We start from the raw sequence: 45,660 nt of genomic DNA, 5'->3' as shown, positions 1-45,660 counted from the left end.
GACTCCTTCCCGGACGCCGGGGGCTGATGGAAGGAATCAAGACTATCTCTATCTCACAACACGCATTTACCCAAGAAATACGGGCTATTGTTCAATTACAAGACATAGTCAGGAAGGGCACATAGTGACGTCAATGTCGTTAGAGACATTGGCGACATTCAACGGCGACCCACCTGCTTCGATCCGGCGTCGATATCAACACCGTACGGGCGTGGCTTGGTCATGTCTCCATCGATACGACCAACGTTTACGCCGAAATCGATCTGGAGACGAAGGCCAACGCCCTGGCGCGGCTTACTATCCCCAGCGATCAAAAGGCGAACAGGCGGTGGGCCAAAGATCCCACGCTGATGGCGTTTCTCCGATCCTTGTAGGAGGCTTTTTATGTGGCGTTCAGCCGGCCGGATCCTGTGAGGATCCCGGCTCGGGCGCCACAAGACCACATTTGAGCGAGCACCACATATGGCAGAGGATTTTTTGTTTAGCGGTCGCGGCCTCCGACGCAGGAATCAAACTGGCGAGATCGATCCGCGAGCGGTAAATAAAAAATCGTTTGTGCTAAACCGCTCCACGGGCGGTGGAGTCTATGGGCATTGAATCGTCGCGCTGGGGATTGCATGACCGGTCGCGCGTCTGTGGGCCGCCGGAACCTTGTGTTCTAGCAAGGCGTGCGGCGTAAAGGGGAGTATGAATGCGGGCGTGGCGAGGGAACTCAGCCAGCGTTTCGGGGTTTTGCGTGTAGCAGTAGATCGATGGCGCGAGTTAGGCCGCGCTGGCCAGAGAGGGGAATGCCAACGTGATCGCAATAGTTGACAGCGCAGATCAGAGAACATGGCTCATGTCGGGTGGAGCGCGCGGCAGGATGCCAGCGACACCGCCTTCGATGCGGACCATGTGGCCCTTGCCGCACACGGGGCAATCGCGCAGTGACCTGCCGGTGAGCCGCTGGTAACGGTCACGGTAGTCTTCCCCGATGGCAGGTGACGCTGCGGCGGGCGGCTCGACGCCGAGCAGGCGCCGGCAGGTCGCGAGGCGTGCTGCCCGATGGCGGTTGGCGAGCCACCCGTAGCTGCGGATGCGCTTGAAGCCGGAGGGCAGCACGTGCAGCAGGAAGCGGCGGATGAACTCGTCGGCCGTCAGGGTCATGGTCCTGTGCCGGGCTTCATGCCGGTAGTCCTTCCAGCGGAACTGCACGGCGTGTCCGTCGAAGCTCAGCAGCCGGTTATTCGAGATGGCGACGCGATGCGTGTAGCGGCCCAGGTAGTCGAGCACCTGTGCGGCGCCACCAAACGGTGGCTTCGCGTAGACGACCCACTCCGCGTGAGCGGCGGGCGCAAGCCACGCTGCAAACGCTCGCGGATCGCGCAGCGGCTCGAGCTGGCCATGGAAGCGCAGCGCACAGGCGTCAAACGTGCGGCGCAGCTTGTCGAGAAAGAGCCGACGGAAGAGCCGCGAGAGGACCCGCACGGGCAGGAAGAAGCCAGGACGGCAGGCGATCCAGCGTTCGCCGTCCGGTGCAATGCCGCCGCCCGGTACTAGGCAATGCACGTGCGGATGGTGCAGCAGATTCTGCCCCCACGTGTGCAGGACCGTGATGAAGCCGATCTCAGCGCCCATGTGTTTCGGATCGGCGGCAATCGTACGCAGCGTCTGGGCGCTGGTTCGAAACAGCAGATCGTAGAGGATCTTCTTGTTCTGGTAAGCGAGCGCGGCGATGGGCTCGGGGAGCGTGAAGACGACGTGGAAGTACTCGACCGATGGAAGCAGTTCGGCCTGTCGGCGCTCAAGCCACTGCGCGCGGGCGAGCGACTGGCACTTGGGACAGCAGCGATGGCGACATGAGTCGTAGGCAATGCGCTGATGGCCACAGGCATCGCACTGTTCGACATGACCGCCGAGCGCGGCGGTACGGCACAGCTCGATGGCACTCATCGCGCGGCGCTGGGCACAACCGAGGGCGTCGGCATGGGACTGCCGGTAGTTGGGGCCGCAGCGGCGGAAGATGTCCGCCACCTCGAGCGCCGGTCGCATACGGCTTCAGAAGTACTCGGGCGCAGGCGGCTGGGCGGGCGTGGGTGCGGGATGCGGCAGGAGGTCGAAGGGACTTGGAGTCGCACACACGGTGCTGGTGGCCACTTTGAGGTAGCGAGCTGTGGTCGAAAGGGCACGATGCCCCATCAGCAGTTGGATTCGGCGCACGTCGGTGCCGGCTTCTAGCAGGTGCGTCGCGAAGGCGTGGCGCAACGAGTGCGGCGTGATGGGTTTCCGGATACCGCTGCGTTGGCGGGCGACGCGGCAGGCCAGTGCGACCGCTTCGCGGGTAATGGGCCGGCCCGGAATATCGCCGGGGAAGAGCCAGTCGCGAGGGTGAGCGTCGTGCCAGTATGTTCGGAGGATCTCGAGCAGCCGCGGCGACAGCATTACGTAGCGATCCTTACGGTTCTTCCCCTGGTTGACGCGGATGACCATGCGCTTACTGTCGATGTCCGTGACCTTGAGGTGGACAACCTCCGACACACGCAGGCCGGCTGCGTAGGCAACCATCAGGATGGTCCGCTGCCTGAGACTGACGATCGACTCGAAGAAGGTCGTGATCTCGTCCAGGCTGAGAATGACCGGTAGCCGGACCGGTTTCCTGGGCAACGGGAAATCCTCGTCGCTCCAGTCGCGTTTGAGCGTGACGCGATACAGGAAGCGCAGCGCGCCGATCGTCGGGCCGACGCTGCCGGGTGCGAGCTTGCGCTCCTCACGTAGATAGACGAGCCACGCCCGAATCTCCTCAGGGCCCAGCAGTTCGGGTGAGCGGCGGAAGTGCCGGGCGAAACTGGAAACCTGCAGCAGATAGGACCTCTGGGTATTCTCCGCAAGGTTTCTGATCTCCATGTCATGCATCATGCGTTGGCGCAGCGGCGTCATGGCGAGCCTCCTGGAAGCAGTGGGTGGAATGCCCAACCGGGCGCCCACATACTGCTCCTGGTGGCGCGCCGACCACCTCGCCGGGATCTGCCGCAGGAAACCGTACTCGTGAAACGTCAGCCACAGACCTGTACCCACCTCCCACTACCGCGTCAGCGGTTTAGTACTACGCATCAAATGTGATCGAACTCATTTGATGCGGGAAATCTGCATGTCCGGTTCGATGAGCGGGGTGTGAAAACGGAGCAACGGTGAGGTTATTCGGGCACCGCCAGACGAAAGAGGCGGCAACAGACAAACCCAGCCTAAAGCCACCGCGTCACATCTCGACTCTACCGGGAGTCGCCTCAGCCGGATCTTGAGGCGTGTGCCGCGCCTCACAGCGATCTAGCGCTTCTGTCTGAGCAAGTCAAATTGGCGCTGTTGTCTCAGCGAATTCAGTTCGCGCTGCTGCCTCAGCAAATCCAGGTCGCGCTGTTGTTTCAGTAATTGGAGTTGTTCGTTCTGGAGTTCGATCTGTTGCTTCTGCGCTTCCAATTGCGCTCTATAGGCCCCCATGCTTTGGTCAGCCAGCGCTCCCTGCGGGTAAGTCTGCGCGTAGGTGATGGAACAGCCAGCCGCCAATGTCGCAGCAACGATAAGTGCTTTCATGATGCCCCTCGCACGGATGCTCCTTTGAAATATCTTAGGCCAGAAAGGCCGGGCATCGGCGGGACCGACGTGGCTATCGGCGTCGTGCCTGGATCGGTGATTGCGTATGTTGAGCGAGCGGCGTGCTTTTCGCAGTGGCAACGAGAGGCCGGGATCGACCCTCATCAGGCCTTCGGGCTAGCGGAATCCAATATGGCCGCCTACGGACGCGGAGCCGACGCTCGAACGTCCGCACGAAGACGCGTATGAATGACGCTTGATGCGTGCTGCCCGATGCGCTTTTTGCCTCGCGACCACCCAAAGGGCCAAATGCTACGCCGACATACAGCTTTGATTTTGGGCGAGAATTGTATTGCCGTTTGAATTATAAGAAAGCGCGAGAGTCGCGTCATTTCCAGGTGCCAGCAGAGCCTAGCAAAGCCTCGCCCCGAGCCACTGGGCTGAGAAGACCCATCAAACTTTAAACTATTCAGCTTTTGTGTATCGGCGTTCTATGGCCGCACGGATCTTTCGCCGGCATTCCTGAATATCCGCTTCAGCCGCGTTTTCAATGCCCGCGATCTCACCTGCTAGTTCCGGGTCCTTTATGCAATCTCGCAACCAACGAGAATAGTCTCTCGCCCGAGCATGGTAGCGCCATGTCTCGTCATCAACGCCTTCGCCGATCTGACAGAACATTTCCAAATTTTGAGCCCGCAGATTAAGCGCGCCGTCCGGACCGCGAAAATAGAAGCTTGTATCCTCACCGAGCGTCCCCGTAGCATATTTCCGCACATGTCGACGATGCTCCGCGCTTGGCGGTATCACATGAACCTCTGCGGGTTGTTGCCCCTCACCAATCGGCCATACCAACGCGCAGCCGGCATCGAGAGCGGCAGGAAGACTTTCCGGAGCAGCCAAGCCAGTTGCTGCCGCAAATTTCGCCACAGTATCCCCGATGGCGATTCCGAGGGCGACCAACCAAGTCGTGCCGATAAGCGCGGACTTCGCCATATGGTCGGGATGAACTGTGATGAAGGCCACCCGATCGAAATCCGAGGGCAAGCTCTTGGCCATTGATTCGTTTTGTGAAGGCATCATATGATGCGCCTCGTCGATTACCAGCCAGTGCGGCCGACCGGTTCGCACGCGGAGGTCAATCAACTTTGGAATCAAAGATGACAAAAAATTCGGACGGTCGTCCAGTGGCAGTCCAAGAAGACTGATCGCGACGTTGCGATCCGGATACTCGAGAAGCTCGGTCACGTTTTGCAGAGATGGCGACCGCTCAGCGTCGCCGACGCAGGTAACGCCTACAAAGCCCTCGTAATCCCCCTCCGGATCGATGATGCAATACTGCATGCCGGCAACTGCGAGGCGCTCAAGAAAGCCCTGCGTAAATGTGGATTTTCCACTTCCAGAGGTGCCACAAATAAGCATTCGACCCGATCGGCCGACCTGCATCGAAACCGGTTCCAGTTTATCGGAGTGGGCGTCCGTCACTGTGCCGAGTGCCACAGTATGACGGTCGCTACAGGCAACCTCCGTCAAATCGTTGTTCAGGATGCCATCCACAACTTCGACGACACCCGCTCCGCGCGGACAGTCTGTTACCCAATCTGCGGCCGCCTTCAGCATTGGAACGGCGTTCGCGACGGCGACTGAGCAGCCGCAGGCGTTTAGCAAAGCATGATCGTTCTCGGCGTCGCCCACGCCCACGACATTGATCGAGGCTAAAGATAGATTGCGCAGCGCGGCCTTCAGCCCGGTGGCCTTGTTGATCCCCGGCGGCAACACCATTACCGCGCCCTTGTTGAAAATGATCTGCAATTCAAGCCCGAGATCCTTGACGGTTTCCAGCACGATGTCTTGGTTGGGCTCCCAAGTCGCGACGATCACATGACCGACGGACAGGGGCGTGACGCCACGGTCGCGAAGCTGGTTGACGAATGCAGCCGGCGGCGGCTCAGCCAACAGATCGACCACCTGGGTCGCGGGCCGATAGAGAACGCCGCCATTTTCGGCGACAACCTCCTCGAACATGTCCAGGCGCGGGCAAACCCGTTTTAAATCCTCAAGCTCTCTTCCGGTGGCCAGGATCAGGCGCCGTCCGGACTCGCGAAGGCGTGCCAGCGCCTCGAAGGTGGAATCCTTCACGACCCCATCTTCTGCGATCGTCCCGTCATAATCTGTTGCAAGCGCGTAGAAGAACATGGCCGCACACCGTCTTGGATTGAGAGTCGAATTCTGAGGCCCGCGTCGTGACAGAAAGGGAATGAGCAAGCGTCGACTGCTTCACGAAGGGTCTCCGATCAGTTCCCTTAACGCACCACTCCGCGCCTTGCGAATAAGATCGGCACTTGACCCACAACGCAGCCGACATTGACGACGCAGATAATGCGTACTTTGTCCAGACCATTATAGTATTTATCGCATGCGTCCTCTGCCGGACGCGGTCCGGCACCTAACTTCCGCAGGCGACCCTCAACGGCCGCTCAGGCTATCCTGCCGTCGATGGCTGCTTCAGGAGTCTTTCGGACGTTCAAACGTGCCCCTCAGTCTCCAGACACCACAGAATCCACGGGTTATGCGCGCGATTAGGCGTGGCTTATCACGGCCACTTGGATGTTAGTCTGGAGCCCATCAGCCGCCCCGTTCGTAGCAGGCTGGCGGTCGTGCCACGGTCCAAGCGACAACCTTTGAGGTTCGCCGATTTGCATTATGTGTTCAGCGGAAGTGAGGAAGCCGGTGAGCCACGTCGTCGGGCTGTACGGCGACACCAGCTGATAGTACGACGCGTACTGGCGGCCCGCCGTCAGCGAACCGTACGTCGGGTTCGTCACGCCGACGAACGCCTGGCGGCTGAACATCAGGTTAGTCGTCGACATCGAACCGTTCGCGCTGGTAAAGCCCTCTTCCAGCATGAAGATCGCCTTCGTGCCGCCGCCGAGATCTTCCGCGCCCTTCAGGCCGAAGCGGCTACCTGCCCACACGCCGGTGATCATCCTGAACGCCGAGTGGCCGCCCGAGGTCGAGCCGAGCGTCGTCGAGCTCGACTGATACCCGATACCCGTATCAACGATGCCATACAGCGTCACGCTGTTCCGGGCGAATGCTGGAATGCTGATGAACCCTGCGCAAATCAATACCGCCAGGTTGATTTTTTCCGGTGCTCCTAATGCGACTCCTCGTGGTTTTAGTCCATTAACACGGCCTCACGGCCTCTTCCGGAGATTTTTTTATCCTTCTTGCAGCGCCGATATTCAGCAGACGCTTTGCAGTCGATCGGCGCAACACTTCAGAACCTCGTCCGGTGGTGCTTTCCACCAGACGTCTTTGGAGAAGATCTCCACCTCGGTCATGCCGACGTATCCAGCTGTTTCAACCAGGCGTCGCGTCTCCTTCAGGTCAATCACCCCGTCCCCCATCATTCCGCGATCGAGGAGCATGTCCGTGGTCGGCGTCAGCCAGTCAGACACGTGATATGCAGCGATCCGCGCCTCTTTCCCGGCCGCAGAAACCGACTCTGCCAGTTGAGGGTCCCACCAGCAGTGGTAAACATCGACCGCAATGCCAATGGCGTCATTTTTCGGGTCGAGTTGCCGGCACAGGTCCAGGGCCTGTCCGACGGTGTTAATCACCGAACGCTCAGCCGCGTACATGGGATGAAGAGGTTCAACCGCGAGTCGTACACTGAGCTTCTTCGCTTCGACCATCAACGCGGCGATTCCATCGGAGACCATCTCACGGGCGGCCGCCAGGTCGCGACTTCCTACTGGCAGTCCTCCGACGACCATTACCAAGCACTCCGCACCCAGTTCGGCTGCGTCATTGACCGCTCGAATATTCGACTCGATGTTTGCCGCCCGCTGCTCTGCCGTCGGTGCGGGGAAGTAGGTCGAGCGGCAATAGCCCGTTACCTTGAGTTCAAGTGCGCGAATCTGCCGGGCGAACTGCGAGACATCCGCAGCCTCCACTTCGTGTCGCCACGGGGCGATTCCACCAAAACCCGCCCTTGCGATGCGATCGATCGTAACGTGCAACGGTTCGCGATGCCCCAGCGTTGCGGTGTTGATCGCGCAACGGTTCAGCTTTCCCTGCAAAGTGTCCATTTCTTTCTCAACCGGTTACTCACATACCGTAGCGCCGAAAGCGCGCTTTCGCTCTATGCAGCGCAGCCGAGCATAGCCATCAGCCCTTGCATACGGGTGACTGCCAGCTCAGGGTCGCGCAACAAATTGGCCTGATCAGCCAACCGGAAGACATCCGCCAGGTAGATGGGCGGTCGAGCGCCATGATGGCCACCCAGCATGAAAAAGTGAGACTGGAACCCGTTCAGATACGCGAGAAGCACGACGCCGGTTTTGTAGTACTGGGTGGGCGCCCGAAAAATGTGCCTGGACAACGGGACGGTCGGTGCGAGCAGTTGTTCGTAGCGCGCCATGTCCCCCGAGGCCAGCGCGCCAAGTGCCTGCGATGCTGCCGGCGCGATCGCATCGAAAATGCCGAGCAAAGCGTGTGAGTAACCGACCTCGTCGCCAGCGATGAGCTTGGGATAGTTGAAGTCGTCGCCGGTGTACATCTTCACGGATGCCGGAAGGCGACGGCGGAAATCAATCTCCTTTGTTTCGTCCAGCAGGGATATCTTGATTCCGTCCACCTTTGCCTCATTCGAGGCGATGACTTCGAGACATACCTTCGCCGCGTTTTCGAAGTCGGCGTGGCCCCAGTAGCCCGCCAGTTCCGGATCGAACGCTTCGCCGAGCCAGTGAAGGATGACGGGCTTGTCGCAAGCCGACAGCACTTCGCGATATACACGGATATAGTCGCTCGCGTCCTTCGCCACGCGCGCGAGAGCGCGGCTCGCCATCAATATGATTTGACCACCGGCGCGCTGGACGCTTTCGATCTGCGTCAGATAGGCCTTGATCACGTCGTCGCACGAACCCGCGTCGTTGACAGGCAGATGGTCCGTTCCGCAACCGGACGCGATCAGCGCCCCGGGAATGTCGCGCGTTTCATTCAGTGTACGGACGATCAGTTCTTTCGCCGAGTCCCAGGACAGACCCATGCCGCGTTGCGCCGTGTCCATCGCCTCTGCGATACCCAGTCCTTGCTCAAGAAGGTAGCGGCGATATTCGATGGTTCGCTCCCAGTCGATCGCGCATGGTTGGCCTAGTTCGCCGCTGCGAAGAGGGTCGGCAACCACGTGAGCCGCCGAGTAGGCGATGCGGTTGAACGGAGCTGCAGGCTTCACGACTTGCAGCGGGGTGCCGGTCAGACGGTAGCCAACAAGGGTGCCGTCCAGCGTGGGAAGTTTGATTTGCATGACTTGACTCTCGAAGTCAGTATTTAGAAACAAGGAGACCGCCATCGACGCGGACCGCCTGGCCAACGCTGTACGGCAGACCGCCCGTTGCAAGCGTGCGTACCGTCACGGCGACTTCTTTCGGCGTTCCCCATCGTTTGATGGCGGTCAGCCCGTTTTCCATGAGGGCGTCGTAGCGAGCTTTGGACGGGGCAGTCATTTCCGTTTCGATCAGACCCGGCTGCACTTCGAACACGCCGACGCCAAGTTCGGCGAGCCGCAAGGAGAACAGCGTGGTCGCCATCGAAAGGCCTGCCTTCGAAACGCAGTACTCGCTGCGTTGGGGCGACGCAGCGACGGCGTTGGAGGAAGTAATCGTGATCATCGAGCGATTGATGCTGCCCGGCTGCGCTTTCGCAGCACGTCGGCCGAATGCCTGCATCAGAAAGAACGTGCCACGGGTGTTGACGTTGAGGCACCGGTCGTAGCTCTCGGGCGTGACGTCGAGAAGGTCGCCGCGCGACATGACAGAAACACCCGCGTTATTGACCAGGCAGGTGACGCCGCCCAGCGAATCCTCGACCGCCTGAAGCAGCGCGTCGTGTTGCGTGATGTCCGCGAGGTTCGATGTCAGCGCCACGCATTTGACGCCAGCGCGCTCGATATCGGAGCGCGTGGCCTCCAGCTCGTCCGATGGCTCAACGTCGGTGATTACGACGTCGAACCCAGCATCTGCTAACTCGAGCGCAATTGCTCGACCGATTCCGCGACGGGCTCCCGTGACCAGCGCGACCTGGCGTTGCTCCATGTCTCATCTCCTGCATGGCATTTCATGACTGACGTCCTACAGATTTCTCGCCATGCGGCGCAAAATCATAAGTAACGATCCAGTTCGTTATTTAATACTCGACGCCGCGCGCTGTCAAAAAAGGGTTTTCCCTTACCGAAGCGGAAAACCCTGCGAGATTGAGGCTGAGCGGGAAAAAGAAGGAGGAGGATGTGGCCGCGGTTATCGCGGGCGCAGGAGGCTAAACACCGTATCGATGTTGAATTCGAGGCGTTTCTGAAGAGCCTCTTTGGAAACGAAGTCGAAGCCAAAGATGACTTCGCCGGTGAACCGATTTGTCAGATAGTAGTAGCCGATCGCAGCCAGGGTCAGATGCAGCTGGCTCGCGTCAATTCCTGGCCGGAAGTCGCCGGACGCCACTCCCCGGTCCAGAATCCGCTGGAGCATATCGATGAAGCCCCGGTGCATCTCGCTGAATCGCCTTGATTTCTTGATGTGCCGCGCCCGATGCAGGTTCTCGCTGTTGACCAGCGACATGAATTCCGGATTCTTCAGGTAATACTCCCACGTGAAGGTCATCAGGGTGCGGATAGCCTCGACGGGCGGCAGATGGTCAAGTGCGAGCTTCTTTTCCTCGGTCCGGATGTCCGTCCACATTTCTTCAAGGACGGTCTGAAATAGCTCTTCCTTCCCCTTGAAGTACTCGTAGATCATCCGCTTGTTCACGCTCGCCTTCTCGGCGATCGACTCGATGCGAGCGCCGCCAAGGCCGACCTTCGCGAACTCTGCTTTCGCTGCGGCGATGATCTTCGCCTGCGTCAGGATAGGGTCGCGCGTCCGCTTGGCGCGCTGCGGCAGCTTTGCGGCAACCGGTGCTTCGCTGAGTCCTTCGACTGTCGTCGTTGGCATCTTGCCTCTTCAAACTCAAAAAAATTAGACGGTAACTGCAAACCGCCTGCAACGGCATTGGCGGTTCCCCTGTCATGTCCCTTTCGGGGCAGCGTGCCCACTATCGTAAACCCGATTATCGCTGCCCGGGTCTTGAAGACCTCGAATCGCCGTGACATCATCCGACACAAGTAACGAACCGGTTCGGTTTAACATAACACACCGAACCGAGGTGTCAAGGATAAGGAGGCGATGTGAACAAGTGGATGAACGCAGAAGCTGTGGCAGCTTCGATTCCCGATGGCGCGACGATCGCAATTACCGGCTCGGGCGGTGGACTGCTTGAACCGGATGCGGTGCTGGCCGCGCTCGAAGCACGGTTTCTGCAGACGGGCCACCCCTGCAATCTCACGGTTGTTCATGCATTGGGTGTTGGCGACGGTCAGGGCAGCGGCCTTGGCCGATTTGCGCACGTGGGCATGGTCAAGCGTGTCATCGGTGGCCACTGGGTGTGGTCGTCCGCCATGCAGGCACTGGACGAATCGGGCCAGATCGAGGGATACAGCTTCCCAGGCGGAGTGATCGCCACGCTGTTTCGCGAAATCGGCGCGGGCCGCCCTGGCGTCATCACGCGCGTTGGACTCAGGACCTTCGTCGATCCCCGACTTGGCGGCGGCAAGCTCAATGCGGCCACCACAGAGGATCTCGTCGAATTGATCGAGATCGGCGGCGACGAGTACCTGCGCTTCAAGCCCGTCAAGATCGACTTCTCCATCGTCATGGCATCGTCCGCCGACGATCGTGGAAATCTGTCCACGCGCTGCGAACCTGCCGACCTCGACATCTACGCCGTTGCACTCGCAGCGCACAACAGTGGCGGCAAGGTTATTGCGCAGGTGAAGGGCAAGTCCGACGGTCACGTGCCGGCGCGCCTCGTCCGCGTGCCGGGTGTCATGGTGGATATCACTGTTGAGACCCCGGCCCAACGGCAGTGCGCGATCAGCGACTACGACGCCTCGCTCAGCGGCGAATCGCTTGGCGAGACAACCGACGCAGAAATGCCCGAAGGCATGCGCCTGATCGTTGCCGAGCGTGCAGCACAGGAACTCGGCACGAATCAGTCAGTGAATTTCGGATTCGGGTTCCCGGGGGCCATCCCTGCGGTCCTGGCGGCACAAGGCCGCGGTTCGGAATACTGGGGTTCGGTCGAACAGGGCATCCACCGTGGGTCCATGCTCGACGGCGCGATGTTTGGCACTGCGCGCAACGCAGATGCCATTGTGCCAAGCGTTGACCAGTTCGACTTCTACAGCGGCGGCGGTATCGATATCACGTTCCTCGGCATGGGCGAGTTCGATGAGCAAGGGAATGTGAACGTTTCGAAACTGGGAAGCACCGTGGTTGGCCCGGGTGGATTCATGGACATTGCCCAGGGCGCCAAAAAGATCGTTTTCTGCGGCGCTTTCGAAGCAAAAGGCCTTCGCGTTGAGAGAAAGAGCGACGACTCGCTTGAGATCGTCTCGCCCGGCTCGGTTCCCAAGGCGGTAACGAGCGTTCGCCACGTGACGTTCAGCGGCCCTCAGGCTCGCCTCGACGGCAAAGAGGTTTTCTATGTCACTGAGCGGGCCGTGTTCAAGCTCGACCCGCTTGGCGTTCGCCTGATCGAAGTAGCCAAAGGCATCGATCTGCAAAAGGACGTGCTGGCACGGATGGAGTTTGTTCCGTTGGTCGATGAGCACCTTCTTGAGGCTTCGGCCACCCACTGAACTTCGAACGGTACAAGCCATTACCTGAATCGAGAGGTATTTCTCATGCAGCAAGATTCCGACGTTATCTTCACCATCGAAGGCGCTGTTGCGACGATTACGCTCAATCGTAGGACCCGGCACAACGCGCTGACGACCAGCATGCTTGAAGACATTGAGCGGTCCGTCGCGAGCGTCGAGCGCAATGATGAAGTGCGCGTGCTGAAGTTCACTTCGAACGGCCAGCGCTTCTTCTGCAGCGGTGCCGACATCAACGAATGGGGCGACATCGACCCGCAAAGAATGGGCACGCGATTCATTCGGGACGGGAATCGCGTCTTCCGCAGAATCGCGGAGCTTGATAAGCCCACGATCGCCGTACTTTCCGGCAGTGCGATCGGTGGCGGATTCGAACTCGCATTGGCCTGCGATTTCCGCTATGCAAGCGTTGACGCGCGAATCGGGTTCCCGGAAGCGGCGGTCGGTGCGATTCCTGGCTGGATGGGCTGCGCCCGCCTCTCCGAACTTGTAGGGGCCACGCGCACCCGTGAACTGATTCTTTTGGGCGAGCTGGTCGGGGCAGTCACAGCAGCGCAGTGGGGCATCGTCAACGAAGCGCTTGCGGCCGACGAACTCGCGGCACGGGTAGACGCTGTCTGCGCCACGCTCCAGAAGCGGTCGAGGACGTCCCTGTCCGTTGGCAAGCGACTCATCCGGATGATGGAGTCGGGTGAACACGAATACGCGCACGAACTCGCAGCGTCAGTCTGCAAGGCGTCACCGGACGCCTCGGAAGGTGTAGCAGCATTCCGCGAGAAGCGCCATGCAAATTTCAGCTGATTGCGCTTCTTCCAGGCTCCCCACTTTGCCTGAATGGGTCGATGGGGATACCAGGATCGTTGTGATCGTCGCGGACCCTATCTCCCAGGTGAAGTCGCCCGAGTTCTTCAACTCTCATTTCGTGCAGATGGGCATCAATGCGATCCTGGTGCCAGCGCATGTGTCGCCCAACAGATTGCACGAGGCGATCTCCGGTTTTTCGGCTGTGCAGAACCTGGCAGGAGTGGTCATCACGGTGCCCCACAAGGTCGCCGCATGCGATGTACTTGGCGTCCGAACGACTGAGCGCGCAGCTGCAATTGGGGCGGTGAACTGCCTCAGAAAGCTGGAAGACGGCGGATGGCTTGGCGATAACTTTGATGGGGAAGGCTTTGTGATTGGCCTTGAACAGCAAGGTGTGTCTGTATCCGGGCGTCAGGCGCTTCTTGTCGGCGCGGCGGGTGGAGCGGGTCGTGCTGTCGCGAACGCGCTGTGCGCAACTGGCGTTGCCAGACTACGGCTCGCTGATGTTCGGCGCGACGCAGTCGAGATCCTCAGCACCGAGCTACGAAATAGATACCGGCATGTGCATGTCGAAATTTCGGATGCCATCGGTCGCCGCTCCGACGATCTGATAGTCAACGCCTCCCCGGTAGGCATGCGTCCATCGGATGCCATACCGATCGACATATCTGACCTCAACAAGGATGCCGTCGTGGCTGACCTGATCATGAAGCCGCAGAAAACCCTCCTCCTCAAGGAAGCTTCTGCGATGGGTTTGAAGACACAACCTGGGCGGCATCTTCTTCTCAGTTCCGTTGGGCAAATAGCGAAGTTTATGGGTGTAGTGGTTTAGGGCCGGTTGCTGCCGGCACAGGATGTTAGAGAACCGGTACAGCGGCTCGATGCATGCGCAATCAGGCGCGTTCGCAGATCAGGAGACAGGAGTAAAACATGGAAATTTCGAAATATCGTTGGCGCATCTGCGCTCTGCTATTTTTCGCAACGACGATTAACTACCTCGACCGTCAGGTTCTCGGGCTTTTGAAGCCCGCGCTTGCCGTGCAGTTCAACTGGACTGAAACGCAATACAGTTACATCGTCGTCGTGTTCACGGCCTGCTATGCGATCGGTATGCTGCTCTCCGGCAAGCTCGTCGACAAGGTTGGCGTGAAGATCGGATACGGCGTATGTGTCCTGCTGTGGAGCATCGCAGCTTGCGGCCATGCGCTCGTGCGTAGCACGCTTGGCTTCGGCGTCATGCGCGCACTTCTGGGCATTTCGGAATCGGGAAGCTTCCCGTGTGCCGTCAAGAGCGTCTCCGAATGGTTCCCCCGGAAGGAGCAGGCGCTGGCCGTGGGCATCCTGACGTCGGGGACCAGCATCGGCGCCGTTGCAGCGCCCGCGGTCGTCCCGTGGCTGGCCGCAACGTACGGATGGGAGGCAGCTTTCTTCGTCACGGGTCTTACGGGGTTCGTATGGCTCGGCTTCTGGTACATCCTGTATCAGGCCCCTCTGAAGCACAAGAAGGTCACGAAAGCGGAGCTGGAATACATCAGCGAGGACGCCGCTTCGGCTTCTGCTGCCTCACCGACGAAGGTACGTTGGGTTTCGCTGCTCAAGCTCCGTCCGACATGGGCCTTCTTTGCGGGCAAGCTGCTGACTGATCCGATCTGGTGGTTCATGCTGTTCTGGTTGCCGTCGTACTTCAATTCGCGCTTCCACCTCGACCTCAAAAATCTTGGCCTTCCGCTGGTCATCGTCTACATCGCCACGTCGATTGGCAGCGTCGGCGGTGGCTGGGTTTCGTCGTCGCTCATCCGTCGCGGCTGGTCGGTCGCCAAGGCACGGCAGACGACAATGCTCGCACTCGCGTTCCTCGTCACGCCGATTGCGTTGTCTCCGTGGATCAACCACATGTGGGCGATGGTTGCACTCCTGAGTCTCGCCGCGGCCGCGCACCAGGGATGGTCAGCCAACCTGTTCACGACGGCCTCTGACATGTTCCCCAAGGCAGCTGTCGGTTCGGTTGTGGGTATTGGTGGACTGGCGGGCGCGCTCGGCGCAACGCTCTTCCCGGTGGACTGGCGGGCGCGCTCGGCGCAACGCTCTTCCCGCTGCTGGTGGGAGTCGTGCTCGATCACTTCAAGGCGCTCGGACACATCAACGCGGGCTATAACATCCTCTTCGTGATCTGTGGTTCGGCTTACCTCGTCGCGTGGGTCGCCATGCGGGTGATCCGGTCGTCCAACCAGACGGTCGATATCGCGCAACTGTCGCCGAAAGCCAGCATGTAATCCGAACTGAGCGACGTGCGCAGGCATGGGGGAACGACTGGCAATACGTGGGTCGTTCCCCTACTCCTCGACATAGCGCCTTCCTCACGATGTCCCATCGTTCCAATTCCGTCGCCAGACTGTCGCGAGACGCTGGCGATTTTCTGTCGCTGCGCTCTCGCGCGGTGGCGTTAGCCGCACGATTGCGGTTCGGGGAGCCGCCGGTGGTGTGCGCAATGCAGTTGTCGGACTGCTTCCTGACGGAAGCGGTATCGTCGAAGTCGCGCAGATCGCGGGAATCACCGACCCCGTTGGCATGAGTGCACCTGTCGAAGCGCGCGACACTCGCGGCGTGGGAGAAGCGATTCGCGCTCTCATGGACCTTGGCATGCGCCGCATCTCCGTCGCGCTTGGGGGCAGCAGTACCAACGACGGGGGCGCAGGCCTCCTGGTCGGTCTCGGCATTAAGCTGCTCGATGCTCAGGGTGTCGAACTCGAACCGACGTCGGAGCAGTTGTCTTGAGAACGCGGCCGAACAACTGCCGAACAACTGGCCCGCCTCCGATATAGTGTGCGCTGAACCGCAGCGGCTCTTGATCTCTCGAATAGCTGCGTCAAGCCTGTATGCGTTGGAATGCGGCGGCTTTCGCAGTGAAAGCCGCCGTTGGAACGGCCATTCAATGCGACTTATGAACGGCGCCTTCTGGCCGACTGCCGCCCCTTGCGGCACCAAGACCCGTTCACATATCGGTATCGACGCGAGTGACGTGCGTTAGGCCGACCTGGTTGTTGGGCTCCTCGTCGGCGTCTACGTCGTTCGCGAAGCCTCTGAAATTTGGCGCGACGCTCGAAGCGAACCCCTGCAATCCAGCCGGACTGACTTCTTTAATGCAGTCTACGAAAAGCGTGTGCCGGTCCCACACCGCTCACCAGTTGCAACAGCTTGTTTTCGTGTATTCGTTAAAAAGCGGCAACCCCTTCGCCGTTTACCCGTTGCTGGCCTTCATTAGCAAATGTGCTGGCCGACCCGCGGAAAGGGTTCGCATTGCTCTGGACGCACGCCATGCGCCTCGCTGACGCGCGCCGGTTACGATCGGCCGCTCCGGCAGCGAAGAGAAGCGCTGAACCTGAACCGTTAATCGAAGCGAAACCCAACCGGCGGCCTGGCTGCCTCATGGAGGCCTCGATGTACTGCGATATTCAGGTCACAGTCGATAGCGATCCCCATAACGACCGAAGCGAATCCTGGCTGGCCGTGAACCCCCTCAACCCCTACAACATGGTGGGTTCCTCCAAGCGCTTCGTGAATCCCGCCACCTATGACTTCTCGCTGAGTGCCTACGCGACATTCGACGGCGGCTACACGTGGACCGAGGCACTGCCGCTCGGACTGCTGTCGGATCCTGATCCGAACAAGGTGTGGGCCGGTGTGTCCGATCCGGCCGTCGCGTGGGACAACTTGGGAAACTGCTATATCGTCGCGCTGCCGTTCCCCAGCCCGAGCAGTCCCTACGAGACGCTCGGCATTGCGGTCTACAGGTCGACTGACGGGGGGCGAACCTGGAGCGCGCCGAACTACATTCACCCCAACCCCGGCGACGACAAGCAGTCTGCCGCGGGCGACGGCACGCCGGGCAGCCCTCACTTTGGCAACGTCTATGCCGCCTGGGACAATGGCTCACGCCTCGCCTTCGCACGCACGACCGACCATGGGGCAACCTGGACCGGTGTCGGCGCCCATCCGGTTGGCGCGGGACTGGACACCGTCGTGACGGATTCCTTTTCGCCGGAAGTCACGGTGGCGCGCGACGGCACGGTGTATATCGTGTGGGTCGCCGGGGAAGAGTTCGGCAACACGATCAAATTCGTCATGTCCACCGACGGCGGCCAGAGCTTTTCCGCGCCGCAGGTTGTGGCGAGCGGTATTACCCAGCTCAAATCGCCGCCGTTGCCGGCTCCTGACGGCTTTCCGGAACTACCCGGCGGAACGTTTCGCGTGCTGACGATTGCGTCAGCGTGTTGCGGCGCGGGCAGCAATCTGGTCGTCGCGTGGGCCGATTATCGCGATGGTGTTTCGCGGGTCTACTATCGCAACTCGGGTGACGGCGGCGCCATCTGGCAGGGTCCGGCATCGGGTCAGCCGCTGCTGCCGGCATGGCTTGCCTCAGGAACCGACCAGCATGATTTTCACCCGCAACTCGCGAGCCGCCCCAACGGCGAGATCGCGTGCGCGTTCTATGAATTCGGTCCGAAAGGGGGCGCGCGGCTGATTGACGTGATCCTGGCGACGTCGACCGACAACGGCGCGTCGTTTACGAGTCGCGATACGGTCACGGACCGGCCGTGGGATCCAACTGTAGACGCGCCCCTGTCCCATGGAGCACCGGGCACGACGTTCATCGGCGATTACTTCGGCCTGGCGGGTAGCACCTTGGGTTTCTTCCCGTTCTGGACCGACACGCGCACCGGCATCCAGGAGATCTTCACCGCGAAGCCAATGCAGTTGGGCCCGTGGGTGGGCACACAGTTTACCGGCACGGTCGCTGCCGGTCAGACGCATCGCTGGTACACGTTCAACTGGCCTGCTTGCTGGCACGTGGTCTGGACCGTAGTGCCTACCACACCGCATCCCGGTGCGCCCCAGATCACGTGGCAGGTCCAGGTCGAGCGCGCCTCGGCCAACGAGATCACGTACTGGATCAGCATCACCAACCTCACTGCTGCGCCGGTGAACATCGAGGCACGCTATGTCGTGCTCGCGGCAGACTAAGGAGAGCACCATGATCGTCGGCACGCAATTTACCGGGACAGTGAATCCGAACACGACTCACCGCTGGTATACATTCAACTGGCCCGCCAGCTGGGACGTGGTGTGGACCGTGGTCTCGACATCGCCTCGTCCCGGCGCGCCGCAGGTAGACTGGGACGTCGCAGTCGAGCGGGCATCCGCCGCGGATATCACCTACTGGATCACGATCCGCAACGTCACGTCACAGCCCGTCAATATCGAAGCACGTTATGCGATCATGAACGCATAAAGATCCAACGAGGAGATGACCATGCGTATCACCATCGAAACGGACGAGCCGTCCCAGGGGCTAAAGACCTTCGACCTCTCTACACCGGCCCAGAGCGGCGGTGCCGCGCAGGCGAACTCGGCGCAGAACCGGGCAACGGCGCCCGATGAGCGGATGCATCTGAACGCGGGACGCGCGCCCACCTTCGCTTCACTGGCTCGCGTGGCCGGAGCGCCGCGCCTGGAAGCGGTTCAGTCACCCCATCGCGGCGCGGCAGTCACCGACGCCGGCCCTGCACCACAGGCAGTGCAGCGTGCGGCACGCGCTGCGGAAGAACCGCCTGCCGGCGGCGGAAAGGGCAAGGCCGGACCGAAGCGCAAATGAAAAGCCGGGCGCGGCCGCCGCGTGTCGCTTGCCGTCATCAACACCGTGCGGACGTGGTCGGCGAACCAGGCCATCAGTCCGACCGCCATCAGCGGGCCCAGAAAGGCCCCCACCGTATCCATCGTCTGGCGCAGCCCGACACGCGCCGCGAATCCTGGGAGGAGAGGGATCGGTGATCCGGGTTCGCGCACCGATGCGACAATGGCTGGCGTTTGGCGCTGGCAGCCCTGCGTTCGAGGCGCTCGCGGACCTCTTCGACGAAGCGGTGTCAATCGCGCAGCCGTCTGCCCCGAAGCGAGACACGGCGCGTCAACGCGCCCACAAAAGACCAATCCCACCGCTAGTTGTCGCGCACCGTCGATCCCAGCGATGAGGAAAAAGCAACACCCCGGAAAGCCATGAAAGTGCTCATTATTGAAGACGACGCAGCCATCGCGACCAACCTCTACGATTATCTGGAGAGCAACGCCTACCAGGTGGACATCGCATCCAATGGCGCGATGGGGCTGCATCTGGCCACGACCCAGCACTGGGATGCGATTCTGCTCGACCTGTCGCTGCCAGGCATGGACGGCCTGACGATCTGTCGCAAGCTGCGCGAAGAAGCGCATCGGGACACGCCGGTCCTGATGCTCACGGCAAAGGACACGCTCGAGGACAAGCTGCACGGGTTTCGGCAAGGCGCGGACGACTACCTCGTCAAGCCGTTTTCACTCAAGGAAGTGGGCGCGCGGCTCGCCGCGCTGATCAAGCGCTACAACGGCCAGGTGACGCAGGCCGAGCTACGGTGCGCGGATGTGCGTTTCGATCTGGCCACGCTCACCGTCGAACGGGCCGGGCGACCGGTCAAGCTCCCACCGAAGTGCCTGTATCTGCTGCGCATCCTGATGCAGTCCCCCAACCGCGTATTCGGTCGCGCCGAACTTGAAACGCAAATCTGGGGCGAGCAGTTGCCCGACAGCGATACGTTGCGCGCGCATGTCTATACGCTGCGGCGCGCGCTCACCGCGCACGGCGAAAACGATCTGATCGATACGGTCCACGGTCTGGGCTACCGTCTCGCGGTGAGCGATGCAAACACGCCGTAGCCTGCGCTTCAAGGTCGCGCTGGTTTTTTCAGCCCTGACGATCCTGTTGCTGGTCGCACAGGCACTCGGCGTGAAGGCACTCGCCGAGGCGCAGGAAGAGCGGCTCATCGGCGCGCTGATCGAAGACGACACAGCAAGCGCGCTGCAGAGCTACCGGACTGACCCGGGCCTCGTGCCGCCGTTCGATCCGCGACTTGGCGGCCACGTTGCGTCGGCCGGCACTGCACGCGTTACGCTCCCCGCTTCGGTCAAGGCTCTACGCAACGGCACGCACGAAATCATCGTGGACGGCCGGGAGATCCACGTCGCGATCGTACCGTTCGGCGATGCGAGGATATACCGGGTCTACGACTTCAGTGCGTACGAGCAGCGTTTCAGGGAGGTCATCAATGCGCTGATGGTCGGCACGGGCATATTCGCGTTGCTTGCGTTCTGGCTTGCATTCGGCCTGTCGGGCCTGCTGGTGCGGCAGGTGGCCGGTTTCGCCCGCGAGGTCAAGGCGTTGAGGCACGGTGGCGCCACGGCCGTGAATCCCGCCCGGTACGACGAAGCAGAGGTGATTGAACTGGCCGAAGTATTCAACGATTACCACCGGCGTATGGCGGAGATGATCGAGCGGGAAAAGGAGTTCACCGGCAATGTCAGCCACGAACTGCGCACGCCGCTCACGGCGATCAAGACCAGCTGCGAGCTCCTCGATCAGGACACGGCCATCAGCGCGAAGTCCAGGACGCGGCTGCAACAGATCGATCGCGCGGCCGACAATATGGTCGAACTGGTCAACGCCTTGCTGCTGCTCGCGCGGGAAGCGTCGCCAGCGGATGTTGGCCCGGTACGCCTCGTCAGCGCCGTAGAGGACGCGCTGGACCCATTTGCCGAGGTTCTGGTTGCCAAAGGTATCGACTCGGTTATTGACGTCGGCAACGGCTTCATCGTCGAGGTCAACCGCTCGGCGCTTGCGATCGTTCTGTCCAATCTGATCGACAACGCTGTCCGGTATACCGACCGCGGTAGCGTCCGTTTCAGCTATATGGACGGCTGGCTGCAGATCGAAGATACGGGTCGCGGCATATCCGGGGAATCCTTGCCCCATGTGTTTGAGCGGCTCTATCAGGCGAGACCTGCACGGGTAGCGAGTCGCGGCTTCGGCATCGGTCTGTCGATCGTGAAGAAGATCTGTGATCGCTATCAATGGTCGATCAAGCTCGACAGTGAGCCCGGCAAAGGCACCCGCGTGTCGCTGCACTTGCCACTGCTCGACTGAAATTTCCCCGACTTCACAAGAACTTGACGTCTTCTTGACGAAAACTTCACACCCCGGCGAGTAGCATCCGCGTCTGTTGTTGCATCGACCCGATGCGACGTCCGCCAGCGCGCCCGAATCTGGCGCGCGCAGACCACTGGATGCCGCCATGCGCCGACCGTTGCTGCTTGCCTGTGTCGTACTGGCCGGGTGCGCGACCTACCATCCCGAGCCCATCGAGCCGACGCAGCTCACGCAAGACTTCGAGGAACGTTCGCTCACGAGCGATGGACTACACGCATGGCTCGCGCACGAGCTGGGGCACGACATCGGATGGCCGATGCCCCGCTGGAACCGCGAGATGCTCACGCTCGCGGCGTACTACTACAGTCCGGTGCTCGATATCGCGCGCGCCCAATGGGGCACCGCGAAAGCGGGCATCGACGTCGCCGGTGCGATTCCGAACCCGGTGCTGCAACTGCCGTTCCAGTACGCAACGCCCAACCCCGGACCGGGAGGGCCCTTTGTCACTGGCCCCTCTCTCGACATTCCGATCGAGACGGCGCACAAGCGCGGCTACCGCATCGACCAGGCATCGCACCTGTCGGAAGTGGCGCGTCTGAACATTGGCAATGAGGCGTGGAAGGTGCGTGCCCTGGTGCGCAATGCGCTGCTGTCCGTGTCCGCCGCGAAGCAGCGCGTTGCATTCCTGTCGCGCAAGGCTGACGCGCAGCAGCAGATTACCGGGATGGTGACCAGGCGCCGCGCGGTTGGCGAGAACGCCGGCCCCGACGTCGATGCGGCCGTGCTGGCGTCGACGCAGGCGCAAGCCGACCTAGCCGGCGCTCGCAGTGCGGAGCAGGATGCGCGGGCGCAACTGGCCGCGGCGATCGGCGTGCCAGTCGCGGCACTCGATGCAATCCAGCTCGATCTCGACGGCTTCAGCGAGGCTCCCTTGGCGCCGCCCGCCGTTGACGTGAAGCGCGAGGCGATTCTCCATCGGGCCGACCTGCTCGCGTCGCTTGCCGAGTATGCGGGCGCTGAGTCGGCAGTGCAGCTTGAGGTCGCGAAGCAATATCCGGACATCCATCTGGGGCCGGGCTACACGTACGACACCGGCACCCACAAGATCGCATTCGGGCTAGCCGGCATTTCGTTGCCGGTCTTCGACCAGAACCAGGGGGGGCATCGCGCAGGCTGAGGCGAAGCGCAAGGAGGCGGCCGCCCGCACCGCCGCGCTGCAGGACGCGATCCTCAGCGACCTCGATCACGCGCTTGCGCATTACCAGGCAAGCCTCGATGCAGTGCAACTGTCCGAAGCCCACCTGACCGCCGCGCGCAAACAAGTCGACAGCCAGGCCGCCAGCTTCGCTGCCGGCAACACGGATCGCCTCGCACTCACGCAGGCCAGGGCGGACTACCAGGCGAGCGGGATCGCCCATCTGGATGCGCTGGTGGCAGCACATCAGGCGGCCGGCGCACTCGAAGACGCGATCCAGCGGCCCCTCATACCCGACGTAGCGAACACAACCGTGACCGAACAAGAGATCCGGCGATGAAATACCGACTGTTTCTGTTTTGCGCCGTCACGCTGGCATTGCTTGCCGGCGCGTGCTGGTACATCTACCAGACGCTCTACTCAAGCCCGCCAGCGCGAAGCACCCCAGCACAAGCGGCGCCCCAGCCAACCGTGCAGACGGTGAACGGCGAAACGGTGGTGGTGGTCGGCGCCGACGCGCAGCGCGCGAGCCACATCGACGTCGCGCCGCTTGCGGCCGTGTCGGTGCAGCCCGACAGCAGCGCGTATGCGACGGTGATCGACCTGCAGCCGCTCTTCGATCTGCGCAACCGGCTGGCTGCGGCGCTCGCGGATTGCGACAGCGCACGCGAGCAGGCCGCCGCGTCGCGTGCGCAGTATGAGCGCAGCCGCGTGCTGTACGCGGACGATCGCAACATCTCGCAGAAGAGCCTGCAGGACGCGCAGGCGTCCATGCAGGCTGCGCAGGCCAGGCTGCAGTCGGCCGACGCTGCACAGGGCGCGCTGGCCGCGACGCTACGGCAGCAATTCGGCGACGCTTTGACAAGTGCCGCGATGGCGCCGGGGTCCGCGCTGTTCCAGCGCCTGATGACCGGCCGCGCTGTCGTGTTGCGCGTCACGCTGCCCGCCGATCACAACGAAGACGCGCCCGCGCGCATCACGGTCGATGCACCGGACGGCCAGCCGGTGGCGGCGCAGAAGCTCTCGGCCTCGCCCCAGGGGGACCCGGCGGTCCAGGGCAACCCCTGGTTCTACGCCGCTGGGCGCGCGCTGCCGGTTGGCACCCGCACTAGCGCGCATGTGCCGTCGTCGAATGGCAGCACGTCCGCGCTCGTGATTCCCGAGCGGGCCGTCGTCTGGTACGGCGGACAACCGTGGGCCTACGTGCGTACCGCGCCTGACCGCTTCACGCGGCGCTATGTGCCGGCTGCCAACGAGAACGACCAGGGGTTCGTCGTGACCAGCGGCTTTCACGCCGGTGACGCTGTGGTGATGCACGGCGCGCAATTGCTGCTCTCACAGGAACTGCGGCCGCAGGGTATCGCGACGGCTTGCAAGGACCCGCCTGAATGCGATGACTGACCAGGGCCGCCCCGCACAACACGAACCCAACCACTGCTCATGCTCAACGCGATCATCCGGTTTTCGCTGCGCTTTCGCGGCGTCATTTACGCGCTGGCCGTGCTCCTGGCCGGTTATGGTCTCTATACATTGACGCGCGCGAAGCTCGATGTGTTTCCCGAGTTCGCCCCGCCGATGAGCATCGTCCAGACGGAGGCGCCAGGCCTGACGAGCGAGCAGGTCGAGACGCTCGTCACGCAGCCGATCGAAAACGCGCTCGGCGGCATGGTCGGGCTGCAGTCGATGCGCTCGAGGTCCCTGCAGGGCCTGTCCGCGGTCACGCTGGTGTTCGACGCTCACGCCAATGTGATGCAGGTCCGACAACTGGTGTCCGAGCGCGCGAACGCGCTCGCCGCGACGCTGCCTGCGGGCGTGCAGCCGCCGAGGCTGCTGCCGCTCACGACCACGACGAGCGTGGTGCGGACCATCGGCCTGACGTCAAAGACCCGCTCGCTGATGGATCTGTACGACATTGCGCAGTGGACGGTCAAGCCGCAACTGCTGAGCGTGCCGGGCGTGGCCGATGCGATCGTGTTCGGCGGCGACACGCGCCAGCTGCAGATCCAGGCCGATCCGGCGAAGCTGATGCGCTATGGCCTGTCGATCCAGGACGTGATCGCCGCCGCACGCCTGTCCACCGGCGTGCGCGGCGCGGGCTTCATCGAGAACGACAATCAGCGCATCGCGGTCAACGTAGATGGCCAGATCACAACGCCGGCCAGGCTCGCCGGCATCGTGCTGCGCTGGAGCAACGGCGCGGCCGTCCGGCTCGGCGACATCGCGACCGTCACCTGGGGCAGCGCGCCGGCGGTCGGCGCAGCATCGATCATGGGCCAACCCGGCGTGATGCTGGTGCTGGAAAGCCAGTACGGCACCAATACGCTAGCCGTCACGAAGGACATCGAGAAGACGCTCGCCACGCTCAAGCCGGTACTGGCCCAGCAAGGCATCGACCTGAACGCGGACGTGTTCCGGCCGGCCAACTTCATCGACGCATCGGTCGGCCACCTGCGCACGGCACTGCTGGTCGGCGCGGTGCTGGTGATCGCGGTGCTGTTCCTGTTCCTGCTCAATGTGCGGACCGCCGTCATTTCGGCGATCGCGATTCCGCTGTCTCTCCTGATCGCGATCATCGTGCTGACGTCGTTCGGCGTGAGCCTGAACACGATGACGCTCGGCGGCCTCGCGATCGCGCTCGGCGAGGTCGTCGACGACGCCATCATCGATGTCGAGAACATCTACCGCCGGCTGCGCCAGAACCGCAATCGGCCTGCGCCACTGCCGGCCTTCCGGGTCGTGCTGCGCGCGTCGCTCGAGGTACGCAGCGCGGTCGTGTTCGCGACCTTCATCGTGGCGCTGATCTTCCTGCCGGTGCTGACGCTTTCGGGCGTGGGCGGCAAGCTGTTCGCGCCGCTCGGCGTGGCGTACATCCTCGCGGTGCTGGCCTCGCTCGGCGTCGCGCTCACGCTCACGCCGGCGATGGCGCTCGCGCTGCTCGCGCACGGGCCGCTGCCTGCGCACGAGCCCCGTTTGCTCACCTGGCTGAAGGCGCGCTATACCGCGCTGCTGCTGAAGGTCGAGCAGCGCGTGAAAACCATCATGGTAATCGTGGCGCTCCTGTGTGTCGCGGCGCTGGCCTCGCTGCCGTTCATGAGCGGCAACTTCATTCCGGAGTTGCGCGAGGGCCACTACATCGTGCATATGGGGCTGGCGCCAGGGACCTCGCTGGCCGAGTCGATGCGCATCGGCACGCGGGTCTCGCAGGCATTGATGCAGGTGCCAGGCGTGCGCCTCGTCGCGCAGCGCGCCGGCCGCGCCAACGAGGTCGTCGATCCGGTCGGGGTACAACTGAGCGAGTTCGAGGTCGATCTCAAACCGATGAGCGCATCCGGGCAAAGCGCAACACTTCGTCGGGTCCAGCAGATGCTCGCGCGCTTCCCCGGCCTGACCACGTCGGTCAACACATTTCTCGTCGAGCGCATCAACGAGACCATTTCGGGTGCGACGGCGCCGGTCGTCGTTAGCGTGTTCGGCGACAACCTCGACGTCATCGACCGCAAGGCGCAGGACATCGCCCGCCTGCTGGGGACGATCCGCGGCGCGGCGAGCGTACAGGTGGAATCGCCCCCGGGCATTCCCGAGCTCGACGTCAGACTAAAACCCGACCAGTTGAGCCGCTGGGGCTTCAGGCCAGTGGAGGTGCTCGACGCGATCCAGAGCGCGTACCAGGGCGCAACCGTCGCGCAAACCTATGAAGGCAGCCGCACCTACGACGTCACGGTGGTCCTGGCGCCCGGTGCGCGCCAGAGTCTGGGCGACGTGGGTGCATTGATGCTGCGTAATCCTGAGGGCCTCGCCGTCCCGTTGCGCGAACTGGCGACCATCGGCCAGGTCTCCGGCCGATACCAGATCACGCATGACGGCGGGCGACGCATGCAGAGCGTCTCCGTGACTCTCGGCAGCCGCGCAGCGAGCGATTTCGTGGCGGAGGCGCAGGCGCGCGTCAATCGCGAGATCGCGATGCCCAGGGGCACCTACGCGGTGTTCTCGGGAGAAAGCGAGGCGCGCACACAGTCGCAGCGCGACCTGCTCGCGTACGGCGCGATGTCCGTCATCGGTATCGCACTGCTGCTGTTCCTCGCGATGAAGAGCCGGCGCGGCGTCGTGCTGGTAATGGTGAATCTGCCGTTCGCGCTGGTGGGCGGGGTGCTGAGCGTGGTGCTCACGGGCGGCAACCTGTCGCTGGGCGGCATGGTGGGCTTTGTGACGCTGTTCGGTATTTCATTGCGCAACTCGATCATGCTGATCAGCCACTACGAACACCTGGTGCACGTCGACGGGATGGCCTGGGGTGCCGACACCGCCGTGCGCGGTGCGTCCGAGCGTCTGATCCCGATCCTGATGACCGCGCTCGTGACCGGGTTGGCGCTGCTGCCGCTTGCTGCGACGAGCGGCGCGGCCGGCAACGAGATCGAGGGGCCGATGGCGATCGTGATTCTGGGCGGGCTGATTACCTCCACCGTGCTGAACCTGATCGTGCTGCCCACGCTTGCGCTGCGTTACGGCCGCTTTGAGCGGGACACGCTGGCCGAGCCGCAAGCCGCATCATCGAACGGATAAACGGAGCCAATTCGCAGGGTTGCCGCCGTTACGCAACGGCACGCCCGCAGACTCCATTTTTTGACAGGTCGTCCAGTGGACCTTGCATTGCGGCAGGTAAGGAGCGGATCGTGGCGGCACCCCTTGAAGGCCTGAGCGGATCGGATGTCGAAGCGCGCGTGCAACGCGCCCAGGTGAACCGCGTTGCACGACGGACCAGCCGCAGCCTCGGCGAAATCGTCCGCGTCAATGTGCTGACGCGATTCAATGCGCTGCTGGGTTCGCTGTGCGCGATCGTACTGGCCGTCGGTCCGTGGCAGGACGCGCTGTTCGGTGGCGTCCTGGTTGCGAACTCACTGATCGGCATCATTCAGGAACTGCGCGCGAAACGCACACTGGATCGCCTCGCGTTGCTGCAACAGCCGCGTGCTAGCGTGCGGCGCTCGGGTCAAACAATCCAGATCGACATGGCCGACATCGTGGTGGACGACCTGATCGAGATCAACCGGGGCGATCAGATCGTGGTGGACGGCGTTCTTGGCGAAGCCGATGGGCTGGAAATCGACGAATCGTTGCTGACGGGTGAATCCGAGCCACAAACGAAAGCGCCGGGGCAACGGCTACTGTCGGGCAGCTTTGTCGTCGCCGGTCATGGGTTCTATCGCGCAACGGGCGTCGGCCCCGATGCGTATGCGCACCGGCTCGCGGCGCAGGCGCAGCACTTCGTACCGCCACACTCGGAACTCAGCGCCGGCATCAATCGCATTCTCCGCTACGTCGGCTGGGCGATTGCACCGGTTTCTGCGTTGCTCCTGTTAAGCCAGCTCCTGAGGCAGGCCCCCCTCGCCCAGGCGGTGCTCTTCTCGAGTGGCGGGGTCGTGGGCATGGTGCCCGAGGGCCTGGTGCTGCTGACCAGCGTCGCGCTGGCTGTGGGCGCAATGCGGCTGGCACAACGCGGTGCGCTCGTGCAGGAGTTGTCCGCGATCGAGACGTTGGCGCGCATCGACGTGCTCTGCCTTGACAAGACCGGGACGCTCACCGAGGGCGAGCCGACGATGGAACGGGTGGAGCTTCTCGTCGAGCACCGTGACGCGCTGGATGCGCTGGCCGCATTGGCACTGGGCGATCCTGCGCCGAACACGACGTTGCGCGCCATTGCCGCCCAATATTCGATGCCGTTGGGATGGACGGCCTCGGTCGCCGTACCGTTTTCGTCAGCCCGAAAATGGGCCGGCGCATCATTTGGGGAATTCGGGACCTGGATCCTCGGCGCCCCCGACGTGATACTGGCCGGCATGGCGGCAGAGGAAAATGTGCGGCTGGCGGTCGCGAACTACGCGACAGAGGGGCACCGGGTGCTGCTGCTCGCGCAGGCGAGCAGCACGCTGACCGGCCAGACGATGCCGCAGGACCTGACACCGGTCGCCCTGGTGCTGCTCACCGAGCGCATCCGGGACGATGCCGCGGCGACGCTCGCCTACTTTGCGGCTCAACGGGTGACCGTGAAGGTGATCTCCGGAGAACATCCCCGCACGGTGGCGGAGGTGGTGAGACGGGCTGGCATGACGGACGTACACGCTGGCGTCGATGCGCGCGAATTGCCGGACGATCCGGCGCACCTGGCGGAGCTGATGGAACAGGCATCGGTATTCGGCCGCGTCTCGCCGCAACAGAAAAAAGCGATGGTGGCCGCGCTGCGTGCCCGTGGACATGTGGTGGCGATGATCGGCGATGGGGTGAACGACCTGCTCGCGCTCAAGGAAGCCGACATCGGCATTGCGATGGGCGGCGGCAGCAGCGCCGCGGCGGCCGTTGCCCAGGCGGTGCTGGTGGACAACCGGTTTGCCAGCCTGCCCGCGATTGTCGATGAAGGCCGGCGCGTGATCGGCAACGTCGAGCGGCTCGCCAATCTGTTCGTGACCAAGACCGTGTATGCAATGCTGCTCGCGTTCGCCGTCGGTGTGGCCGATCTTGCCTTTCCGTTTCTGCCGCGACATCTGACGCTGGTCGGTTCGCTGACGATCGGCATCCCGGCGTTCTTTCTGTCGCTGGAGGCCAGCGCCGAACGGGCGCGCAGCGGGTTCGTCGAACGGGTGCTGCGCTTTGCGGTGCCGGCCGGCGTACTGGCTGCGATCGCGACGTTCGCTTCGTATTCGATCGCGCTCGGCTATCTCGGCGCAACGCTCGATCAAGCCCGCAGCGCGGCCGGCACCGTGCTGTTCGGCGTGACCCTGTGGATCCTGTTGCTGCTGGCGCGGCCGCTGACACCCTTGCGGTTCACGCTCGTCGCCGCTATGGCCCTAACGTTCGCGTCCATCGCAGTACTGCCTGCGTTGAGCGCTTTCTTCGCGCTCGAGGTCTTGCCGCTGCACATCTGGCTCGGGGTCGCAGGCGTTACTGCGATCGCCTGTTCGGGCATGTACTGGATTGTGAAGCAGGTGAGCACTGCCCGGCCGCCTGCGGAGGACCGACACGCCGGGCGCATCAGGTCCATTCCCCATGCGCTGTTTTCGCTGTGGCGCCGGCACATCGTGCTGTCGACATCGGCGGCACTTCTCATCATCGGCAGCGCCTGGCTGTTCCTCGGTGTGCTGGAAGACGTGCTCGCGAAGGATCCGCTCGTCCAGTTCGATCTCGTCGTCTATCGATATCTGCAGGACGTGCGCCTGCCTTCGCTGGATTCGGTGATGGTGGCGATATCGGAGCTTGGCGACGCGGCCGTGATTCTGCCGGTCGTGCTGGCCGTGCTGGCGTGGTTCATCTGGCGCCGGCTCTGGCAGTCGGCGATCTATTGGCTCGCAGCCATTGGCGGCGCCGGGATCATCGTGAAGCTGCTCAAGCTGGCGCTTCACCGGCCGCGTCCGAATCCGTACTCGGTCGGCGCGGAAAGTTTTTCATTCCCGAGCAGCCACGCCACGCTCAGCGTCGTCGCCTACGGCTTTCTGGCGTTCCTGCTGTGCCACGACCAGCGCCACCGCGCGAGGACCGCGATCGTGGTCGCTGCGGCGATTGGCATTGCACTCATCGCGTCATCGCGGCTGTATCTCGGCGTGCACTGGGTCTCCGATGTTCTCGCCGGCATGAGCCTCGGACTTGCGTGGATTGCGGTACTGGCCATCGCGTATGGGCTGCGGGTACGCGAGAACCCTGGCTCGCGACGCTTGTTGCTGATCGTCGCCGCCACGGTACTCGCAGGCGGTTCGCTCCATATCGCGCAACAACACGATCCGGACCTGGCGCTCTACGCGCCTTCACGCACCCATAAGGAAATGACGGCCACCCAGTGGGCGTCAACCGGATGGCAGGCATTGCCTGTCGGCCGGGTGGTCATGCCGGGCAGGATCGCCGAACCGTTCAGGGTGCAGTGGATCGGCACGGCTGCAACGATCGGGAACGCGTTGAGCGCTGCGGGATGGACGCCCGCCGCGCATTGGTCACCGCTCGCGATACTGGACGCCTGGCTGGGGCTCACACCTTCATCGGCGTCGCCCCCGGTTCAGCTCGAGTTTCATGACGGATCCGTCGCGAGAATAGTCTTCGTCCAGTCTGTCGCAGCGCTGCCCGACACGCTACTGGTGCTTCGATTGTGGCCGAGCAGTTATGTGATCAGCCGTGCAAGCGGAGCACCCGATAGCGTCCCGATCTGGGTCGGTACCGTTACACGTGAGCGCGTAGCGGATGTCAGCGCATTTCCGTTTTCCGGTCCTGCTCCAGCAGACGACTTTGATGCGACGGGTATGACGGTCGCACTACAGTTCCCGGACGCCCGGGTGGTCACGCGTGGTGACCATTCGCTCAAGACATGGGATCGGCGTGTGGTGCTGCTGTGCGCGAAGGACTCGCTGACATGTCCGCGTCCATGACAGCCAGCACAACGCCGATGACGCGCGACGAGGAGCATCCCGTGCCGACCCGGCCGCCACCCTTTGTTACCGGGATTGCACATGCACGCATGGCTCAGTAGCATCAGCGCCCATCCGCATCTTGTGCTCGCGATCGTCTTCGTCGTCGCCTGCGCGGAGTCGCTGGCCGTCGTCGGTACGATTGTTCCCGCGGGCATCGTGATGTTCGTAGCGGGTGCGCTGATCGGAGCCGGTGCGCTGGACGGCTGGGTGACGCTGGCCGTGGCCGCGCTCGGAGCGATTGCCGGCGACGGTATCAGCTATGAACTGGGTCGTCGGTATCACGGCGAAGTCCACGCGTGGTGGCAAGCGAAGGGACACGAAGCCACTTATGCGCGCGGTGAGCGTTTCGTTCAACAGCATGGCGGGAAAAGCATTGTGCTGGCCCGCTTCTTTGCGCCGGTGCGCGCGATCGTGCCGCTGATCGTCGGCGCCGCACGCATGACCAGGCTGAGGTTCTACCCAATCAACATTGCGTCGGCACTGGCCTGGTCGCCGGCGCATATCGGCCCGGGGATCGTGTTCGGCGCGTCGGCGCAACTCGCCGAAGCCGTCAGTGGCCGCCTGGCCGCGATGCTGCTCATGCTGGCGGCATTGCTCTGGCTTGTCGTGCGGCTGACACGCCTGGGGCTCCGGCGCGGTGTGCCGTTCGTCAAGACTGCTTCCCAACGGGCGATACAGCGTCTCAGCCGTCGGCATCCTCGCCTGGCGAGCCGTTTAGCGAGCATCGTCGATCCGGGCAAGCCGGAGTCGCTGACACTTCTGGTGCTGGGGCTGCTCTTCATTGGCAGCGTGTGGCTGTTTCTGGGCATCCTGCAGGACGTGGTTGCACGTGATCCGCTGGTGCAGGCCGACACCATCATCTACAGCTTCCTGCAGACCTTGCGGACAGTACCGACCGACCGCGTGATGCTCGCCATGGCCAGGTTCAGCGGGTACGGTGTGGGTCTCGTCGTGGCCGCCGGCGTTCTGATCTGGCTCGTCGTGCAGCGATGCTGGCGCACAGCGGCCTGGTGGCTTCTCACGGTCGGTGTAGCGGCTGCCTTGAGTCCCGTCATCGAGCCCGGGGTGGGTTACGTGCGGCCGTTCAACTGGCAAACGGGCGCTGCCCATGCACCGTTGCCCAGCGGCAATGCCACCTTCAACCTGCTCGTGTACGGTTTTCTTGGCTGGCTGCTGGTGCGCCGGCAGCCGCCCCTCTGGCGCAGTACCGTCCTCGCGGTCGTCGCCATCTGGGTGGTGATGACCGGGTTTGCCCGCCTGTATCTCGGGGAAAACTGGCTCGCGGACGTGCTGGGCGGCTGGAGCCTGGGGCTCGCGTGGTTGGCGGTACTGGCGGGCGCCTACACGTACCGGCAGGTGCGTGACGACGTGCGGCCTCGACTTCTGGCTGTCATTGTCATCGCGTTACTCGCCATCTTCGGTCCCTGGACGAGCGCTGAGCGTTTTCAGGCTGATTTCGCCCGGTACGCGCCCCGAACGCACCAGACTGTGCTCACGCTTGATCAGTGGACCAGCGGTGCCTGGCGCGCGCTACCGGAAAGACGCACCGAGATCAGCGGCGATGAGGAAGAGCCCTTCCCGTTGCAGTGGGCCGCGAGTTCCGATGCGATTGCACACAGTCTCGAACCAGCGGGCTGGCACGTTGCGCCGGCATGGTCCGCCAGGTCTGCCTTGCTGTGGCTGTCGCCGGCAGCATCGGTGGAGGCCTTGCCGGTACTGCCGAAGCTGGCCGAAGGAAACAGCGCTGAGCTGACGTTCATGAAACTCGATCCGCAGCGGCCGATGACCCGGTTGCTGCTGCGGCTCTGGCGATCGCATTACCGGTTGATGGCCGGCAATACGCCCAATGGCATGGCCGATGCGCCGATCTGGTACGGTGCACTGTACCAGGAAACGTTTCGCCGGCCGTGGCAACTGGTCACGATCGGCAGCACCACGACCTGGCCGGATGCGTCCGCGATCCCCCATCTGTTGCCCACCGGAATGCCGCTGTTGAGCCGCTCGACGCTCGAAGGCGGGTCGGTTCGGCGCGCAGTGCTGGTCTTGCCGACCGTCCCCGAAGCACCACCCCATTGAAACGCTGGGCTGCAAACGATCATGACGCAATATACTGCGCGGCGGGCATGGACGGCTGCCACAACGGAAGCCGGGAAGTTGCCGGATACGCGACGGGTGCGACTGGTGCTCGCCGCTGCCCTGGTCGCGGCCTCATTCGGCGCGGCGGCAGGCCCCGGGTGGGTGCGGGTCGCCTCGAGCCCCGACGTGCAGGTCTTCGTGGATGCCGGATCGCTGGCGAAAGATTCGCGTGGATTCGTCAGTGTCTGGACGAAAACGCTCTATGCGGTGCCGCAGACCGCGGCTGGGATACAGTATGCGGCCGACATGACGCGCTTTGTGCTGGATTGTGCCAGCGCGCGCTATGGCCTCGCCGGCGGCAAATTTCTTGACGCCCACGGTAATGTGCTTCGTCAGTTCGGCGAACCGGCTGGCGAACTTCAGCCGATTCCCGTGGCAACGAAAATTGACGCCATCGCGAAGGCTATCTGCACTGCGGGCGGCGATACCACGCGAGGCAAATAGTGCGCCGCCGCTTGGCGTCCTCGGCAGGAGCGGCGAAGACGCGTCGCGATCAGACTACCTCTACCCATGACAACCTATGACCCCTGACACATCTTCCGTCACGAGGATCACGATTCCGCGCACGGTCTGGGCGCTCGGCTTCGTGAGCCTCTTTATGGACCTGTCGTCCGAACTCGTACACGCGTTGCTGCCGATTTTCCTCGTGACGACGATGGGCATGAGCGTGACCGCGCTCGGTGTGCTCGAAGGCGCGGCCGAAGCGACTGCGATGATCGTCAAGGTCTTCTCCGGGCCAGTCAGCGACTGGCTGGGGCGGCGCAAGGGCTTGTTGCTGCTCGGCTATGGGCTGGCCGCGCTGACAAAGCCGTTGTTCCCGCTCGCGAGCACACCTGCGCTGGTGGCAACGGCCCGCCTGCTCGATCGCGTCGGCAAGGGCATTCGCGGCGCCCCGCGCGATGCGCTGGTGGCCGACGTAGCGCCGCCTGCAATCCGCGGCGCGTGCTTCGGGTTGCGCCAGTCGATGGATACCATTGGCGCCTTTGTCGGGCCGCTACTCGCGATCGGGCTGATGCTCTGGTTCAGCGATCATATTCGCACTGTCCTGTGGTTTGCGGTCGTGCCGGCCTTCATCGCGATCGCCCTGATCGCATTTGGCGTCGACGAACCGGAGCACGCCCCGGCGCAGCGTCGCTTCCGGTTCCCGTTGCACAGGCGCGCACTGCGCGAATTCCCGGCGCGCTACTGGTTCATCGTTGTCATCGGCGCCACCTTCACGCTCGCGCGTTTTAGTGAGGCGTTCCTCGTGCTGCGCGCCCAGCAGACCGGGCTGGATCTCGCGTGGATCCCCGCCGTGATGGTGGTGATGAGTGTCGCCTATTCGGTTTCGGCGTATCCGGTCGGGATACTTTCCGACCACCTGGATCGACGGGTGCTGCTCGCACTCGGTCTCGCGTTGCTGATCGCCGCCGATGTGGTGCTGGGGCTGGGTAAGTCCACTGCCTCCATGTTCATCGGCGTCGCCATGTGGGGTCTGCACATGGGTTTTACGCAGGGCATTGTCGCGGCGATGGTGGCTGAGGCATCACCCGTCACGTTGCGTGGCACCGCATTCGGCGTGTTCAATCTCGCCAGCGGCGTGTGCATGCTGCTCGCGAGCGCACTCGCGGGCTGGCTGTGGGACCACGTTGGCGCGCCGACGACCTTTCTGACAGGCGCGGCGCTCGTCGTCGTGCCGTTATGCCTGTGCTGGTTTGCGCCACGACGGGTCGCACATCGCGCCTGATCAACTATTCACCATGAACCTTTGCAATGACAACACTCGAAGCGTTGAATCAGGCTCTCTTTCTCATGATCAACGGAACGGCGTCGACACCAGCGTGGCAAGTCGGCACGGCGCTGGTGATCGCCGATTACCTGATCTGGCTGATTCCGCTGCTGCTCGTGGGCATATGGCTCTCGGGCGACGAGAGGCAGCGCGGCCTCGCCATCCGTGCGTGCGTTGTAGCGATGCTCGGCGTCGGCGCGAATCAGCTCATCGGAATGGTTTGGCAGCATCCACGGCCATTCATGATCGGGCTCGGCCATACGTTCCTGCCGCACGCGCCGGACTCGTCGTTTCCGAGCGATCACGCCACCGTGTTCGCCGGCGTTGCGTTGACGCTGCTGTTGGGCGGGATGCGACGGCTCGGCGGACTCACGCTTCTGATCGGTACCACAGTGGCGTGGGCGCGCGTGTTTCTGGGCGTGCATTTTCCGCTCGACATGATCGGGGCCGTCGCCGTTGCATGCGTCGCCTACGCGCCGATCGCGCCGCTCTGGCAACTCGGCGGCACACCCGTGACGCACTTGATGGTCGCGTTATACCGCAAACTCCTGGCGCGGCCGATCAGCCTCGGCTGGCTGCGCCCCTGACCGACCGATGCACACCCATCACGTCGTTGCCGCCTTCGACGTCGATGGCACGATCACCACCTCCGACAGCCTGCGTGATTTCATCCGTTATGCGTCGGTACTGGCCGATTGGCTGCCGGAGCGGTACGCGCGGCGCCATGGCTCGCCGGCTTGCTGCTCGGCGTGTGCGACCGGGGTGATGCGAAAGCGCGTTTTCTTGCCGCGACCGTCGGCGGCATGACGGCGTGCGAGCTGGAGGGGGCGGCGCAGGACTACGCCGCTCAAAGACTGCCCGCCCTGATCCGCCCGGAGATGGTCGCGAGAGCCTAGGAACATGAACGCCGCAGCCACCGGCTGGTGCTGGTCAGCGCGTCTCCGTCGCTGTACCTGACGGTTTGGGCCGCCCGCGCGGGTTTCGACGCGGTGCTCGCCACGGAGCTTGAATTCCGGGACGGTCGGTTTGCTGGCCGCCTGGCGTCGCCGAATTGCTGGGGGCCCGAGAAGGTGCGGCGGCTACAGCAATGGTTTGGCAGTGATCAGCCACCTGTGCTGTATGCGTGTGGCGACAGCCGGGGCGACCGGGAAATGCTCGCGCTTGCCGATCACGCGTGGCTGCGTGGCGACGGCGCATTGCCCCTGATCGATGCGTAGCAGCGCAAAACGCGCGCGGGCTGACCCGCCACCGCTCGCGTATGACCTATATCCATGAAACTGACCACGACGTGCCTTATCACGTAAGCGGCAGCTTTCAGCAGCTTCACGTCATTTTGAGCGTCACGATCACACGTCGGATCCGCGCTGACATTTCTCGATGCGGCATATCCGTCCCATTTTCGCGTAGTTAAACGCGGTTCCGACCTGTGTGAAGCCCGCCAGCGGGCGACCTCATTGCGTGATGCGCAGTGCGCAGATTCACACCTCATTGCCCGGCATTCTCGAACGGCAACTGCCAAACGGTCACGGTGTTCGTATTGTCGTTGACCGCCGCAAAGCGCACGAACTCTTGATGCGGCGGCGTGAACGCCAGTCCGAAGGCACCGTCTGGCGCCGGGTCGATGGAAAGCTGCGCGACGAAGCGGCCTTGCGGCGTGAATTCGACGATTTCGCTCGGCTGCTTCGGATCGCTGTTGACCGCATCGCCATTCGCGACGAACAGATGGCCGTTCGGTCCAAGGGCCATTGCGATCGGACCGCGAAGATGCGCGTTGTCCGCGTAGATCAGCACGCCTTTGCCGCCATCGTGCTGCGAGTTACCCACACCGAAGACGGCGAGGATCGCGTTATCGGCGGTCGACGCGACATAGAGTACGTCGCGTTGCGGATCGTAGGCGAGTCCGGTCGGTCCAACGACCAGCGCCGCCGGATCGCTGCGGAACGCGTATCCGGAGGCGATCTGCGTGCTGCGATTCAGATGCACGCCGTCGTCGTCGACGCTCACGTCGAGACGCACGACCGTCCCGTTGAGCACGTGCCTGGATGATATCGACTGGGCCGACGGCGTCATTCACATCCGTGGGGCCAAGTCTCGTCGCGATCGTGATCTGCCGCTGTTCCGTGACGTCGGCCGCGCATTGCTGGCGTACGTCAAAGGGGAACGTCCTTCGTCGTCGCAGAGGGCGATATTTCTGCAAGCGATTCCGCCGAGGGGGCCACTCTCAGACTCGAGCGCGGTTTCCAAGATCGTCCGGCGAGCCTTGAGTCGTGCCGGCCTCTATCCTTCTCGCGGGGCAGCACCGATCAGCTAATACGAATGACTCAAAAGCAACCGGAAGCGGCCATCAATCGCTCCCGTCGGCCTCTCACTTTTGTCTGCCCCCACGCGGTATCAGAGCGTGCGAGTCGCCGCAGAATTCTTCAATGATGGTTCTCGCATGGCGATCGCGACGACAACGCCCGACATGAACGTGACGACGGCGATTGCCAGAATGGCATCGGCAAAACCAAAGCGATCAGCGATGACGCCCGCCGAAAGCGCGCCAATCGCGTAACCGAGGTCTCGCCAGAACCGGTATACGCTAAGTGATCGAGCCCGCCAGCTCGGCTCTGAGGCGTCCGATACTGCTGCAATCAGGCTCGGGTAGACCATCGCGGTGCCGAGGCCGAGCAACACGCTCGCAACCAGCCACCACCAGAACTGCCCGGTGAGCGCAGTCAGCAAGAGTCCGGCGGCCTGAACCCACATGCCGATGACGATAAGGCCCTTGCGGCCCCACCTGTCGCTCAACGGGCCGGTGACAACCTGACAGACGCCCCACACAATCGGATAAATAGCCTTGAGGATACCTATCTGTTTGACGCCGAGTCCGAGTCCCCTGAAAAACAATGGGAAAATGCCCCAGCTCATGCCGTCGTTGAGGTTGTTGATCAATCCGGCCTGCGACGCCGCGAACAGATTGCGGTCCCTGATGGTGGTCAGCAGGAAAACATCGCGGAACGAGAGTGACGACGCTTCCCTGGGCTTGCCCGCGACCTCAAGCCGAACATGTTCGCGCGTATCGTGCACCACAAGGACCGACAGCATCAGGCCGGCTGCCGCATAGAAGATCCCCAGGTAGATCGGGATAGGTCGAAGGCCGTACCGGCTCGCCAGATAGCCAGTGAGAAACGCGGTCACGCCAACTGCGAAATAGCCTGCAAACTCGTTAAGGCCGACCGCAAGTCCGCGCCCTTTCGGGCCAACCAGATCTACTTTCATGAGCACGGTCATGGACCATGCAAAGCCCTGACTGGCGCCAAGCAGGACGTTGGCCCCGACCACCCACTCCCAGTGTGGCGCGGCAATGATCATGAAGGGTACGGGAAGCGCAAGCAGCCAGCCGACGACCAGCACACGCTTGCGGCCCCACGTGTCGGCTAACTGTCCCGAAACTAGGTTGGCGAGGGCTTTGACCACCCCGAAGCTGACGATGAAGGAGGTAATGAGCGTCGCAGACTCGAGGTGGAATTCTTTCGCGCCGATCAGAGGCACGACCGTCCGCTCGATACCGACCATGCCTCCCACGAATGCATTGACCAGCACGAGCAATGAGAACTGCCGCCAGTTTTCCTTGAGCCCTAGCCGAACTGAGAGCCGGGCAGACGAAACGGCTGTCTCTCTCATCACGCTATGCTCCAGCGGCGCTGCGGCCGGAATTGACCGCACGCAGGCGGGCTGCTTCAGGCGGTGGCGGCGGTACATCGTCTAGCATGAAGCGGATGAATTCTTCCTCGCTCTCGATGCCGAACGCCCGGTTGTGCCGCTTCTCGAAGCCTAGTGTCGAGGTCGGGTTCGCGCTAAGACTGCGGCCGCAGGCCGAACCCGCGTAGGCACCGGGCAAGACTTCCAGGTAGTCAGGAAGCGCCCTGAGCTTTTGCACGCTGCGGAAAAGGTCTTTCGCGCCCTCTGCCGCGCTCACGGCCAGTTCAGTTCGGCCGAGGTCGCCGATCATGAGTGTGTGACCGGTTACGACCAGCCACGGCTCATCAGCGCGCGTGCGGTCTGTCACAAGCAGACAGATATGCTCGGGTGTATGACCGGGCGTGTGGAGCACCTTGAGGACGACATTGCCGAGCGGGATCTCGTCGCCGTCATCAACGCCTTTGAAGGGCACTGCAATGTCGGCCTTCGCCGAAAGCACATATTCAGCGCCCGCCGCATCGGCGACGGCCCGCCCGGTAGAGACGTGATCGGCATGCACATGCGTGTCGATCACGTAGCTGATCTTCATCATCCCCGTGGCCTCGGCCGCTTGCAGATAGATGCCGGGCTCGGCCACCGGATCGATCACAACGCCCGTCGCCTTGCCGCCGCAGCCCAGGAGGTACGAAATCCCAACGGGATCGGAATGGAGGAATTGCCTTACGATCATTAGATTGCACCTCACTGGTGGGGGGTGATAACATTCAATCATTATCGAGAATGATTTACCAATGAAGGTGGAGTGTCAAGCGTGGGACCGAAGCAAGCGATCTTTGAGCGCCTCGCAGAGATAGCGCAGGCATTCGGCCATCCAGGCCGGCTTGAGCTACTGGAGCACCTCGCGCAGCGCGAACGGTCCGTTGAGGATCTGACCGCGCTGTCGGGCATGAGCTTCGCGAACACCTCGCGCCATCTGCAAATCCTTCGGCGAGCGCGCCTGGTGGACACCGAGCGACGAGGCAAGCACATCGTGTATCGCCTTGCTGGCGACAATGAGATTGTCGGTCTGATGAAGTCCCTTGGCCGGATCGGCGAGCGAAACCTTGCTGAAGTCAACCAGACGCTGAACGACTACTTCCATTCGCGAGATTCGATGGAAGCCGTGTCACGAGAGGAGTTGACCCGGCGTCTTGCCGATGGCCTAGTCACGGTGCTGGATGTGCGGCCGCAGGATGAGTTTGCCGAGGGTCATCTGCCCGGGGCCTGCAACATCCCACTGGCCGAGCTGGAACGTCGCCTGGGCGAGCTGCCGACCGACACTGAGATCGTCGCGTACTGTCGAGGGCCCTACTGCGTGCTGGCCTTCGAGGCTGTCGCCGCATTGCGGGCAAAAGGCTTCAAGGCGATGCGTCTCGAGGATGGATTCCCCGAATGGAAGGCGGCCGGTCTCGCCGTCGAGACTGCGGCCGCCGTCTAGCGTCAGGCCATAGGCTGTTTCAGTTCAGGAACCAGTTTCCCCCCGCATCCTCCAGACCTGCGGACAGTTCCACCATACCGCCAACGATCTCACGCCGCGGCCGTTCTTCAGGAGTCACACCGTGGTGAGTCGTGCCGATGGGCGTCATGACCAGGCCGCGTCCGCCGCTCTGAGGCGTTAAGCGGCCCTTTCCGTGCAGCTTGCCACTGTCTGAAACTGGCCGGGTCTTGCCTGTTGGGTATCCGCAGGACACGGCCCGCTTCGAGTCAGTCCCGACTCGCAAAATCACACCTCCGATACAAGACGATCATCTCGGCGGAGTGGTAACGTCGCGTCGACAGAAACCCGCATGTAAGGTCGCTGTGCAACACTTTGATGTCACCCTATCGTCGACGCAGGTGAATGCGATGGATCAGCCACCTATTGTCATTACCCCCATCCTTTGCGCCGACTCGGCGGTGTGGTTTTCCGCATATGGGTTCGGCTGGGGATACCGCGCCTTCGCGCTGCCATTTGAAGTCATTTGCGAAGAGCTTGGCGCTCGCAACGAGACTGTACAGCAGGTGCGACTCGCGTTCGAGTTGAACAAACGCCGAATTCTAAGGAACGTGCAACAATATGCAGCAGCATCTGCAACAACTGGCGAGCGCATAACGCTCTCGGCTGCGGATCTTCGGCGCGTGACGCTCGAACTCGACTACTTCGGAGCGTAAATGCCTCCAGGCTGCGCTTGGCCGCATTGAGCCCGATGACGTGCGGCTCAGGTCCTCGTCGCTCGAATTCTGGAAGCCATCTCAGGCTGTATGACGTATGACCAGCACGTCGCGTCGATGCCTTTCTGTGCCGGCCACGGAACGCGCGCGCCTGCACCGGTACCTCCCGACCAACTCGGTGTCGCCGATTTCTCCGGAAAAGACGGCGGCGAAACGCGCTGGTGTGGCATTCGCTAGCGCCCCCCTTGCCGGCCGGCCCGGCGCAGTCCAAATGACGGCGGTCTTGGTGCGGCGTTGTGGACCCTCACCGTCGAAGTCGAAGAGCAGTCACGAGTTAAATCAAAAAATTCACCGTCATCTTTCGGTGCTTTTCCCTTTTAAATCAACAATTCCACTATACAACCTTTCATTAAAACAACAGCCGGACTAGCAAAAACCCTTTTAAATCAACGAATCCACTATACAACTTTATTTTGTCTCAACACCAGGCGGCTTTTCGGGCGCGGCAGCAGACGGCAGGAAAATCCGTTACTGTAACGAAAAAAATGCATGATGAGCTTGTGCTCGAATGCGAGCGACTGCGCGAAGAACTGGCGCAGGCTCGTCGCGCAGTCGCAAGGCCTCGCCCCGGCCGCGACGCGAGCGAGGGCGTACTGCCTGCTGCGTCAGGGGTGCTGGTCCAGCCGGTGCCGGACACGACGGAACTGGACGAGAGGCAGCTGGTGGTGACGCTTGGCGTGCGCGAGTACTTTTCACTTGAGCGGCTGGCGGTACATTACGGCCTCCCGAAACGCGCACTGGTTGAGCGCCTGCTCTGGTGGGCCGATCACAGCGTCGTGCAATCCTTTGGAGACGATGATGCAGGGTTTAATCGTTACGTAAATCGTCGTAACAAAAAATTGTAAAAAGTAAAGCTGGCAGCTTCGAGCGTCTGGGTGCGGCCGGATTTTTGCCAGCAATGCCGCTGGTTTTCCGTTGTTTAGGCTGCTGATTCCCGATAGACGCTTGAAGCCTCGAAAACTTGGTCCAGCAGCGCCGATGCCATCTTGTGCCGAAACGCCATCGAGAAGCCACGTTCTTCAGGGTAGGCCCTGCGAACACCATCGCAAAGCAACGTTTCTATGTCATCGCTGACCCGATGGGCCTTGAAATTTCCGCCGTGATAGACAAGCGCCAAGTTGTGCGCGCGCATATACCGGACGAACTGAGCAAACTCATCAGGGAAATACTTTTCGATGGCCTCGCGCTCCTCAGCGTGTCGCAAACGCGAGATTTTCGCGTTGATCGCGTCGCGTTGGGCAATCAGCGATTCAAGGCTTTCTTCGTGGTTGTCAATCGTGGCGTTACCCATACCTACTCCTTGCTCGCCGGCCTGACCGGTTTTTCCAGTGTTAGTCGGTCATCTGCAACTTGCGAGAGGTGGGCGCTCTCAGACGCGGTGGAGTCCTCGCAATGCCCCACGCCTGAAGTAGTCCGTCGAACGAAGGGACCGGCGCTGATTTGAGTGCCGGTAGCGATTGGCCCGTCAAGCGGTACTGAACACGTTCGTTGGCGCTCGCGCCTGGCCGCTTGATCCGATCGAACACACCATGACGCACGCCGTACTGGACCGCATCTGACGCGTCACGCGAATTCATCACGCCGTTTGCTGCAATCTGCGCGACCGTAGCCGGTTGGTTTTGACGCAGCCAACGAATCAGCTTCTGCGCGTTGCTATGTGCCTTCATCAATACCCCTTCGAGGATAGCCAACCGGCGAACCACTTTTCCTATCCGCCTCAAATGACCGTGGCTTTGATAGTCAAAGTGCGCTCGGCACGCCCAAATGGCATCGTCACGGGCTTGCCGTTTTGCCATGTTTTCCTATTCCAGCGTCTCTGCGTTGTGATGCGCCTGGGCCGCTTCGAGGCTGTCGAAATTTCCCCGGTGATCGCGGCCTTGCCACAGCATGAAATGCGAGACGCCAGAGACGACGTAACGCCCAATAGTGCAGCCGCTGGCGTCCGACCATCCATCCGGCGAATCCTGCTTCCATTCAGTCTGCGCGGCTATCTCAGGCATAACGTGTTTTCCTACCTGTCAGATTGTCGAATTCTTATCGTGAGCCCCGGCAGCAGTCACGACGTCAACGACGAAGAACCAGTACACGCAACCGAGCACGAAGAGCACAGCGCCGATGACGGAAACGTGCCCTATGAGAATCGTAAAAGCTGTGATGCTCGGGATTATTCCTAGACCGAGCGCAGCCCCGCGATATGCGCTCGTCTTACCTTGTTGAATCACAGTAACTGTGCGGTCAAGAAGAAGATGCCCGACCAGTGCCGGGAGTGAAAGTGACAACAGACAGATCACCAGCTTCCCCCTCCGATTGCCACGGAGTTTGTGATCGACGCGATGAGGGTCGCAGCCACGAAGGCAGTGTAGGCACCGATCATTTTCGACCTAACCGCATGCACTTGAGCAGGCGCCTGCGCCCGAACGCGCTGCCGCACTTCATCAAGATTGCTAGGCCCGGATGCCACCTTCGAGTCGGTTTCGCCTGTCATCGCTTTCCTATGCGTGCCGGGGCAGCGAGACCTTGTTTATTTGTTGCCATTCGAGGTCCGGATATTCACTACCGCCTCTTACAAGCTCTACGAGACTCAATAGTGTCGACGATATCTTCAGGGTTACTTGAGGGTCCGGGTTCATAGTCAACGGCAACCCTGCGCCGTCTCGATAGACGGCCTCGGAAACTGCGCATTGAATGCATAGAAGGGGCCAGAACCAGTCGCTCCCAATTTCCTTGTGGACATCGCCTAGCGGGTCCCTCAGTGCGTTGAAAATATTCATTCCAGCCCACAAGACACGGTATCGCAACAGTACGGCCTCCCATACCGCAGCGGGATTCGCTACGCCGGAGTTGCTGCGAACGCAGTCCGCGAGGTAGGTGTCCGTCGTGGACAGTAGATCAAGATGATGTCTCAGTTCTCCACTTATGCCCAACCAGCCCCGTAGGCCGGTCGGATCAGGATTCGGCGCCGCATCCAATACTAGAACTTGAAAGCGAGCGCAGTCGAAAATCAGCGCCGTGACCTCCTCTCTTACGGCATGTATCGGATCAGGCGCTTTCAGCACAGCAAGGATATTTTCGGCCCAAGCCTTCGCCTGACTATCCTTGAATTCCTGCGTGAAGTCCTTTGTCATTGCGATGTTGTTCGTCCAAAATTGCTGCAAGGCGAGCGAGCCAGTTATAAACGCTTGCGAGTTCTCAAAAACCTTTGACGTGTCTTTGATGGACCGCGGCGTCAGTGCATCACGCTATTTCTTGAACATAGATCCTCAGCTTGGGGCCAATGAGCCGTACGACCACAACCTTCTGTTTTCCTATTCCTGCCGTTGCACCGTGCGACCATCTGCCAGATCCAACGAGTCGCCCACGTCAAGCCGCCTGATCCGCTGGATATGGTCAACAGAAAACCGTTGCTCAGGGTCCAAGAAATACTGCATGGGCCAAACGAACGTACCCGGCGTCGTGTACCGCCCGTCGAACGTCACAATGAATGTTTTGTCCATCTGTCGATCCCGTTTTCGTGTCTATTGTTTGCGCGTGGCGGCATGGATGCACTGGCCGATGGTCGCAAGCTCAGTGGGCGTATATCCCAGCCGTGAAAGCGCATCTCCAGCCGCGCCAATGGCGCGCTGCATAACCTCGGCTTCAACTTCCGACTCTGTGCCCCACCCAAGTCCTGATTCGACAGCACGGCGAGCCCGTAGAGGCGCGCCGCTCTGGAAAGTTGGCGTTTCGTCAGTGCCATCGTTCGCTTTTTCCGATTTCCTGTTCCGCTCGCGCTATGGCTTCTTCCAGTGCCTTTCGTGCGAGTTCACCGTTCTCTGCTAGTGTCTGTCTTAATTGGCCTTGACTGCCGTCCAGCATTCCAAGTTCGTCGCGCAGCGCGACACTTGCCGTGATTGAGGCGTCAGTCAACTTCGGCTGGGACTTCGCCATTACTCGAAGAAAAGCCAGCTGTGCAAGCTGAAGCTCACGGGAACTGGCCGTTTGCTTGGCCGTCCACAGATTGATCTGCCCTTGTTGAAAGCCGATCTGGTTGGCTACGAAATTCCATTTTTCGGGTACTGGCGGCCCTTCAAACAGCATTGAGGTCTGAACTTGCACCCAACGACCGTGCTCTTCAACAGCACGTGTGACCGTCCTGGCATTCGCCTGTAGTTGACCATACACCACCTCAATGGCATTGCGTTTTACGGACAGTTCGAGATTAACCGACAAGAGTCGCTGCAACAATGCGCCAACGGCTGCAACCGATTCAAGACTGCCCACGGCGTTCACTTTCGAGATTGATCCAACGGCTTCTACGAAATTTTGCTGAATGTCAGATCGTAAATTGCTCGGATCGGCCAACGCTCCGAACGAACTCGTCGCGGAATAGACCGCTTCGATTGCTGGAATATATACGTCGCGTTTGAGTTTCATCTTTCGGTCAAGCGCGCTCTCCGAAGCATCATGGGTGAGCTTGCGGGCATTCTCCTCGGCAGTGTGCTGTAGCTGTTCGCGGTGCCGCCGCGACAGCCCAAAATTGGTAACTAGGACTCCGATCACGGTAATTAGAGATCCGACGATACCCGACCAAACAACGTTCGGAACCGCCGCAAGTAGGGACGTCAGTCCGTCCAAGCCTGATGCAACCCAATCCATTTGGCCCCCATTTGAAGCTGCTTTTCTCGTTTTCCCGGCTATTGCGGTACCGCAAAGGCTTTGGCCGCTTGAGTCACCGCAGCCAGAGAAGCGAAGGCAGCCGCAGATCCATTAAGCCTACCGGCAAGCTTCATTGCCTTGTTGACCGCGACATCGTTGTCGAACCCGAGATCAACGACGCCGACTTTCGCGGACCACGCCCAAAGCACTGCGGAGATCGCCCCGAACGATGCCGTCGCGATATCAAAATACGCCCCTTTCATAACGTCCTGTTCTAATGTGTAATCGCCGGCTACCGCTTGTGATTACCCACTTCTTTCGCGAATCCTGGTAACCTGGCTTGCATCACGATGAACGCGCGAGAAGAATGGCCGGGAGACGACAGGTAGAAGATCGGGCGTGGTTTGAGCAGGAGCTTGAAGG

General features: G+C 61.9%; 37 protein-coding genes and 6 pseudogenes. 24 read left to right on the top strand and 19 right to left on the bottom strand.

Annotated features, from left to right (window positions below; all coding sequences use genetic code 11):
* Positions 1 to 164: 164 nt before the first annotated feature.
* Positions 165 to 374: pseudogene (locus tag F6X42_RS33355) on the top strand (tyrosine-type recombinase/integrase); the annotation flags it as partial.
* Between the two features lie 448 nt (positions 375 to 822).
* Here F6X42_RS33355 and F6X42_RS33350 read toward each other — a convergent pair.
* The 9 genes and pseudogenes from F6X42_RS33350 to F6X42_RS33310 all read right to left on the bottom strand — a co-directional run bounded on the left by F6X42_RS33350 (position 823) and on the right by F6X42_RS33310 (position 10,550).
* Positions 823 to 2,031, bottom strand: a complete 1,209-nt coding sequence (locus F6X42_RS33350) for an IS91 family transposase (protein WP_187638257.1) — start codon at positions 2,029 to 2,031, stop codon at positions 823 to 825.
* Between the two features lie 6 nt (positions 2,032 to 2,037).
* Positions 2,038 to 2,916 carry a tyrosine-type recombinase/integrase gene (locus tag F6X42_RS33345; RefSeq protein WP_187638256.1) on the bottom strand — a complete coding sequence of 293 codons (879 nt, stop codon included), beginning with the start codon at positions 2,914 to 2,916 and terminating at the stop codon, positions 2,038 to 2,040.
* A gap of 387 nt (positions 2,917 to 3,303) precedes the next feature.
* On the bottom strand, positions 3,304 to 3,567 hold the full coding sequence (locus F6X42_RS33340; RefSeq protein WP_187634563.1) for a hypothetical protein: 264 nt from the start codon (positions 3,565 to 3,567) through the stop codon (positions 3,304 to 3,306).
* Between the two features lie 465 nt (positions 3,568 to 4,032).
* A complete protein-coding gene (locus F6X42_RS33335; protein WP_187638255.1) occupies positions 4,033 to 5,760 on the bottom strand; it encodes an HAD family hydrolase in 1,728 nt (575 codons plus the stop codon).
* A gap of 527 nt (positions 5,761 to 6,287) precedes the next feature.
* A pseudogene (locus F6X42_RS33330) lies at positions 6,288 to 6,707 on the bottom strand (porin); the annotation flags it as partial.
* Between the two features lie 102 nt (positions 6,708 to 6,809).
* On the bottom strand, positions 6,810 to 7,658 hold the full coding sequence (locus F6X42_RS33325; protein WP_187638254.1) for a sugar phosphate isomerase/epimerase family protein: 849 nt from the start codon (positions 7,656 to 7,658) through the stop codon (positions 6,810 to 6,812).
* A gap of 53 nt (positions 7,659 to 7,711) precedes the next feature.
* The gene (locus F6X42_RS33320) at positions 7,712 to 8,875 is read right to left on the bottom strand and encodes a dihydrodipicolinate synthase family protein (RefSeq protein ID WP_187638253.1); all 1,164 of its coding nucleotides are present in this window, start codon (positions 8,873 to 8,875) and stop codon (positions 7,712 to 7,714) included.
* Between the two features lie 16 nt (positions 8,876 to 8,891).
* The gene (locus F6X42_RS33315) at positions 8,892 to 9,662 is read right to left on the bottom strand and encodes a 3-ketoacyl-ACP reductase (RefSeq protein ID WP_187638252.1); all 771 of its coding nucleotides are present in this window, start codon (positions 9,660 to 9,662) and stop codon (positions 8,892 to 8,894) included.
* 201 nt (positions 9,663 to 9,863) lie between these two features.
* Complete coding sequence (locus tag F6X42_RS33310; RefSeq protein ID WP_187638251.1) at positions 9,864 to 10,550, bottom strand: TetR/AcrR family transcriptional regulator; 687 nt, start codon at positions 10,548 to 10,550, stop codon at positions 9,864 to 9,866.
* Positions 10,551 to 10,783: 233 nt separating this feature from the next.
* Here F6X42_RS33310 and F6X42_RS33305 point away from each other — a divergent pair, with 233 nt between their 5' ends.
* The 19 genes and pseudogenes from F6X42_RS33305 (at position 10,784) to F6X42_RS33215 (ending at position 35,885) form a co-directional block, all read left to right on the top strand.
* Entirely contained in the window at positions 10,784 to 12,295 is a 1,512-nt protein-coding gene (locus F6X42_RS33305; protein ID WP_187638250.1) for an acyl CoA:acetate/3-ketoacid CoA transferase, read from the top strand.
* A 45-nt stretch (positions 12,296 to 12,340) separates the two neighbouring features.
* Complete coding sequence (locus F6X42_RS33300; RefSeq protein WP_187638249.1) at positions 12,341 to 13,114, top strand: enoyl-CoA hydratase/isomerase family protein; 774 nt, start codon at positions 12,341 to 12,343, stop codon at positions 13,112 to 13,114.
* Positions 13,098 to 13,949 (top strand): shikimate dehydrogenase family protein, encoded by an 852-nt coding sequence (locus F6X42_RS33295; RefSeq protein ID WP_187638248.1) that lies wholly within the window; start codon positions 13,098 to 13,100, stop codon positions 13,947 to 13,949. Before F6X42_RS33300 ends, F6X42_RS33295 begins: the two co-directional genes overlap by 17 nt.
* Before the next feature lie 98 nt (positions 13,950 to 14,047).
* The gene (locus F6X42_RS33290) at positions 14,048 to 15,286 is read left to right on the top strand and encodes an MFS transporter (protein ID WP_376776487.1); all 1,239 of its coding nucleotides are present in this window, start codon (positions 14,048 to 14,050) and stop codon (positions 15,284 to 15,286) included.
* Positions 15,287 to 15,538: 252 nt separating this feature from the next.
* Positions 15,539 to 15,889 (top strand): annotated as a pseudogene (locus F6X42_RS33285) (glycerate kinase); the annotation flags it as partial.
* A 666-nt stretch (positions 15,890 to 16,555) separates the two neighbouring features.
* Positions 16,556 to 18,139, top strand: coding sequence for a sialidase family protein (locus F6X42_RS33280; RefSeq protein WP_187638247.1), 1,584 nt, complete (start codon positions 16,556 to 16,558; stop codon positions 18,137 to 18,139).
* Positions 18,140 to 18,149: 10 nt separating this feature from the next.
* Positions 18,150 to 18,407: a hypothetical protein gene (locus F6X42_RS33275; protein ID WP_187638246.1), complete on the top strand. Its 258-nt coding sequence runs from the start codon at positions 18,150 to 18,152 to the stop codon at positions 18,405 to 18,407.
* A gap of 21 nt (positions 18,408 to 18,428) precedes the next feature.
* Complete coding sequence (locus tag F6X42_RS33270; RefSeq protein WP_187638245.1) at positions 18,429 to 18,770, top strand: hypothetical protein; 342 nt, start codon at positions 18,429 to 18,431, stop codon at positions 18,768 to 18,770.
* Between the two features lie 398 nt (positions 18,771 to 19,168).
* Entirely contained in the window at positions 19,169 to 19,858 is a 690-nt protein-coding gene (locus F6X42_RS33265; protein ID WP_187638244.1) for a response regulator transcription factor, read from the top strand.
* Positions 19,842 to 21,122 (top strand): sensor histidine kinase, encoded by a 1,281-nt coding sequence (locus F6X42_RS33260; RefSeq protein WP_187638243.1) that lies wholly within the window; start codon positions 19,842 to 19,844, stop codon positions 21,120 to 21,122. The genes F6X42_RS33265 and F6X42_RS33260 overlap by 17 nt, the downstream gene beginning before the upstream one ends.
* A 148-nt stretch (positions 21,123 to 21,270) precedes the next feature.
* A pseudogene (locus F6X42_RS33255) lies at positions 21,271 to 22,660 on the top strand (TolC family protein).
* Positions 22,657 to 23,721, top strand: coding sequence for a permuted SH3 domain-containing protein (locus F6X42_RS33250; RefSeq protein WP_187638242.1), 1,065 nt, complete (start codon positions 22,657 to 22,659; stop codon positions 23,719 to 23,721). The pseudogene F6X42_RS33255 and the gene F6X42_RS33250 overlap by 4 nt, the downstream one beginning before the upstream one ends.
* 39 nt (positions 23,722 to 23,760) lie before the next feature.
* On the top strand, positions 23,761 to 26,880 hold the full coding sequence (locus tag F6X42_RS33245; RefSeq protein ID WP_187638241.1) for an efflux RND transporter permease subunit: 3,120 nt from the start codon (positions 23,761 to 23,763) through the stop codon (positions 26,878 to 26,880).
* Positions 26,881 to 26,990: 110 nt separating this feature from the next.
* Positions 26,991 to 30,722: an HAD-IC family P-type ATPase gene (locus tag F6X42_RS33240; RefSeq protein WP_187638240.1), complete on the top strand. Its 3,732-nt coding sequence runs from the start codon at positions 26,991 to 26,993 to the stop codon at positions 30,720 to 30,722.
* 81 nt (positions 30,723 to 30,803) lie between these two features.
* A complete protein-coding gene (locus F6X42_RS33235) occupies positions 30,804 to 32,840 on the top strand; it encodes a bifunctional DedA family/phosphatase PAP2 family protein (protein WP_187638239.1) in 2,037 nt (678 codons plus the stop codon).
* A 96-nt stretch (positions 32,841 to 32,936) separates the two neighbouring features.
* Entirely contained in the window at positions 32,937 to 33,344 is a 408-nt protein-coding gene (locus F6X42_RS33230) for a surface-adhesin E family protein (RefSeq protein ID WP_187638238.1), read from the top strand.
* Positions 33,345 to 33,420: 76 nt separating this feature from the next.
* Positions 33,421 to 34,626 carry an MFS transporter gene (locus F6X42_RS33225; protein WP_187638237.1) on the top strand — a complete coding sequence of 402 codons (1,206 nt, stop codon included), beginning with the start codon at positions 33,421 to 33,423 and terminating at the stop codon, positions 34,624 to 34,626.
* A 26-nt stretch (positions 34,627 to 34,652) separates the two neighbouring features.
* Positions 34,653 to 35,255: a phosphatase PAP2 family protein gene (locus F6X42_RS33220; protein WP_187638236.1), complete on the top strand. Its 603-nt coding sequence runs from the start codon at positions 34,653 to 34,655 to the stop codon at positions 35,253 to 35,255.
* A 7-nt stretch (positions 35,256 to 35,262) separates the two neighbouring features.
* A pseudogene (locus F6X42_RS33215) lies at positions 35,263 to 35,885 on the top strand (HAD-IB family hydrolase).
* 268 nt (positions 35,886 to 36,153) lie between these two features.
* Here the strand turns inward: F6X42_RS33215 and F6X42_RS33210 are convergent.
* A pseudogene (locus F6X42_RS33210) lies at positions 36,154 to 36,705 on the bottom strand (NHL repeat-containing protein); the annotation flags it as partial.
* Here F6X42_RS33210 and F6X42_RS46050 point away from each other — a divergent pair.
* On the top strand, positions 36,632 to 36,979 hold the full coding sequence (locus tag F6X42_RS46050) for a tyrosine-type recombinase/integrase (RefSeq protein WP_376776486.1): 348 nt from the start codon (positions 36,632 to 36,634) through the stop codon (positions 36,977 to 36,979). The pseudogene F6X42_RS33210 and the gene F6X42_RS46050 sit on opposite strands and share 74 nt — an antisense overlap.
* An 80-nt stretch (positions 36,980 to 37,059) precedes the next feature.
* Here F6X42_RS46050 and F6X42_RS33205 read toward each other — a convergent pair whose 3' ends face one another.
* Both F6X42_RS33205 and F6X42_RS33200 read right to left on the bottom strand, forming a co-directional pair.
* Positions 37,060 to 38,334, bottom strand: a complete 1,275-nt coding sequence (locus F6X42_RS33205) for an MFS transporter (RefSeq protein WP_187638234.1) — start codon at positions 38,332 to 38,334, stop codon at positions 37,060 to 37,062.
* Between the two features lie 4 nt (positions 38,335 to 38,338).
* Complete coding sequence (locus F6X42_RS33200; protein WP_187638233.1) at positions 38,339 to 39,082, bottom strand: MBL fold metallo-hydrolase; 744 nt, start codon at positions 39,080 to 39,082, stop codon at positions 38,339 to 38,341.
* A gap of 72 nt (positions 39,083 to 39,154) precedes the next feature.
* Between F6X42_RS33200 and F6X42_RS33195 the strand changes: the two genes are divergently transcribed.
* From F6X42_RS33195 to F6X42_RS33185, 3 genes are all read left to right on the top strand, one after another.
* A complete protein-coding gene (locus F6X42_RS33195) occupies positions 39,155 to 39,829 on the top strand; it encodes an ArsR/SmtB family transcription factor (RefSeq protein WP_187638232.1) in 675 nt (224 codons plus the stop codon).
* A 407-nt stretch (positions 39,830 to 40,236) separates the two neighbouring features.
* A complete protein-coding gene (locus tag F6X42_RS33190; protein ID WP_187638231.1) occupies positions 40,237 to 40,542 on the top strand; it encodes a hypothetical protein in 306 nt (101 codons plus the stop codon).
* 473 nt (positions 40,543 to 41,015) lie between these two features.
* Positions 41,016 to 41,447, top strand: coding sequence for a hypothetical protein (locus F6X42_RS33185; protein WP_187638230.1), 432 nt, complete (start codon positions 41,016 to 41,018; stop codon positions 41,445 to 41,447).
* Positions 41,448 to 41,521: 74 nt separating this feature from the next.
* Here F6X42_RS33185 and F6X42_RS33180 read toward each other — a convergent pair whose 3' ends face one another.
* From F6X42_RS33180 to F6X42_RS33150, 7 genes are all read right to left on the bottom strand, one after another.
* Complete coding sequence (locus F6X42_RS33180; RefSeq protein WP_187638229.1) at positions 41,522 to 41,893, bottom strand: hypothetical protein; 372 nt, start codon at positions 41,891 to 41,893, stop codon at positions 41,522 to 41,524.
* A gap of 40 nt (positions 41,894 to 41,933) precedes the next feature.
* Positions 41,934 to 42,398 (bottom strand): hypothetical protein, encoded by a 465-nt coding sequence (locus tag F6X42_RS33175; RefSeq protein WP_187638228.1) that lies wholly within the window; start codon positions 42,396 to 42,398, stop codon positions 41,934 to 41,936.
* A 6-nt stretch (positions 42,399 to 42,404) separates the two neighbouring features.
* Positions 42,405 to 42,602 carry a hypothetical protein gene (locus F6X42_RS33170; RefSeq protein WP_187638227.1) on the bottom strand — a complete coding sequence of 66 codons (198 nt, stop codon included), beginning with the start codon at positions 42,600 to 42,602 and terminating at the stop codon, positions 42,405 to 42,407.
* Between the two features lie 492 nt (positions 42,603 to 43,094).
* Positions 43,095 to 43,727: a hypothetical protein gene (locus tag F6X42_RS33165; RefSeq protein WP_187638226.1), complete on the bottom strand. Its 633-nt coding sequence runs from the start codon at positions 43,725 to 43,727 to the stop codon at positions 43,095 to 43,097.
* A gap of 180 nt (positions 43,728 to 43,907) precedes the next feature.
* On the bottom strand, positions 43,908 to 44,096 hold the full coding sequence (locus F6X42_RS33160) for a hypothetical protein (RefSeq protein ID WP_187638225.1): 189 nt from the start codon (positions 44,094 to 44,096) through the stop codon (positions 43,908 to 43,910).
* Between the two features lie 232 nt (positions 44,097 to 44,328).
* Positions 44,329 to 45,237 carry a hypothetical protein gene (locus tag F6X42_RS33155; RefSeq protein WP_187638224.1) on the bottom strand — a complete coding sequence of 303 codons (909 nt, stop codon included), beginning with the start codon at positions 45,235 to 45,237 and terminating at the stop codon, positions 44,329 to 44,331.
* A gap of 38 nt (positions 45,238 to 45,275) precedes the next feature.
* Positions 45,276 to 45,500, bottom strand: a complete 225-nt coding sequence (locus tag F6X42_RS33150) for a hypothetical protein (RefSeq protein ID WP_187638223.1) — start codon at positions 45,498 to 45,500, stop codon at positions 45,276 to 45,278.
* Between the last annotated feature and the right edge of the window lie 160 nt (positions 45,501 to 45,660).

This window comes from Paraburkholderia podalyriae, assembly GCF_014397785.1.
In the GTDB taxonomy this organism is placed as follows: domain Bacteria; phylum Pseudomonadota; class Gammaproteobacteria; order Burkholderiales; family Burkholderiaceae; genus Paraburkholderia; species Paraburkholderia podalyriae.
Note: the sequence above shows the minus strand (reverse complement) of the source record. Positions and strands in the feature narration are given on the sequence as shown.

Coding starts and splice junctions, on each gene's coding strand:
- F6X42_RS33350 (WP_187638257.1), bottom strand. CDS start 2,031: ATGCGACCGGCGCTCGAGGTGGCGGACATCTTCCGCCGCTGCGGCCCC.
- F6X42_RS33345 (WP_187638256.1), bottom strand. CDS start 2,916: ATGACGCCGCTGCGCCAACGCATGATGCATGACATGGAGATCAGAAAC.
- F6X42_RS33340 (WP_187634563.1), bottom strand. CDS start 3,567: ATGAAAGCACTTATCGTTGCTGCGACATTGGCGGCTGGCTGTTCCATC.
- F6X42_RS33335 (WP_187638255.1), bottom strand. CDS start 5,760: ATGTTCTTCTACGCGCTTGCAACAGATTATGACGGGACGATCGCAGAA.
- F6X42_RS33325 (WP_187638254.1), bottom strand. CDS start 7,658: ATGGACACTTTGCAGGGAAAGCTGAACCGTTGCGCGATCAACACCGCA.
- F6X42_RS33320 (WP_187638253.1), bottom strand. CDS start 8,875: ATGCAAATCAAACTTCCCACGCTGGACGGCACCCTTGTTGGCTACCGT.
- F6X42_RS33315 (WP_187638252.1), bottom strand. CDS start 9,662: ATGGAGCAACGCCAGGTCGCGCTGGTCACGGGAGCCCGTCGCGGAATC.
- F6X42_RS33310 (WP_187638251.1), bottom strand. CDS start 10,550: ATGCCAACGACGACAGTCGAAGGACTCAGCGAAGCACCGGTTGCCGCA.
- F6X42_RS33300 (WP_187638249.1), top strand. CDS start 12,341: ATGCAGCAAGATTCCGACGTTATCTTCACCATCGAAGGCGCTGTTGCG.
- F6X42_RS33295 (WP_187638248.1), top strand. CDS start 13,098: ATGCAAATTTCAGCTGATTGCGCTTCTTCCAGGCTCCCCACTTTGCCT.
- F6X42_RS33290 (WP_376776487.1), top strand. CDS start 14,048: ATGGAAATTTCGAAATATCGTTGGCGCATCTGCGCTCTGCTATTTTTC.
- F6X42_RS33280 (WP_187638247.1), top strand. CDS start 16,556: ATGTACTGCGATATTCAGGTCACAGTCGATAGCGATCCCCATAACGAC.
- F6X42_RS33275 (WP_187638246.1), top strand. CDS start 18,150: ATGATCGTCGGCACGCAATTTACCGGGACAGTGAATCCGAACACGACT.
- F6X42_RS33270 (WP_187638245.1), top strand. CDS start 18,429: ATGCGTATCACCATCGAAACGGACGAGCCGTCCCAGGGGCTAAAGACC.
- F6X42_RS33265 (WP_187638244.1), top strand. CDS start 19,169: ATGAAAGTGCTCATTATTGAAGACGACGCAGCCATCGCGACCAACCTC.
- F6X42_RS33260 (WP_187638243.1), top strand. CDS start 19,842: ATGCAAACACGCCGTAGCCTGCGCTTCAAGGTCGCGCTGGTTTTTTCA.
- F6X42_RS33250 (WP_187638242.1), top strand. CDS start 22,657: ATGAAATACCGACTGTTTCTGTTTTGCGCCGTCACGCTGGCATTGCTT.
- F6X42_RS33245 (WP_187638241.1), top strand. CDS start 23,761: ATGCTCAACGCGATCATCCGGTTTTCGCTGCGCTTTCGCGGCGTCATT.
- F6X42_RS33235 (WP_187638239.1), top strand. CDS start 30,804: ATGCACGCATGGCTCAGTAGCATCAGCGCCCATCCGCATCTTGTGCTC.
- F6X42_RS33225 (WP_187638237.1), top strand. CDS start 33,421: ATGACCCCTGACACATCTTCCGTCACGAGGATCACGATTCCGCGCACG.
- F6X42_RS33220 (WP_187638236.1), top strand. CDS start 34,653: ATGACAACACTCGAAGCGTTGAATCAGGCTCTCTTTCTCATGATCAAC.
- F6X42_RS33205 (WP_187638234.1), bottom strand. CDS start 38,334: ATGAGAGAGACAGCCGTTTCGTCTGCCCGGCTCTCAGTTCGGCTAGGG.
- F6X42_RS33200 (WP_187638233.1), bottom strand. CDS start 39,082: ATGATCGTAAGGCAATTCCTCCATTCCGATCCCGTTGGGATTTCGTAC.
- F6X42_RS33190 (WP_187638231.1), top strand. CDS start 40,237: ATGGATCAGCCACCTATTGTCATTACCCCCATCCTTTGCGCCGACTCG.
- F6X42_RS33180 (WP_187638229.1), bottom strand. CDS start 41,893: ATGGGTAACGCCACGATTGACAACCACGAAGAAAGCCTTGAATCGCTG.
- F6X42_RS33175 (WP_187638228.1), bottom strand. CDS start 42,398: ATGGCAAAACGGCAAGCCCGTGACGATGCCATTTGGGCGTGCCGAGCG.
- F6X42_RS33170 (WP_187638227.1), bottom strand. CDS start 42,602: ATGCCTGAGATAGCCGCGCAGACTGAATGGAAGCAGGATTCGCCGGAT.
- F6X42_RS33165 (WP_187638226.1), bottom strand. CDS start 43,727: ATGACAAAGGACTTCACGCAGGAATTCAAGGATAGTCAGGCGAAGGCT.
- F6X42_RS33160 (WP_187638225.1), bottom strand. CDS start 44,096: ATGGACAAAACATTCATTGTGACGTTCGACGGGCGGTACACGACGCCG.
- F6X42_RS33155 (WP_187638224.1), bottom strand. CDS start 45,237: ATGGATTGGGTTGCATCAGGCTTGGACGGACTGACGTCCCTACTTGCG.
- F6X42_RS33150 (WP_187638223.1), bottom strand. CDS start 45,500: ATGAAAGGGGCGTATTTTGATATCGCGACGGCATCGTTCGGGGCGATC.